Origin of the sequence: Dietzia sp. SL131 (assembly GCF_026672565.1) — a bacterium.
Taxonomy (GTDB): domain Bacteria; phylum Actinomycetota; class Actinomycetes; order Mycobacteriales; family Mycobacteriaceae; genus Dietzia; species Dietzia kunjamensis.
Genome location: NZ_JAPPRI010000003.1, coordinates 2,394,059 through 2,450,045 on the forward strand (window position 1 = coordinate 2,394,059; position 55,987 = coordinate 2,450,045).

Sequence of the window (55,987 nt, forward strand, 5' to 3'; positions counted from 1 at the left end):
GGGGGCGGCGCCGAGGGCGACGAGAGTCGCCAGGCCGAGAGCGGTGAGGGAACGACGGATCATGGTGTGAACCTCGAGGGGGAAGGCCATGGGAGTGGCGTTGAGTAGTGAGCTCAGATTAACCGAGGCACGTTCACGTCGCTGACCGTTTCGTGCGGACGCATCACACGAGCATGCGCCGGGAATGCGACCGCGAGAGCTCATAGGTCTTGACGATCCAGAACATCGCGAAGGCGTAGAGCGCGGCGGTCTCGACCAGGAACAGCCACAGGGTGGAGTCCATCAGCCAGGCGATGAGCAGCGCGAGGGCCGGGAAGAGCAGGACCAGCACCACGAGGATCCGATAACCCAGGCGATAGCTACGCTGCAGCTCCGCGTTCGGAATGGAGGCGATCGTCTCCTGCCCGTAGAAGAAGATCGACAGTGCCGCCAGGACGAAGAAGGACGTGGCCGCCACCGCGTGGGTGATGCTCACCGCGTTCAGTCCGGGTGAGGCCGGGTCCTCGGTCGGGAACAGGGCGACGACGATCGCGAGCGTACCGGCGGCGTTGAGCAGCCAGTTCTCACCGCGCGTATAGCCGCGGTACGCCACCAGAGCGACCCCGATCGCCACCAGCGTGCCGACGAACAGCCCGCGGGCCGGCGTGTAGTAGAAGGAGCTCAGCGAGTCCATCATCGGAAAATCGGGGGCGAGGGTCACCCACACCAGAAGAGCCACGGGCAGGCCGATGGCGGCGCCGGCGATCACCATCCGGAGCACGAAGTACGTCTCCACGATGTAGGCCGCCGGGGCCTCGCAGAAGGTCGCCCGATCACCCGGGGCCTGCCGACCACTCTCTGACTGCTGCACGCGCACACCTCGAATCCGACTCGGCCCCGCCGTGGTCTCAGCCTCGCAGTCGGGTACCCGTCTTGGTGTAGATCCGGTTGAGGTGCCCCTCCACCGTCCGCTTGGACAGGTGGAGTTCGGCGGCGATCTCCGCGTTGGTCAGTCCCTGCCCCACCAGGTCGGCGATCTGGGATTCGCGGCGGGTCAACGAGACCCCGGCCGGGACCGAGACCGCCGGGCCACCGACGCGGGTGAGGCCGGCAAGGGGCCCGCCCAGCTCGGTGGTCGCGAGCATCCGCTCCGCCTGGGAGTGGTACTGCGATCCCGGCGACGCCGCTTCGCGGGCACGGTCCGCGGCGACCGCCGCCACCATGTGCAGCCCGTACGTCCGGGCCCGGCGGGCCGCGTCCAGCAACAACCGGGGTTTGCGGGCCGACATCGCCACCGCCAGGTCGCGTACCAGCACCGGCACGTCGCCGGTGACGTCCACCTCGGCCAGTGCCCGGCAGATCTCCGGGTCCGCGGTGAGGACCCCGGCCAGGGCAGCGCGGGTGGCGGCACCGTTCAGCCCCTCGTCGATCAGCGACCGGACGACCTCGCCCGCCTCGTCGGGGCGGCCCAGGCAGACGAGCACCCCCGCCTCCACGCCGCGGATCTCGGGACCCACCGGCGAGTTGGCGTACCCCGGGATGGCGCGCATCCGCTGCAGGTACTCCTCCGCCGTGGCCGCCTGCCCGGACATCGCGGCGGCCAGCGCGTACAACGACAGCGCACGGGACAGGAAATCCTCGGGACCGTCCACCTCGACGATCGCCACCGCGTCGGACGCCGCACTGATCGCGGCCGGCAGGTCACCGGCGGCCAGTGAGATCTCGGCGTCGACCACCCGTCGCACGCCGTGATCGACGCGCACGGAATCGTCCTGCTCCACGGCGACGACCGGCGCCAACTCGGTGAGCAGCGCAGTGATCCCGAAGCCGTGCAGCATCACCGACACCAGCGCCGCCAGGAACTCCTCCGACGCCCACGTCTGGTTGCCCATCGAGCGGGACCGGCGGGCCACGCGCCGGATGACCGCCAGGGCCGCATCGGACTGCCCCATGGCGTCCAGCGCGAGGGCGTGGATCGGCTCCAGGCGGCGCGCCCACTCGGCCGGAAGATCAGCGGTGAGCTCGCCGTAGGCGCAGGCCGCCTCGCGGTAACGGCCCGAGTAGCTCAGGTGCACCACGGCCAGCGCGTCGAGCACCGCGTGCCCCGGGTGGCCGGCGGGGAGCCACTGATGCGCTGAGGCGATCAGCGGCAGCGACTGCTCGGGGCCGCGGTCGCGGTAGTGCGCGAGGTCCGCGCGGGCCGTGACGTTCTCGATGAGCACCCGGGTGTGGTCGGCCCCGCCGGGATCGTCCCGCAGGCAGGCCAGCGAGCGGTCGAACATCGCCGCGGCGTCGGGCAGCCGGTCGAGCAGGCGGAGACACGAGCCCGCGATCAGCGACAGCTCGGCCTGCTGGAACGACGCTGTGTTGAGCGCGGAGCGCTGGGCGGCGTCGTGGAGCTCCACCCCGGTGCGGTAGTCGTGGCCGTCGAGGGCGGCGCGGGCGGCGGCCACCACACACCCCGCGTCGATGGGGCGGGCGTTGACCAGCGCCCACAGGATGATTCGCGGGTCCGGTTGGAAGGGAGCCGCCATGCCGGTGATCTCGCCTGAAGCCCGCCCGCCGGCCCGGTCGTCGGCCCGCTCGCTGGCCCGGCCTGCGTCACGGCATGCAGCGCGATCGAGCACGGCCGCGTAGACCTCGCGGCGCCGCCGGTGATCGGCGCCGGCCCGCAGCGTCCTGGCCAGGACCGGCGGCTGCACCGACAGCACCTCGATGCCGCCCTCGTGCCGCTCGAGCAGCATCCCGCGGGAGAGGAGGTCGCTCACCACGTCGTCATCGTGTAGCCGAGCCAGGTCGTCGAGCAGGATGCGTCGGGCGAGGGCCGCAGTGGTGAGGGGGCCGAGGTCCGCGGCGGCCGTGCGGGGGTCGACCCACAGGTGCGGGTCGACGGCCACGCCCGCGATCGCGGTGGCGGGATCCTCCACCAACTCCAGCCGGTCGCGGGTGCGGCGGGTCAGCCGGCGGGCGGCCAGGTCGTCGTAGGTCGCGCGCAGCGCCGTGAGGTTGCCGTGCGAGGACGCCCACAGTGCCTCGACCAGCCGCGCCGACACGGGCATACCGACGGCCTTGGAGACCACCATCTCCGATTCGCCGCGTGTCAGCAGGCGTAGTGGAAGCCGGGTGGTGCGCGTGCTCACCTCGTCGTCGTATCCGGGAGGCAGTGCCGCACCCACCCTGGCCGATGCCACCAGGACCGCACCATCGGGGACCTTGCGGGGCGGCGCACTCAGGCGATCCAGGTCGTCCCACACCACCACGGGGACCCCGGCGGCGCGGAGACCTGCGGCGATGTCGGCCGCGCACCGGCTGGCGCCTGCGCCCGGAGGCCCCACCACGAGCACGCCGCGCCGCGTGTCGGCACATCGCGCGGTCGCGCGTGCCACGGTGTCGGACCGCACCGCCGCACGGGTCGTGTTCCACGCGGGCACGGGACCCTCCTCGCTGCGCCGGAAAAATCAGGTGTGACGCACTCTATCGACACCTGTCTGCGGCGGTACACGCTATAGGCAATCTGTTCCGTTCTCGTGGAGAGGTAACCGCATGACCCGCCCGTCGACCGTCACCGCCGCGTCGTGGATCTGGCTGTTCTGCGGCCTGTTCAGCACGCTCACCATCACAGGCGTGCTGGCGGCGACCGACCTGTTCGGGTTCGTCGTGCCGCTCGGCGGCCCCGAGGACGTGTCGACCGCCGCCCCGGGGGTCGCATGGATCGGCGCGATCATCGCGATGGGCATGGTGTCGGCGATAGTCCTGCAGGTGGTGGCCGCGGTGAAACTGCGCGACGGCGAGCGGTGGGCGCGGGCGCTGTTAACGATCGCGGCAGGCCTCACGCTGGTCACCGCGCTCTGGGACATCACCCTGTGGTCGGCGTGGGTGCTGCTCGGGGCCCACCTGGTGGCGTTCGTCCTGGCGTACACCGACTCCGCCACCGCGTACCTCGAGGTCCGGTCCCCCGACCCGGCGTGGGCGCCGGTCTACGCGTAACCCGGGCAGGAGGGTCGCTGGTCACACCGGCTGCCTACTGCTCACACTTCGCGAGATCCGTCTCCTCCGTCGGCATCCCCTCCGGAGTGAAGTGGGTGACCATAGCCACCAGGTCCTCCGACCCCTCATTGACCGTCTCGTGCACGTACCAAGGGTCTTCGACGACCGAATCGCCGGCGCGGTAGACGTGTACGCCGCCGTGGTAGGCGTCGGCGTAGTGGGTGAGTTCGCCCTGCTCCACAACCACGACCAGTTGTCCGTGGTGGCAGTGTCGACCGGTGCCGACCCCGGGCGCGAGGGTGATCCTGCGATGCGTCACCTTCACCCCGTCGGCGCCGCCGTCCACGGCCAACTCGATGGGTTCGTCCTGCCGGCCTTCGACGATGTCAAGGGCGCGGATGGTATCCCGCTCCACTACAGGAGGCGCGGTCGATTGCGGGCTGCACGCGGCCGTCGCAAGCACGGGTACTGCGACGGCGAGTGCGACGCCGCCTCGGATCGATGGGCGCGTCATGGTCACTCCCCCGCGTCCGCTCGGACGGTCTCGACTCACAGGCTCGGCTCCACGCTAACGCACACCGGGACGCGGGTGAAGGATCGATTACGGAAGGTTGATAAGGGAACTGCACCGACGACGACGGCTCTCCCGCGTCCGCCCCCAAGCATTGGGAAGGCGGAACTGACGGGGTGGGCGGTCACTGCACGGCCGGTTGGCACTCCGGCCGCGGCAGGGAACTTTTTTCGTCAATGCGCGTCCACCAACGAGCAGAGAAAGGAAGCGGCGGTTTCGGGCTACAACCAGGCCGCTCGAGGGAGCAATCACGACTGCGGCGAATACAAGGTCAACCAGCCAGCCTGCGCCGACCATTTGGCGATTTACAGCTCTCGCGAACCACGCAAGAGCGTTGCCGGAGTCCAGTCTGGCCAATCAGGCTCGTCCACAAGTATGCCATTGATATATTGCGCAACCACGCGCGTTTTTGAGCGCTCGTTGCTGTATATCGTTGCCTGCCCACAGCGTGGGATGGCAGCTTGAACGAGAGGCCACACACGGTGGTAACGCTCACGGATCTTGCTTTCGGGAACAGAATGGCCGCCACTATTCACGCGCAGACGGACCCTTTCGACTGCAAACTGTTCGGGCACCATCAATACATGGAGGACCACTCGGAAACCCGCGTCGCGGGCACGATCAATTAGTTCGAGCTTCGACGGGTGCGAAAAGACCGTTTCTGCAATGAATGACCTGCGGCGCACAATAAGCTGGTTCCGAGTTAACTCCGCGACCTTTGCTGCTTCGTAGGAGTGCGACTCTGGGTCTGTCGGCCATTTGCGTTTAGCGATCTCGTCCGCATTTACAAACGGCACACCCAGTAGCGGCTGCAATTGTCGATCGACTAGTGTCGACTTACCCGCGCCGTTGCAACCCACGACCAAGTCTAGGCGCGGATTCACCAGTCAAGTACGACCGTAGATCCGTCTGGCCGGTATTCGACCATACGTCCAGCGTCATCCAACGCGACCGAGGCAAATCCTTCCGACGCGCGACGCTCTACATGATCGTCGCTACTTAGCCTTTCCTCCAGCCGGGCATCGAAACCGGCGTCGTGAACCACCGCGTCCTCCTCGGGAAGTAGCTCGCTCGGTATTGATCCCGTTTTTTCTTCAACCAAACGTCGATATACGGACAACCGAGCAATTAAGTTGCCGGCGATCTTTTTCCATTCATCGACTTCCATGCCTCGACCGGCCACCACCGCAGAAGCTTTTCTATCCCCCTCGTGCACCTCTGGACCCAGTGAAGCATCTGTAAGCCGCTCATCGGACCCCGCCGAGCCTAGAGTGTTCACATAGTTTTCAATGAGCACTCGCGAAACAAACGTTTTGAGTTCGGAATCTAAGACGTTTTCGCTGGCGACTACAAGCCTTACCGACTTAGCGAATTCATCCGCGCGCGCTTCGCTACCACTTAGCGCCGATCGAATTGCCATGTATCCGGGACTTCCTGAGCCTGACAAGATCGCCTTATACGCGGAGTTGAATTTATCTTCCGAAGACGGTAGGTGCGAAATCCCCGCAGCCCTATCAGTTAGTGTCATTATCGGATCAAACTCCTTGTAGCGTCCGTAATAGAGGCTTCAAAAGCATAGTTCTTTACCGCCCTTAGCGAGGCCAACTCGTCCACCAATTGATCCCCCATCCTCTCCGCCGAAACATCAATCACAACGGGCCGCCGCGCGTCGATATCCAAAACAACCTGAACGCCGCCAGGCTCGTCGCCATCCGGCGGCAGGCTGGCTGTCGTGATAGCGACCGTGCCCTCTTCCGCTATGGGTAGGACTATTTTGCCGAAAAATCCTACCGCGGATTGCGTCAGGAAGGAAGGGATCTCGACAGTGGTTCTTACGTAGTCGCGAATATCTGTTACTCTGTCGGGGAGTTCGATCTTATTAATGTACCTAATTCCTACAGCTACTATCCGGCGTGGGGCGACGGCCGCAACATAGCTAGAAAGGGCGTTCGTGGCGTGCGCGAGGAATCTCTCCCAGGTCAAATATTTCTCAGTGGTGGAGTACACGAACTCAGTCGCCCCACAGAACGCTACGTGCTCACCTTCCTCCGAATAAGGCGTGGCGCTTGATTCAAACGTGTACCCCTTAATATGCGCGTCTCTGGTGGCGGTGGGGGGGTCGCTAAGTGTGTAACGGACTTCGCCGACAGCTTCAGCGGTCACCGTAGGGCCTGAGAAGGTATCTTGATCGCCGTATACGTGTTCCAAAGAGTCGAGTTCAAGCCCCAGTCTTGGTTCAACCTCGATGGACATTATTGCTTCCACGATCGGCGCGGCAGCATAACTCTCCACCGGCAACTCGATTTGCGGCGAAGACGTCAAAACGTTGACATCGTCGTCTCGGAGCTCATGGGTACTCACAGATCCCACACTAGCCGAGCGGTTACCGCCGCTTGGCGGACCGACATCGGCGATCCGGCGTTTCTAGGTCCTGACGGCTCCTGCATGCCTTCCCCTCAGGGCCCTGCCCTCTAGCAGTAGTGCCGATCCATCCCGCACTCATGCAGTACACATGAGTCGGCGCGCACCCCTACTCTGGATCACCGCCGCAACGTCGTTGTCATCGCCACCGGTCGCGCGGCTGCGCGCTGGCCTGATACCGCCAAACTGTGACTGGACGACCTCATCGTTGAGCCCTCGCGTGATCGGGAGCTCGGCAGCGCTGCCGCAAGGCTGGCGCGCCGGGGCCAACGGCAAGCAATGCCCATGACGTCGACGTCTCAGACAACGGGCAGCGGAAGTGGCGGGCCGGCTGGTACCGGCCCGCAGTCACCGGGTGGCACGGAACCGGCCGTCCTCCGCCGCGTCGCGACCGCCGCCTCGCGCACCCCGATCTCATAGCGAGGTCGATTTTGATCGCGTTTGCTCAGGCGAGACCAGCACCGATCGCTCAATTATGAGCACTCGACGAGGCCGCCAACCAGAGCGTTCCGAGCTTTCAGTGTCAGTTCCGAGGGTGGTTTATGGGTGGGGCAGGCGTCGTGGGCCATGTCGAGACTCCCACGCGAGTGCGTGGTACGTTCCTACATCCTCACCTGGGGCGGGTCGGTACGAGGACTGCAGCTCCACCCCAGCCCGGGTAGCTCGCGTGAGCTTGGAACCCCTCATCTCACCCCGTCCGCTGCCGCCCGGCGAGCTTGTGCCGGTCGAGTTCGGTCATCCCACCCCAGACGCCGTAGAGCTCGCCGGCCTCGATCGCGAACTTCCGGCAGGTCTCGAGCACGGCGCAGCCGGAGCAGATCGCCTTGGCGGCGTCCTCCTTACGACGACGCACTCCCTTGGGCTCGTCCTCCGCACTGTAGAAGAGGTCGGGGTCCCCGACGCACGCTCCGTCGTCCCTCCAAGCCCAGTACTCCGATGTGGGTTTCAGATTCCTGAACCGTGGCACTCGTACTCCTGTCGCGGAAGGCGGAAGATCAACGACGAAGTGTCTCCCGGGACCACCCGGGCGCGCCTCACCCTTAGGGGTGTAATCGCTGGCGCGGCCGGTTGTCGTCCGTTGCTAGGCTCTGCACATGCCGATCAGGGTCACAGTGGTCAATGACTACCTCGTCGTCGTCGCCGGGGTGAACGCCTTCCTGGCCCCCTACTCCGACCGGATCGAGATGGTGGAGAAGGAGATGGTCACCAGCGGCTCGGCCACGGTGGACGTGGCCCTGTACGACTCCTTCGCCTCATCCCTGGGCAAGGACGACCGCCTCGAGAACCTCCTGCAGGATCCGACCATCGGGGCGGTCGCCGTCTACTCGTTCACCTCGGACCCGGCCGCGGTCCGAGACAGCCTCGACGCGGGCGCCCACGGGTTCCTGTCCAAGTCCCTGACCGCGCCTGAGCTGGTGAGCGGCATCGAGCAGATCGCCGCCGGGAACCGCGTCACCCTCACGGGAACGGGCCTGCCGATCATGGGTCCCGACAAGTGGCCTGCCAAGGAGGCCGGCCTCTCGCACCGTGAGGCCGAGGTGGTCAGCCTGATCGTGCAGGGGCTGTCCAATGACCAGATCGCCGAGCAGTGCTACCTCTCGCTCAACACGGTCAAGACCTACGTGCGTTCGGCCTACCGCAAGATGGACGTGACCACCCGGGCGCAGGCTGTCGCGTGGGGCATCGAGAACGGCCTCAAGCCCGACCGGTAGGACTGAGTGCGACTTCACACGTGACGGGACGGATTCATTCGCTGGTGGAGGAGCCGGAAGAACGCGTCGAAGTCGAATTCCTCCGGCGCACCGCTCTCCTCGCCGGCAATGAGCGCGCGGCGCAGCGCGGCGAGCTGGGTTTCGTGGTCCTCGAGGAGCCGGAGCCCTGCTCGGACGACCTCGCTGGCTGAACGGTAGCGCCCGGAATCGACCTCGCGAGCGAGGAAGTCGATGAAGTGTTGGTCCAAACTGATGGAGGTGTTCTGACCCATGCGGCAACGATACCAAGAATTGGTAACACCGTGGCTCCGGATTCAGCTCCGGCCACGCCGATCGAGCGGGACCACGGTGGGCGTTCCCGTCACCGGGTCGGCCGCGATCAGGCACGGGAGCCCGAAAACCTGCTCCGCCAGCTCGGCGGTGAGGACCTCGGCCGGGGCGCCGGTGGCCACCACGCGGCCGTCCTTCATCACGACCAGGTGCGTGGCGTAGCGGGCGGCCTGGTTGAGATCGTGGAGCACGGCGATCACCGCGCGACCGCTCTCGTGCTGGTCTCGGAGCAGGTCCAGCACATCGTACTGGTGCGCGATGTCGAGGTAGGTGGTGGGCTCATCCAGCAGGAGGATGGGCGTCTCCTGGGCCAGCAGCATGGCGACCCACACGCGTTGGCGCTGGCCGCCGGAGAGTTCGTCGACGAACCGGGTCGCCAGATCGGACACGCCGGTGGCGGCCATCGCGGCGGTCACGGCGGTGTCGTCGGAGCGGCTCCACTGGCGTAGTGGGCTGTGGTGCGGGTGTCGGCCCCGGGCCACCAGGTCGTCGACCCGGATCCCCTCCGGAGTGACGGCGCCCTGCGGCAGGAGCCCGATCCGGCGGGCGACCTCCTTGGTCCGCAGCTTGTGCAGGTCGTGTCCGTCGAGCAGGATTCGCCCCTCGCCGGGAGCGATCACCCGGGCCAGCGCCTTGAGCAGCGTGGACTTGCCGCAGGCGTTGGGGCCGACGATCACCGTGAACGCGTCCTCGGGCAGTTCCAGGTCGAGGTCGGTGGCCACGACCCGGCGTTCGTAGGCGAGCCGCGCCCCCTCCACCGTGAGCCCGCGCCCGCGCTCGAGCTGGGCGCCGGCGCGGGCATCACGGCCGAGGGAGGTGGGGCGCATCAGCCCAGGATCTCCTGGACGTCGTCGAGGATCTCGCCGGCGCCGAGGACGCCGATGCCGACCATCCAGGTCTCGTCCTCGACCTCATAGGTCTGGCCGGACTTCACAGCGGGCAGGTCGCCCCACAGTCCGGTCACGGTCGCCATGGTCGTGGCCGACGGGTCGCCGCCGGGGTTGGTGAAGAACACGACCTCGCCGGTGATCTGCTCGTACAGCTCCGGGGAGAGCTCGGCCATGGAGTACTCGTTCCACTCGCGCTCGCCCAGGTCGAAGCCCATCTGGGACAGGATCGAGCCGGAGAACGTCTCGGGGCCGTAGAGGCGGAAGTTGTCCGGGCGGAACCGGACGATCGACAGCGTGGTGCCCTCGGCGCCCACCTGCTCACCGACCTCGGCGATGCGGGTGTCGAGGTCGTCGATGAGCTGCTCCATCTCGTCGTCCTCGCCGACGGCGGCGGCGGTGATCCGCGCCTGCTCCTGCCAGTCGGTGCCGGAGTTCTCGGAGTACACGGTGGGGGCGATGCCGGAGAGCTCGTCGTAGATGGCCTCGTGGCGGACCTTGGCGCCGATGATGAGGTCGGGGGCCAGCGCGGCGATCGCGTCGATGTCGGGCTCGGAGGTCAGACCCACGATCTCGGCGTCCACGCCGCCGAGGTACGGCGGGGCGCCGGTGCCGGCGCCGGATTCGGTGATCCCGACGGGCGTGTGGCCGAGTGCGACGAGCGCGTCGAGGTGCGGGGAGTCGAGGACGACGACCCTCTCGGGCGTCCCGTCGATCACGGTCTCGCCCATCGCGTGGGTGACGGTGTAGGCGTCGTCCGAGGAGGCCTCGGCAGTGTCGCTGCTGCCGGAGCACGCGGACAGGGCCACCGCGGAGGCGAGGGCCATGGCGATCAGGGCGGGCACCGAGCGGCGCCGGCGTGAGATTCTGGTCATGGATACAGATCAAACCACACAGGCAAGGCTCACCTAACAACTAGTCTGGTCTAGGGTTCCACCGTGGCCCCACGACCTCTCCCCGACGCCGACGCCGACGCACGGCCCGCGGTGCCGGCCCCCGACCGGGCAGCCGCCCCGGCAGCAAGCGCTGCCCAGCCACCCCGCCGCGGGGTCGGATTCCTCCCCGGACTAATCGTGGCCGTGCTGGCCCTGGCGGCCGCCGTCGTGGCCAGCCTCGCGATCGGCGCACGCCCGATCCCGCCCGCCGAGGTGGTGGGCGCCCTGCTCGGCCAGGGCACGCAGAGCGTGGTGGGGATCGTCGGCGAACTGCGGGCCAACCGGACCGTGCTCGGGCTGGTGTGCGGTGCGGCGCTCGGCGCGTCCGGGGCGCTCATGCAGGCCGTGACCCGCAATCCGATCGCCGACCCGGGGATCCTCGGCGTCAATGCCGGCGCCGCGCTGGGGGTGGTCGCCGGAGCGACGCTCACCGGCGGCCTCGGCCTGGCCTCCACGGTGTGGTTCGCGCTGGCCGGCGCGGGCGTGGCGTCCGCGATCATCCTGCTGCTCAGCACCTCGGCGCTCGCGGCGTCCTCACCCGTTCGGCTCACGCTGGCCGGGGTGGCGCTGGCGGCGGTGCTGTCCGGTCTCAGCCAGACGTTCGTGGTGCTGGACGAGACCGTCCTGCAGGCGTACAGCTTCTGGCAAGTCGGCTCGCTCACTGCGCGGTCGATCGACGAGGTCACCGGCGTGATCCCGCTCGTCGTCGCGGGCGCGGTGATCGCCCTGCTGCTCCTGCGCGGCCTGGACGCGCTCGCCCTGGGCGACGATTCGGCGGTGGCGCTGGGCGTGCGCCCCGGGTGGGTGCGGGTGTGGTCGCTCGTCGCCGTCGCACTGCTCGCCGGGACCGCCACGGCGCTGGCCGGCCCCATCAGCTTCGTGGGTCTGGTGGTGCCCCACCTCGTCCGCGGTCTGGTCGGTCCGAGCCTGATCCGGGTGGTCCCGCTGTCCATGGTGGTGGCGCCCGCGCTGTTGTTGGCGGCCGACGTGATCGGCCGGGTGATCGCGGGCGGGTCCGAGACCCCGGCGGGCGTGGTGATGGCGTTCATCGGCGCGCCGCTGCTGGTGGCGTACCTGGCCGCCGGCCGACGAGTGGGTGTCGCATGACGATAACCGCACCGCGCCCCGCAACAGGCCTGCCCAGCGACGAACGCCTCCTCGCCGCCGGCCGATTCTCGGTGCGGCTGCACCTGCGCACTGCGTGGGTCACTGCGATCCTCGCCGTCGTCGTCGTCATACTCGTGGCCGCCTCGCTGGTGATCGGCGAGTTCATCATCTCGGTCCCCGACGCGGTGGCGACCCTGCTCGGCGACGCACCCGACCGCACCACCAACTTCTTCATCCACGAACGCCGCCTGCCCCGGGCGCTGGTCGCGCTGGCGGTGGGCGCGGCTCTGGCGACGTCGGGCGCGCTGTTCTGCGCGCTCACCCGCAATCCGCTGGCCAGCCCGGACATCATCGGCATCACCCAGGGCGCGTCGGCGGGCGGGGCGACGGTGATCCTCGTGCTGGGCGGCGGGATCGCGCAGGTCGCCACGGGCGCACTCGCGGGCGCGGCGCTCACCACCGGGTTCATCCTGGCCCTGACGTGGTGGCGCGGGCTCAGCGGCGCCCGCCTGGTCCTGCTCGGCGTGGCCCTGGGCGCCCTGGCGATGGCGTACGTGGCGCACCTGCTCTCCCGCGGCTTCGTGGCGAGCGCGGTCACCGCCCAGATCTGGCTCACGGGCTCGCTGCAGGGTCGCGGCTGGTCCGAGCTCTGGCCGCTGGCGTGGGTGCTGCTCGTGGCGTCGGTGGTCATCGCGAGTCGGTCCCGGGCCATGCGCGCGCTCGCGCTGGGCGACGACGTCGCGGTGGCCCTGGGCGTGCGACTGCGGAGCACGCGGTTGGTCCTGTTGGCGGCGGCCACGGTCCTGGCCGGGGCGGCGGTGGCGACGGCCGGGCCGATCTCGTTCGTGGCGCTGGTGGCTCCGCACCTGTCGCGGCTGCTCACCCGCAGTGATCGCGTCCTGCCGGCGGCGCTGCTGGGCGGGGTGCTGCTCCTGGCCTCGGATCTGGTCGCCCAGCACGCATTTGCCCTGCCGCTTCCGGTGGGTGTGGTGACGGTGGTGCTCGGCGGGCTGTTCTTCCTGGGTCTGTTGTGGCGGGAGGGGCGTCGTGCCTGAGCAGGCGGTCCGGCGACCGCGCAACCCCCACCGGGCGGAGAGCTGGCAGCCGACCGCGCTGCGGCGGGTCCGAGTACGCGCCGTCGAACCCCTCGCTCCCGAGCTGGTGCGCGTGACGCTCGAGGGCGACGAGCTCGGGGAAATCGCCACCGACGCCGGCGATGCCGTGCCCGCCGTGCGCAGCCCGTCCTTCGACGACGTCGTGGTCTTCTGCCTGCCCGATCCCGTGACGGGCGAGGTCACCCTCCCCGTTCCCGCGCCGGGTGGCGGGCTGGGCCACCCACCGGGCAGCGCCGCGCTGGTGCGGGAGTACACCGTGCGGTCCTTGCGAGACGGCGCCCTCGCCGTGGACCTAGTCCGCCACGCCTCGGGCGCGGGCGTGCGCTGGCTCGAGTCGGTCCGGCCGGGTGACGCGCTGACGATCGTCGGCCCGCGGGTGAGCCGCGCACTCCCCGCGGTGGACCGGATGCTGGCCGTGGGGGACGCCACCGCCCTGCCCGCGCTGGCGCGGCTGATCGAGGAGCGGCCGCCCGCCTTGGCGCTCGACGTGTTGGCCGCGGTGCCCGACCCGTCCGCGCTCCCCCGCTCTGTCCTGCCCGCGGTCTCTCCTGCCGACGCCGACCGCGTCCGGGTTGAGGTGGCGGCGGCGGCGCCCGGCTCGGCGGGCGAGCTCATCGACGCGCTGACCGCAACCGAACTCCCTACCGGGTTCGCGTGGGTGGCCGGCGAGTCCGGGATGGTCACGGCCGTCCGCCGTCACCTCCTCGCCCGCGGCCAGGAGGCCGCCCGCGTCCAGTTCACCGGATACTGGCGCCTCTGCGGGCCGCTATAGCAGTCCGCCTGCCGAGTGTGCACATCGTGAGCATGCCGATCTGATCCGGCAGCCGTCTTGAGCCGCGTAGGCGATGACAACCGCCGTGCGCGCCCGCAGTGTTGGAAATAGCGAACGTGACCGCTTCTGTTAGCTATTTCGAACGTTTACGATGTGTTTGATCCGCCGAACACCGGGAGCATCATGGCAACGTTCGCCGCCCAGGCCCGGACCGTTACCGACATCGCTACGTCGGTGAGGGACGCCCGTCTCGCCGCGGGGATGAGTCAGGCCGACCTCGCGGCGGCAGCCCACCTCAATCGCTCGTGGGTGAGCCTCTTCGAGAGCGGACACACTTCCAACGCGTCACTGAGCAAAGTGCTCGCGATGATGGACGTTCTGGGCATCACGATCCGCCTGTCGTACACAGTTCCTGACTCAATGCCCCTCGTACTCGACTCAGCCCGTCGCCCACGGCGCTCGCCAGAAGAATCCGACACGGCCGATGCACCGGCGGGCGATGGCGAAGCCCTCACCGCCGCACATCCGGCTCCCCTCGATGAAGCTGCCCTTGCAGCTGCTCGCGCCATTCGGGAATCCCACCGTGCCCGCGCCATTGCAGATGACCTCGACCGGCGATCGTCCAATGCCTGACAAGGAAGGTTCAGTGTCGGCAGGTTCTCGCCTGTTTCGGGTGAGCTCTCCGGGTTGCGGCACCGACGACGCCCGTCACCACCAGTCGAGCGGGGTGCCGTAGAGCCGGTCGTGCGGCAGGCTGCGGGCGATGAGCTCGGTGAGGGCCTCGTGGTCGTTCTTCAACGCGGTACCGCGGCGGGTCGGGCGGAGCTCGCCCTTGTACTTGCGCACCAGCCCCAGCGCGCGGGCCCAGTCCCTCAGCTGCCAGATCGGGAACGTCAGGTCTTCGCGATTGTTCTTCCCGATCCACTTGCGGTCCCAGCCGGTGTCGATCATCAGTTGCTCGACCATCGTCGGCGGCAGGTACCCGGCCGCGGTGAGCTTGACGCCGTCCCCGATCCGCTCCAGCAGTATCTGCAGCTTGGACGCCTCATCCTGCTGGACTTCCCGGAGGGTGGCGGGCATGTCAGCGATCTCGACCACGCGCTGTTGCGCATCGTCGAGGTCGAACGCTTCCGCGTCCCACCCCGCCCAGAACTCGAGGGTGTGCGGGTCCCAGCCGTCCGGGTCGGCGTCCCCGGCTATCCACTCGTTGTAGGACCAGATCCCTCCGCAGTCCTCCGGTGGGCATGCCCGGCGGCCGGCCACCACGGTTGCATCCGGGGACTCGCCGTCGTCGTCGTCGGGCTCCAGGACCTTCTCCACGGTGACGCGGTGCCACCAACTGTCACCGAAGTCGTACAGGTACAGGAACTTGTCGCCGGCACTGTGCGCCAGCTCGTCGAGTCGTACGTCGGCCTCGTCGAGCTCGCCCATCTCCCCGGCGTCGGGGTAGTCCATGGAGGCGAAGTGCTCGGCGTCGCGGTCCCGGCGCGACGACGCGTGGACGAACTCGTGCAGGTGACTGTTCGTCCAGCCCATCACCTCCTGCAGGATCAAGTGCAGGCGCGGCAACTCCAGGTCGCTGCGCAGGTCCAGGCGCCGCCAGATGGGCGGGGACGAGTCCAGCAGCTCGACCTTGACGCGGTAGACCACCGGTGTTTCGCGCCTCGGGTGCCGCCGGTTGACGGCCGGGCGCTCCCACGGGGACTGGTAGGCAGCCCCGGCCGCCAATGAGGCCATCAACTCGGTCTGCGGGACTCCCGCGCTCGCCAGCGCATCGAGAACGGCCTGTTTCAGTTCATCTGCGGAGAGGTCGCCTGGTCCGTAGGGGCGATCTGTCGAAGGCGTCACCTCACCGACGATACGAGATGCGAGCGGCGCGCTAGGACACCCCCCGGTTGGAGAAGTAGTCTCACCTGCCATGGACACCGTCGAGCCCGACCTGTTCGACCTACCCGAGCCCGCGCCTGAGCCCACCCCGCAACCCTCGCCTGCGCGGCCCCGCCCCGGGAGGAACCGCGAGACGTGGGCCTGCACTGTGTCCGCGGAGGTGGCGATAGTCGACACGGCGGCGGTGACGGCGGCGCTGGCCCAGTACCTTGAGGACACGGTGGTGGTCGATGCGTTCTCCGGTGCGGTGATCGAGGACCCGGCGAGCGAGGAGGCGGGGCCCGATCCCACCCTGCCGCCGCTGCCTCAACTGGCCTGGCTGATCTGGCCCACGGGCGGCGTGGAGGAGCTCCTCGAAGAGGGCGCGTTCCGGGTTCTCGATGTCGAGAGCACTGTGACCACCGAAACCTACGACCGGGGCACGATCACGTGGACGGTCACGGTCAAGCTCACCGACGTCCAGCTCCTGCGTCGCGTCGCCACGCGAGCCCACCCCGCCGACGCCGACCTCATCGCGAACAGTCTGTCCGTCGCGTGGCAGCGCGCTGCCGACTCGTTCGCTCCCCTGCGTTCGATCCCCGGGATCTCGTGGCGGCCGGTGTCCGTCGAGGTCGAGCACGTGTCGGCGCGGAAGCGATGACGACGACGAGGAGGTCAACCAACGCCACGGGCGGCCCGTCTCGGAGAGCCTCCGGAGCGTATCGAGCTTCACCCGATCAAGTTCTCCACGTTCGATATCCGATACCCGGTTCTGCCCAACGTGCAGCTTGTGCGCGACGTCTTCTTGCGTGAGCTCACGTGCCCAGCGCAGGCCTCGCGAAATTGCCGGTCCACCCGCTATCGAAAGTTACGGGTCGTATGTCGGTCGCTCACCCAATTCGAGTAGCAGGTCCCGAGCGAGGAAGTATGCAGCAACTGCGACTTGTTCAGGTTCCCCAATCCCCTCCTCGGCGCGCCCCGCCATTGCCGATCCGAGAGCCTCCGGGCTACGAGCGAACAATTCATCGAGGAACCCGAGGGCGTCTTCTGTTGCGGCCGCGCTGAGTTCATGGGTTCGGAGCTGCGAGAACACTGTGGCCAACTCATGTGTACCGAACGCCTGGAGGAGCCGGTAGGCGTCGTGCGCGTCTTTGTCGTTCAGTCGGTGCGGGGCATCAGCACGCTCGGCGACCTTATGTAGTTTGGCAACCAGCAATGCTGCAGGTCCAGCTACCCGGAGGCGGGCCCGACGCTTGTCTCGCGGATCGAGCGCAGGTACATCCATTTGTTCGTTGTCGACTAAGCATGCCTCCAGTCCTCGTGCCCGGCGGGCTGCGTGCTTCGAATGCGGCGGTATCCGAGCACCTCGCGCACCGCGACCGCCTCCACCGGCAAGCTCTTCTGGGACCATGAGGTCAACCGGTATCCCTTCTCGATTGAGCCAGGATCCCGGTTGATCGGAGCGGTAGAAGCCCGCTCGCGTCATGGCGTCGTCGATGAGCGGCTCGTCTGCGACCGTGCGAGGGTCGAGCGCGACGTCACTGTCTTTCGTTGCCTCCGCGAGTGCCACCCGGAGACCGCCGGTTCGAAGGTAGACCGCTTGCGCCCCGATCAGGACGAGAGACTCCCGGTGCTCGGACAACGCCTCGGCCGCGTCCAGAAGCGCAGACCGGGCACTGACGAGCAGATCGCCACTACCCCCTCCAGGACTGTTCATGTGCCCTCATCCATTCGATCAACTCGTTCGCCTCTGCGGGTGCCCGGCCCGGCCCGGTCATGAGGTCCACAGCCACCTGGGCCGGGCGGGCGACCGTGAGCCCTTCCAACGCGGTCATGGCGCGTTCCATGACGACGGGGTAAGTGGGTTCGATCAGCAGCACGTTCGCTCCCGCTTCGGTCGCGCGCAAGCCCCAGTTCGCCGCTGCACGTTCGACGTTTCGGACGTACACCATCGCCGACCTGGCTGGTGCGTAGGCAGCCCACGCTGCTGCTGCGACGGACCCGGTCAGCGCGTAGTCGACGTCCTCTTCCTCGCGCACCGTATCGAGAAGGTCCGACAGGCCCCGGGGAGCGATCCAATGGGACACGGCATTGGACCGGAGCAACTGATAGTCGTCGCTCCATCTGCGCAGAAGAGCTGCCCAATCGGACACCAGGAATCGCCGGTCAGGCAGCCGCTGCGCAAGTTCCTGATCTTCGAGAAACTGCATCACACGGTATACCGACCCCACCGAGGCCTTGGCGACGTCGGCGAGTTCCCGCACACGCCATGGCCCGGGAAGATCGAGTAGCGCTCTGACTACCTTCGCTGCGGGTTCTCCCTTGAGGGTGCCCCTCGGGCGCCCTGGCCCCCGCCAGGGATCTCTTTCGGCACCACGATCCGAGACGAAGAGTGCGGGAACGGGGGATGAAACCCTCATATTGCCGGTCGCATCGATGTATGAAATGCCAGCCTCGTCGAGCCGCGCACGGTCGGCGGGCGCGAGATAGCGAGTCAAGACCAGGCACCCACTGTCCGGCACCTGGGCCATAGTGTCGCCGCACCTCTTCCGAAGCGCAGGTATGTCGCGAGCTACGACGGCGCTCTTGACGGTGACACAGAATGTTGCGGCACTCCCATCGGGAGCCTCGGCGACAATCAGAGAATCGGCTCCGCCAGATGTCGACGATGTAGCGCCCTGCCTGGTATCGATCTTCCACTCCGGCGGGAGTCTCTCGCGAAGTGTCTGGGACGCGGCATTGACGAGTTCCGCGTCCGAAGGGGGTCTCGAATCTATCGTCTTGCCGTTTATCATGTTCGGATAATAGCGCCGTTCCGCAGCCAACGGAAGCGGACAATTTGCCGAACACCGCCAGCGCGACGCGACTCAGCCCTCGCCGGGCCACACCACGTCCTGCACGACCTCGTTGCGCCGCAGGAACCACGGCGTGAACGGCGGGTCGAATCGGGCGTACCTGGGCAGCCCGGTGGCGACCAGCCCGGCCCAGCCGATCGCGGCCTCGAGCTCGGTCAGGTGACGTCGATAGGCCGACGCGCTCCACCGTCCGGAGTAGCGCACCGCTGCCGCGATCCGTTCGGGGACCTGCCTGACCCGCACCCGAGGATCGGTGGGCACCGGCGCAGTCGCGGCGGTGAGCGAGGCGGGCAGCACAAAGGCGACGATGTGCTCGTCGCCGTCGGCCTCGGCCTGGACCACGGGCGCGGTCATCGCGACCTTCTCGGAGCCCGGTGACTCCTGGACGACCGGTGCCGTCATGGCGATCGATCCGGCCGACTCGTTGTGACCGGTGATGTACCTGAAGAGCGCCCTGAACGCCTGGTTGCCGGCGCTGCCGAAGGACCCGTGAACGGACACCTCCGCCACCGCGTGGGAGGGGTACCGACGCAGCTCGAACTCCGGGTACCGCTCGAGGACCTCGTACGGCTGCTGCTCGGTCATGGATCGACGGTACGCGCGCGAGCGGCCAGTGGCGGCGCCGCGCGTCAAGTCACCGGAGACTGCCAGGCGAGCATGCCCCTGGGCGATGTGGTGCGGGTGGAAGTCGCGACGACGACTATGACGACGACAACGACAACGACAACGACGACGACGACGAGGTTCTCCGCCACCCCGCCCGACCCGCGGCTGCCGAGTGGCGCGGAACCTGCCAGGTCAGCCCGAGAGTCCGCGAAGCCAGTCGACGATCGCGCCGGCCAACTCGTCCGGGGCCTCCACCGGCAGCATGTGTCCGGTCTCCGGGATCTCGACGTAGGTGACGCGACCATCCCCGGCCCCATTCGCCTCAGCCCACCGCCGCTGCTCCTCGGTGGACACAACCTGGTCATCCGACGCCCCCACGATCAGCACCGGGACACCAGCCCGCGCGGGGAACTCGCTGCGATCCGGGCGGGCGCCGATCGCCACCGAATGGGCTGCGAACCGCTCCGGACCGTACACCCGTGCCGCGCGCAGCCGCTCGGCCCGGACCTCGGGATCGTGGCCGCGATCGCCGTAGTACACCGCCTCCATGCCGTCGAGCGCGATCTCCTCGTACGCCTCCGGACTCAGGCCTGCAGCGCGGTCGGCCCGCGCCTTCGCCGACTCCGGATCCTCGGCACCTACCGGGGCGGTGACCAGCAAGAGTCCGGCCAGCAGCGACGGGTGCCGCTCGGCGAGATGCATCGCCACCACGCCGCCGAGGGAATGCCCGACGACGACGCTTCCGGGCGCGACCCGGCCCGCCACCGCGTCGACGAGTGCATCGAGGTCGGCCACGGCCGGAAGGTCCAGCGGCGTGGCATGAACACCGTCCGGCAGCGCGCGCATGACCGGCGCCCACGTCTGCGCGTCACCGTGGAGGCCGGGGAGGAGGACGAGGTTCGTCATGGGAACCGACCCTACCCGCGGCTACCGCGAGCAGTTGGCGGCCAAGGAAACACAGGAGGAAACCCGAGAGGCACGATGACGACGACTACAACGTCCTCTCTCCCACCAAGTCTGCCGCCCCGAAATGCCCGCGGACGGGTCTCCTACTCCTGGCATGCCTCGGGAGAATCGTCGGCTTCGCACAGGTCGACTTCCGGCGCTTCACCGGACTCTGGCTCGACAGTCGGCTCGACAGGGGCTCGACGGGATCCACCGTCTCTTCAGGCTTGTCCACCGCGGGAGCATTCTGGTCCTGGGCCGCAGCTGGGACACACCGGGGCCGGACGGCAAGATCTTCTCGGGGATGCTCAATCCGGACAAGCGCTCCACCTGGCTCTCGGACACCACCAGTCAGCCGGTCAGCAACTTCATGGGCTTCGGGATCGACAAGACGGTGGAGCGCTACGTCGGGGTCCTCGACGCCGAGAAGTTCTCGGGGGTCAAGGTCTACCAGGGCCGCGGCGTGGGGGGCGGTTCGCTGGTCAACGGCGGCATGGCGGTCACGCCCAAGCGCAGCCACTTCGAGCACATCCTCCCGAACGTCGACTCGGCGCAGATGTACGGCACCTACTTCCCGCGCGCGAATGCCGCCCTGGGCGTCAACCACGTCGACCAGGAGTGGTTTGAGTCGAGCCCCTGGTACCAGTTCGCCCGCGTGGGCCGGAAGACCGCGCACCGCTCCGGGTTCGCCACGACCTTCGTGCCCAACGTCTACGACTTCGACTACATGAAGCGGGAGGCGGCGGGCACCGCGCAGGCCTCGGCGCTCGGCGGCGAGGTGATCTACGGCAACAACGCGGGCAAGAAGTCGCTGGACAAGACGTATCTCGCCCAGGTCGCCGCCACCGGCCGGCTCACCATCTCGCCGCTGCACCGGGTCACGGCAGTCACCCCGGCCACCGGGGGCGGCTACCGGGTGACGATCGAGCAGATCGACGAGCAGGGCGCGGTGATCGCCACCAAGAACGTCACGGCCGACAAGGTGTTCTTCGCCGCCGGCAGCATCGGGACCAGCAAGCTGCTAGTGTCGATGAAGGCGCAGGGCCTCCTACCCAACCCGTCGTCCCAGGTGGGCGAGGGCTGGGGCAACAACGGCAACGTCATGGTCGGGCGCGCGAACCACATGTGGGATGCCACCGAGTCTAAGCAGTCGACCATCCCCACTCTCGGGATTGACAACTGGGCCGACCCCACCGCGTCGATCTTCGCCGAGATCGCTCCCCTGCCGGCCGGGCTCGAGACCTACGTGAGCCTGTACCTGGCGATCGCGAACAACCCCGAGCGGGCCCGCTTCCAGTTCAACTCCGCCACCGGCAAGGTGGACCTGACCTGGAGCGTGTCCCAGAACCAGCCGGGCATCGCCATGGCCAAGAGGGTCTTCGACAAGATCAACAAGAAGGAAGGCACCATCTACCGCACCGACCTGTTCGGTGTGTACAAGACCTGGGGCGACGGCTTCACCTACCACCCCCTGGGCGGTTGCCTGCTCGGCAAGGCCACCGACAACCACGGGCGCCTCCACGAGTACCCCGGCCTCTACGTGGTCGACGGCTCCCTCGTCCCGGGCAATGTGGCCGTGAATCCGTTCGTCACGATCACCGCGCTCGCCGAGCGGAACATGGATGCCATCGTCGCCAACGACCTGAAGTAGCCGAACCGCATCTGCGCGGGTCCGGGTGGCACGGGCGACGACGACGGGCCGGACTCCCCGCCGGGGACCGGCCCGTTCGTCGTGGTGCTGGTCCGGCGTTTTCAGCGGCTCCCATACGGGGGTCCGCAAGACGTGGGTCGCGATGCCGCTGAACGCGCACGGTCTGGCGAGTGAGGAGCAGGTGGATCACCTCAGGCGTCTGTCGCCGGGGTGTCCGTGCGGCGAGCTTTCTGGGAGGGAACGGATGACGGTGTCGACGTGGACGGTGGAGAACCTGGGCCTGGGCGATTTCTCGGAGGTGTACTCCGAGGAGTTGCAGACGTGGGTCAGGGCGATCAAGCGTGTGCGCCGCCGGGATGGCCAGGTGTCGGCGACGGGCCCCACGGAGAGTGGTGAGCGGGTCACGGTGATGATGCCGATCGGGTCCACGTGGACGGTGCGGTACGCGGGGTGTACGGACGACAAGTGACGGGCGGCCACTGAGGGCCGGCCGGCCCCGCCTGTGACGGGTGGGGCGGGACGGGGTCGACGACGACGAGGTCCTCCTCCCCCACCCGACCCGCGGCCTCCGGGATGCGCGGAACCGGCGGGGTCAGCTCTCGAGGGAGCTGAGCCAGTCGCTGATCGCGCTGGCCAGCTGATCCGGGACCTCCACGGGCAGCATGTGGCCGGTCTCGGGAATCTCGACGTAGGTCACATGCGACGCCGAGTTCGCCTCGGCCCACCGGCGTTGTTCGTCGGTGGGCACCACCTGGTCGTGTGAGGCGCCCACGATCAACACCGGGCACGGAGCCGTCGCGGGGAAGTCCCAGCGGTCGGGCCGTGCGCCGATCGCGATGGAGTGGGCGGCGAACCGCTCGGGTCCGTACACCCGCGCGGCGCGCAGACGCTCGGCGCGGACCTGCGGGTCGTGGCCGCGGTCGCCGTAGTAGACGGCCTCCATGCCGTCGAGGGCGATCTCCTCGTATTGCTCCTGGCTCAGGCCGGCGGCCCGCTCGGCCCGGGCCTTGGCGGACCCGGGGTCTTCGGCGCCGACAGGGGCGGTGACCAGCACGAGCCCGGCCAGCAACTGGGGGTGCCGCTCGGCCAGGTGCATGGCCACCACTCCCCCAAGCGAATGCCCCACAACCACGCTGCCGGCCGCGATCTGCTCGGCCACCTGGTCAACGAGCGACTCGAGGTCGGCCGCGGCCGGCAGGTCGAGGGCCGTGGCGCTTAGTTCGTCGGGCAGCGCGCCGATCACCGGGTCCCACATCTGGGCGTCACCGTGGAGGCCAGGGAGTAAGACCAGCTTAGTCATAGCACCAGCCTAGGTGTGCATAGCGGTCGCCGCTGGCGGCACCCGCCGCACAGCAATCCCAGACTTAGCGAAGTATTCGAAGCTGTCCACGTGCACCAGTTCGCGCGAGAGCGGGGTCCTCATACCGGGCCGGACACAGTATTCCCGTGGGCGCTACAGCCGCGCAGGCGCGGGACACGAAGGTGTATCTCGGCCAGTACGGTCGGCCTCTCACAACTAAGAATACAGCCGCAGAAGAGAGGTCACCGCGCCAAAGCCCCCGTTAACTTCGGGCTACAAAGAATGGGCGGATGCGGCTTCCAACCCCTTCGCGAGTTTCTTAGCGAGCACGCCGAACGTGTACCGTGCCTCGATCTCGGCCCGACCATTCCTCGCAAACTCCCTCCGGTCCCTCAATGGGAGATTCTTCATCTTTACCATCGCCCGAGCAAGGGCCTCTACGTCTTCCCCGGCCACGGCTAAACCAGCCCGGCTATCGCGAATGGGATCTTTAGGCGCATTAGAAGCGGTGATTACAGGACGCGACGCCGACATGTACATGAAGTACTTATTAGGGCTCACTCCAAAACGATATATCGCCTTTTCCGGAACGGATGCAACAAGGCAATCAGCCTCGCGGGCCCGAGCCAAAACCTGAGACTTAGGAATTCGATCCTCGAAGCTAATCCGCGCGGCACACTTTAAGGAAGCAGCCTGTTCTGCAAGAGCCCTTTTTCGACTTCCGTCACCCACAAGCCTTAGCAAAGGGGGACTCTCGGGATCAATTTCGCAGGCTCTCTCGAAACCCGCGAGGATGTGCTCTAAATCGTTCGCCCTGCCGTGAGCCCCCAGATACATATAGGTAAATGGGCGACCGGGGCAATCAGCCAATTCATCAGTCCCCGGTGGAACCTCGGTTCCATTGGACACCCAAAGAAATGGCTTGTCAGGAAAGCCCATCTCGCGAAGGTGCAAGTTGGCATTAGGCAAGGGTGAGACCACTAACGAAGCACGCCTGATCAAGAAGGAATCCATTAATGTCATCAGAATCGAAATTGGATGCCTCTTACTAATGCCTGCAATATCGTGCAGAGACTCGGGCCAGACGTCTCGTATTTCATAGACGAACGGAACCTCATTGCGCCTAGCAAGGCAGAAGGCAGCCCAAGCCGCGAATGGGTGAACCGTACTTCCCAGGACGACATCCGGCCGCTGAAGATCGCGGGTAATCCCCGGCCTCAGCAGGTTAGCCGAAAATACCACCATCCCAAGAAACCGGAGAGCAAGACTTTGTCCATATGCATTGGTTCGAACCCAAAGCGTCTCCACCCCTTCTTCGTTGTCTCGCTTCTTCAATTTAAGGCCTTCGAGAGCCTGCCGTCCGTCGGAATGCCGAGTACTAGCAACAATGAGGGAACTAGTCCATCCGCATTCAGGGAGACACTTCGCGAGATTGAAGTGGCGGGCTCGCCCACCATCCTTTGAAGGAAGAACCGCGTGGTGGTTCACAATCCAAACATGTTTAGTTGTTGGGGCCGAAGACCTGCCGCCACTGTTGACGCTGCTCACTTTAGGCGCCAGTTTCGTACGGCGTGGGCGGAGTATAAAGATTGACAACCCTCTTCCTCTTACCCGACGAAAACACGAGTTCCTCATCGGTTACCTCTACCTTCACAGACGCGCCCCTCCCCACCACCTTCTTGAAATCAGCGACAATCGAGCCAGTCTCCATGCTCCTCGTGCCAATGTTCAACCGAATTAGATAGTCGCCCTTACCTTGCTGCACCAGCTGATATTGTCGTATTTCCGGATACCGCCACCAGATGCCTGCCATGACTTGCGGAGCCAACGGCCTATCAGCCGTGTCGAAAATACGGTCTTGGCGACGGCCTTGAATTCTGGCCAAATATCGGGGATCAACCCTCCCTTCCCTGTCTAGCTTGGCGACGCCCAGATCCCCGGTATCGTACCGAATTAGTGGTTGTGCGCGGTTAACCAGATCTGTTACTACAATCCTGCCCAGTTCGCCTGGAACAGCTGGCTTATCCTCGTCGAGTTTGAGAACCTCGACGAAATGCGAGGCGGAGTTAATTCGATACTCCTCGCCGCCCCCGATTTGTTGCTGTGCCACAATTCCAAGCTCTTCTAACCCATACCGCGAAACCGGGACTATTCCGAAATGTGTTGCGAGTGATTCTCTAACCTCAATCTCGAGGGACTCAGACTGAGAAATAATTGAGGTGACACGAGGGAGTTCTTCCGCAGAGAACCCACGCGCAGCACGGCCATCGAGAGTCTTTGCGAGCGCCTCCAGGCTTGACGCGTAGGCGACGATGCTAAGTGGGCCACGCCGCCCAGCCCGTTCGATTTGCCGAAGCAGTTCGCCGCCTTCAAGGCTAGTGGCATCTATGGGAAAAACATTGCGCATGATTCTAGTAACCGGCCCGACCCTATTGTGCCCGCTCCAGACTTTGATATAGGCAAGAGGCTCCCCCAGTTCATAACCAGCGACTTGCCCCCAGTAAATCGCATCCGCCTGCGCTCTACGCCGTTTAGCGCCGTCATGAAGTACTTTGAACGGAGTGCCCGTCGACCCACTTGTGGAAGCGATATGAACAGAAGTTCGGTCGACGCCGTCCGCAATTGTTAAGTCGTAAGAACCGCTGACCTCGCCTTTATTCATCACTGGAAATTCGGCCAGATCAGTGGCGCCCTGGAACTTCTTGTAGAGCGGAACCGTCCTAGCGGCCGCTTCGAGCTGCTCCCTAAGTCGACCGGCAGCGTACGTTTCTGGGCGGCTTTGCAGACCCCGCCGAACCTCCTCGATTTCTGCCGAAACTGCCCCGCCCCGTATCGAATCCAAGATCCAATAGCCTCTTGAACGAATTGTCATCGGTCTCCCCTTCGGACGATCGCACTCGCGGGGTTACCAACAACCGTCGCACCCGCTAACACCTCGCGATTTACAACGGAGCCCGCCCCGACAATAGCGGACTTCCCAACCGCGATGCGGGGAAGGACTGTGGAACTACCACCGAAAAACGCCCCCTCAGCGACAGCAACTTCGCCCATCAAGTTAACTGACGGACTGAGAGTCGAGTAAGCGTCAATACGAGTATCGTGCCCAATCGAGCAATTGAAGTTGATATGCACATGGTCCCCAATTCTTGCATCGGTAGACACAACGGTTCCGGGGCAGATTATGGAACCGTCCCCCACATGAACACCTGGCGCCAGCGTGGACCTGTCGTCGACGAAAGTGTGGAACTTCGCCGACCTAGACGACAGCAGGCTGACGATCTGCCGCCTTACCAAAGGCAGTGCGATCGCACAAACTACCCGGTCATCCTCTTGGGGTCGATAATCGACGATACGACCCACAATCTCGGTCTCGGCTCGAGCATTCGGATCATCGTCCACATGCACGATACTGCGGATACCGAACTGCTCAAGATGCCTAGGAGAACTCGAGATCCAAGAGAACACACCGCGGCCAAATCCTCCTGCGCCCACTATCACTATCCGAGTCACGTAACGTCCTTCGGTCCAGTAAACGGGGCACCGACTACGTGACCTGCCGTGACAACTCCTTCTCTACGCAAAACCTTTCGCACTGTCAAAGCCATGATTCTGATGTCAAGCGCCCAAGAGCGATTGTCAACGTATTCGACGTCTAGCTTGAACCTCTTATCCCAGTCCAAGTCATTTCGTCCGTTCACCTGAGCCAGACCTGTCAGACCAGGCCTTACTTCGTGTCGCCGTGCCTGCTCGGCTGTATACAGCGGCAAGTATGATGGGAGGAGGGGGCGGGGTCCGACCAACGACATCTCTCCGACAAGCACGTTCCAGATGCTCGGAAGTTCATCCAAACTCCAACTTCTTAAAATTAGACCGAATTTGGTCATTCGTTGCTCGTTTGATTCGATGCCCTTTTCTGGGTTCGGTATCAACATGGTTCGAAATTTTATAAGATTGAATGCTCTTCCGTTGAGCCCTGGCCGCTCCTGCCGAAAGAATACGGGCCGGCCAAGTTTCAACCTCACCGCCACACATAGAGCCGCAATTACTGGCGCGAGCACCACTAACATAGCCGCGGAGAGTACGACATCAAACGCTCGTTTACTCGAATCGAAAGTTCCAAATTGACTACTCATCAAGCGGTCTCCAGTTCTATCGAATGGCTTAAACCTGCGAACCGTTAATGATCACAGCGCGCAGCGCAGCGATAACCCGCTCCAGCTGGTCGTCAGTGATTGCGGAACCACTCGGTAGCGTGAGACCCCGCAAGAAGAGGGACTCAGAGGCTCCATTTTCGAATGATCGCGCCCCTGCGAATACCGGTTGCATGTGCATTGGTTTCCACAGGTGCCGCACTTCGATGTCGGCGTGGTGCAAAATGGACACTGCATCACCCGGCGAAAGGGCAACGCTATCGCCGAGAACTATCCCTGTTAGCCAACAATTCTCAACCACGCCACTGTCCACATCGGCATTTCCAAGAAACCGCACATCCAAGTCGGAAAACGCCTCCATGTATCGTCGACGAATCAAACGACGTCGACTAATCATTCCATCGAGTCGATCCAGCTGAGCCCTACCCACTGCAGCGAGGATATTCGAAAGACGATAGTTGTATCCAATTTCGCGATGTTCGTACCACGGGACCGGCTCTCGGGCTTGGGTGGATAGATGACGTGCTCGGTCGAGGAGGTCTTCATCATCCGACAACAGCATCCCACCGCCCGATGTCGTCATCACCTTATTACCGTTGAAAGACAGTGCAGCCGCCCGGCCAAAAGATCCAGCAGCCCTGCCATCAACAGATGCCCCTAAAGACTCGGCAGCATCTTCTAAAAGGGCTATACCTCTACGTTCTAAGCCCTCCTCGATCGTTCGGTAGTCACAGGGGCGGCCAATGAGGTCGACTGTCATCACCGCAACTACATCGGTTCCTTCGCTTCGCAGAGTGTCGACGGCTTCGAACAGCAGCGCCGGGTCCACGTTGCCGTCTGAGGCCTGGGAGTCTACGAACACCGGCTCTGCGCCTGTATAAACGATCGCGTTCGCAGAGGCTGCGAAAGTCATCGATGAAACGACGACTGACGTTCCAGGGCGAGCTCCCAAGTGTAGAAGAGCCAAGTGAAGGGCGGCAGTCCCAGAGGAGAGAGCCAAGGCGCCTTTTACTCCAACGCGATGAGCAACTTCCTGCTCAAAGGCGTCCACCTCTGGGCCCAGCGGGGCAACCCACCCGGACCGTATGGCTCGCCGGACTGCGGCTTCTTCCTGGCCCGATACGTCCGCTTTAGACATGTAGATTCGCTCGCTCATCTGGCCTTCCAATCAGCTTGTTGGCAGTATCAGTGTATGGGTCCTGGGTCGACGCGGTCTGTCGATGCGATCCGCAGGGGGGGACTTCGGCGAACACCATCTCGGTGTGAAAGAAGCACCCCCACATTCGCCAAGCCCACCCCAGCAGAACACCCTGACACGGAGCGGGCAGTGAGCGACACTCACGCAACACTCCGAGTAGGTTTAAACAACGTCTTCACACCGTCCGACGAGTGCCTGACGCGACAGCGTTGCTACTTTTCCCCTGCGAGCATGGACGTACCTTGAGGGGGCGCCGACGGCCCGACGCCCCTGTAAATTAATTCCAGGCCAGGTAAACAAAGCAGTTCGATACTCTATTCGGAGGAATCTTCTGCGGATCTTTGAACTGCCGAACGTCCCCGCGCACCAGCCGCCAGGCAAACACCTAGGTACAACCAGAAACCCCGGTTACTGATCAGGTCACCCGACACGAAGGCGTTTACGGAAAAGAAAATCAGCAAAGCCAAAGCTGACGTTTCCAGCCAGTCTCCGCTGGCGCGTACCGACATGCGCACCGCTAGAAGTAACACACCCACTAAGGCAAGAAACGCGACTAGACCGCCCTCGGCGGCTGCTTCGATGTAGATATTGTGCGGATAACGAAAGTTGTTGGCAGACAGCCCGGGGAACCCCGTGTACTCAAGGGCTAACCCACCCCAACCGATTCCTCCGACGTTCGAAGCAGCGATATCGATCGTAGCGTCCAAGAGAGACGATCGCGCTTGGGCGCTACCATCATCGAAGCTGAGGAGCCTTTCGGGTATTACTTCGTTCGCCAGCGCGAAGCGGTAGCCAACTAGGCCTAAGGCCACCAGGCCAAACGTTGCTATTGCGGGGAACTTCAACCTTGAGACGACGAGCGCTACTGCCAAGGCAATGCCCGCAGCCAAGATTGGGCCGCGAGATCCCGAAACAACCGCAGCCACCGCGAGAAAAACCGCAGCGGGTCCCGCGTAAAGCCACCTCTTCGCAGTCAGCCCCATCAGCACCGCTACTACGAAGCCGCCGGCCGCTGCTCTTCCCGCAGCAATTGTATTCGATCCTTCGGCAGCATATCGACCGGATCCAACTAGAGCGGCGTCTGCGTAAACGAATGACACCACGCCGACTAACACCCCGACTGCAACCGTGCCCAGCTGAACTACCCTCAGGGCCCTCCTGTCTTGAATACATAGCGCCGCCCCGATAATGGTTAGCGGGACAATCGACAAGAGCTGGGCAACCTTGTCATCCGCATAGCCGATTCCAATCGGGGCAAGAATAACGCCGGGCAAGAACGCCAAGCCCAGTACGGCAAGTGGCAAAATCGCGCGCGTGTCTGGCCGTTGAAACAACCGCACTACAACAGCTACAGCAGTGATTACCGCCCCAACAGCGATTGGCCCTATAGGGACAGCAGCTGAAACTACGGGAATACCGGCAATGTACCCGCCGAAGGCTAATAATAGTAGTCCGAGCCCTGCTAACTTCGTATACACTCGTAACTCCAGTCTTCGGCGCGCTACGCCTGGGGCTCAGCGTAGTGTGTAAATTAAACGGCGGGTTCAAGCTTGGCCGGCCGTAAGCTGCCAACTGACCATCGTACTTGGGCGAACACACCCACAGATTGCAGCGGGCTATTCATTCCGAACCCGCTCCCCATCCCCCGCGAAGTCGAGCGGTAGAGTACCAATCTGAGAAACCACTACGCCGAGGTTCGACTTATGATGGGCTGCCGTTTGCGCGGATGTTCAGGTCCGAGTAAAACGAACACAGCCTTAACGCCTCCGAGTCAAATGAGAATCTTTCGAGAAAGGCTTTGCGCGCTTCCTGCCCAAGTTGAACGGACCGAGTCGGATTTCCCATAATTAATGAAATCGCTTCGAATATGGCGTCTAAGTCATCTGTATCTACAACCATCCCGCCCGCACCCACTGCGAATAACTCCACGCACCCGGGCAAGTCAGTGACGATGAACGGCCGGCCAGCGGCCATATACTCGAACACTTTAGTCGGAACGCCGTACTGGTAATTGGCAAGTTTAGAATAGATCGCGAGCCCACAAACGTGCCCGCTAATAAATTCAGGAATGTCATGGCCGGGTATCTGACCAACGTAGTTTGGCCCTTCATAGCGTTCTTTCAAGGACGCCGACACGGGACCGGCTATGCTAACCCGCCACTCCTTTGACAATTCATGCATCGAAACTAAACCACGAGCCTCCGATACCGAGCCTACGAAACAGAGGTCGCCTACCGACCCACAGTTATCCATTCGAGGCTCGGGAAAATCGGAAATCCAAGGGTAGTTATATATCGTTATCGACTTCCTGGCTCCACGAAGACTCTCCTCAATGTACCCAGTTGCACAAACTACCCCGTCACATAACCGCACGGCCACCGCGAGTAACGATCCAATAACCTCGGCTATGACTGGGCGCACTACGGAGGGGATGTATGTTTTGCCTTTAATCTGCTCGGGAAGCGACTCATGGGCGTCATAAAGGGCACGGCGACCCACACCCGAATACTTCCACACTAGGAGCAGCGGCAGCAGCTCTGGGTCATGGATGTGCACAGCGCGGACACGACTGCGCCAAACTGCAGCAAAGGCCAGAACAGGCCCGAGCAAAATTCGTAGCCACCGGTTCTTCGGCCGCACGATCCGGACGTGGGTTACCCCCGCCGCAGGTTCGAATATCCCCCCTGGGCCCGGGGCGATCAATAATACCTTGTACCCCGCCGCAGCAAGTGCGCGGCACTGCTTACGGTAGACGCGCACATCGTCGGCCCGATGAGCGGATGTGACAACTGCCACATCAAACCGCTGTGCGCCCCTCATGCCTTCGGCAGCATCGGGTTCTCGCCCTTCACCTTGGCGGGTAGCCCAACCGCCAGGCTTCTGTCAGGAATGTCGCTTACTACGACGGCGCCAAGGCCGACTAGTACGTCGTCGCCCAGAGTCACGCCGTTCGTTACTACAGCGCCCGGCGAAAGCCAAGAACGACGACCGATCGCCACGCTACCACTCGTGATCGACCCCGCAATAAGAAAAGTCCCTTCCCCTATGACTGCATTATGGGCAACAAAAACTTGATCGTCGAGTTTAACGTGATCTTCCAAGACAGTGTCCGTGATCGTCCCCCGCGCTATCGAACAGTTACTTCCGATCTCTACATTGTTACCGATCCTAACTCCTCCCACATGTGGGATACGAATGGGTACGCCGTCTGCATCACGTTCGAGCCCGAAGCCGACCCCACCTATTGTGGTATTACAGCCGATTACGGAGTTGTTCCCGATTTCAACATTTCCATAGATAACACTATTGTGCCCTATCACGACCCCGGTCCCCACCACCGCCCCCGCCTCGACAATCACGCCATGCCCAATATACGAACCGGTACCAATCTCTGCGCCGTCAACCACCGACGTCGGCGAGCGGTACGGCTCGACCGTTGGTACGAACAGCTTCTCCACAACGCGCCCGAAGGCAAGACGCGGGTTAGCTACCGGCAAGCAGGAAAGCTTTGACCCTACCTGTAGCTCCTGGGATTCCGGTACGAGAAAAAGCGTCTCGAGGAATTCGGCCGCTTTAGCTTGCGACGACCTAGTCCATTCGCGAACGAAACAGACGGTGTGAGGTTTAGGCGATTTGAATGTGCTGGCGCCCCGCAGTTCAGCTGAATCGGGCAGCGCTAGCGGTGTCCACACGTCAAGTAATTCACGTACGTCACCAACAGTCGGCATTGTCGCTCCTCTTAATCGAAATGCATTCGAATGCTTCGGCTAACTCTTCTCCTGATTGAAATCCCGCGTACCGCGCCGCGACGCCCACGTAGTCAGACTGGACGTAATCACGACCGAGCTTCCGCTGAGATTCGTAGCAACTGACCATTGCTCGTTTCAACTCAAGATCTTCGTTCAGCAACTTAATAAAGACTGCCGAATCAGTGCGCCGCTCATTCCAAGGTGAATGGTACCCGAGAACCGATCGCGACCGGAACGCTCTTACGGCCTCGTGATACGTCGTGGAATGATCTTGGTGCGTATCATTTGACGAATGAACGAGCACTAGCTCCGGTTCGAACTGTTTTCGCAGTCGGATAAAGTCCTCGAGCAACTCTTGGCGGTACGCGTGCAGTCGCCGAACAGGGTACCCAAGCACTTCCACGTGGGACGCACCAAGCAACTTCATCGACTTCCTGAACTCTTGCTCTAACGTGTCGCGTTCGAACTCAGGGGGCAGACTGCCTTCCGCCCGCGAGCCAGCTACCGCGACAACCGTCCATCCCTCCCTCTTCAGCCGTGACAATGTACCGCCGGCACCCAATTCTACGTCATCGGTATGCGCTCCGAGCGCGAGAACAACTCTGGATTGGTTCGGAACCATAGGCCTTCCTCTCCCTTCGAACCGGCCAATTCTAGGCATGACCAGTTGTTCGGACTGCTTGATAGACGAATATAAGCAATATCAGGTAAATAAACACCTGCGAACCCGAATAGGCGAACAACCCCACCTTCCATCCATGGCCCGCAAGAAAGGGGACGATAACACCCAACCCCAATACTATTACTCGGACGAGATCCCAGATCAGGAGCCAGCCACTCTTCCCCAATAAGTTAAGCACCTGGGCGAAGGGTGCACCAACAAATTGGGCGTACGCTCCGAGCGCTAAAATCGCACACGCGACTCCGGCTTCAGCCCACTGATCCCCAAGAAGTAGTGGGACCACGATAGGGCCCAACACTGCGATCACAAGACAAGGAGCCAGCGCCAGGGCCGCCTGGACAAGCGCGGTTCTTCTTAACGTCTTCGCCAGGTCCCGGTCCCGCTTAGTACGCACCAAAGTACCGACATTGCCGACGATGACTTGCCCCACCGACTGACTTACGAGTGAGAGCGGCCCAACCACCAGTCGGATCGCCATGCCGACGATTCCTACAACCGCTGCACCATAGGCAAAACTCATGCTGAGAAAAAGAACCTGGCTGCCCGCACTGTTAACGAGGGCGCTGAGGCCGGCACTTCTTGCTGACGGCCAACGCTTCTGGTGCACCTCTTTAATAGGCGCGTTAGGACGCCTTAACGAATTAAAAATCGCTGGAATCCAAAAGCCGCGGCCCACTATAAAAGCGGCTGCTAACGACGCGACAGACGGGTAAACGGCGCCTATCCCAGCCTGAAGGATCGGCACTAGGGCCTGCTGCGTAAAGTTCCCGACGGCTATTCGATTAAACCTGCGGAAACGACTGAAGGTCGATACACCGAGCGTTGTCACGCTGCCCGCTAGAACCATGGGCCCTACTAACAGCCATATCCGGTCGGCGCCCGTTAGGTAAACGAAAAGGACAGATACGATCAAAGCGCCCGATGAAGTTGCAGCGACGCAAATTATTGCTAGGCGGATCGCGGCCGAGAATCCTTCTTCTTCCTCCTCAACCTGCCCGATAATCTCGTATCGCATGGTTGAGAAGCCGACTAGCGTTGACGCTAGGGCCACCATCTGAACGAAAGAACCGAAAGTCTCTGGGTCGTAGACCCTCGTGATCACTGGAGTAAGCCCGAGAGCTACTAGCGACCCCAGCCCACCGCCGATTGCAAGCACCAGACTCGACCGGTGTACTGATTCCGCCCTTTTCCCGTGCGGGTCACTTTTCAACTGCCACTCGCCCTAACCGACATGAGGTGGGCTTTGGATGCTTACCGTCACACCTTGATTGGCAGACTCAAGCACGGCCTCTGCGACCTGCACGGTCTTGAGCCCACGTCTGAAACTCACGATATCGTTCTGCTTACCGAGTATGGCGTCTCGAAAGTTCTCGTGCTCAACCCTGAGCGGCTCGGGCTTGGGGAACGCATACCTAACGACATCCCCCTCGCTCACCCCCCTAAACCGGGAGATTTCATCCCACATAGTTTGGACTTTTCCGTTAGCGAAGTATGTCAAGTCTGCGGTCAGCGTGTCGGCAACGAACGTGCCTCGCTCGCCTGTGATCGCAATCGTCCGTTCTTTCAAGGGGGATAGCCAGTTCACCAGATGACTGGTCACGGCCCCGCGGGACATGCTGCCAAGAATCGCAACCAAGTCCTCATGATCTCGCCCGGACTTATGGACTGTCTGGGACGACACAGCCTTGTATTCTTGACCGCTTATCCAGGACGTTATGTCGATGTCATGAGTTCCCAAATCTTTAACAACCCCAACATCGGCGATACGCCCAGGGAACGGCCCCTGGCGCCTTGTTGAGATCTGGAAAATCTCTCCGAGGTCGCCGTTCTCCACGCGCATTCGGGCCTGCTGAAGCGATGCATTGTATCGCTCGATGTGACCAACTCCGCCGACAAGATTCTCAGTCTCGAACGCCTCCGCAATTCGCGTCGCCGAGTCCACATCGTGAGATAGCGGCTTTTCAACCAATGCATGAACCCCAGCTGAGGCGAGAGCGAGAGCAACTTCTTCATGAGACCCAGTAGGGACAGCCACCATGCAGTAGTCAAGGCCGCAGCTAATGAGCTCTTCAACCGAGCGCAGCACTGGGTAGGAAGGAGCCGCGCCGAATCTATCACCGCCCGGGTCCGCAACCGCGACGAGGTCGACCCCTTCCAACGAATCGAGAACCCGTGCATGGTGGCGGCCCATCATGCCGAGACCGATGAGTCCTGCTCGCAAGTTCGCCATATCAGCTTCCCGCCTTCGCCAGAGAGTTAACGGCTGTCACTATTCTATCCAGGTCGGATTCGCTCACGGATGGATGGACTGGGATCGATAGACATTCTTTGGCGGCCGATTCAGTCGCAGGGAGATCGACGTCCGATCTGAATGGTGCGAGACGATGGTTCGGCACCGGGTAGAACATTCCCGATCCTACGGAGTACTCATCCCTCAATGCGGCGGCAAAACCGTCACGGTCTTCTGGAATACGGATCGTGTACTGATGGTAAACGTGCCGGGCGCCGTCCGCGACGGAAGGTATCTTGACTCCCTCAAGATGCCGATCGAAGTGCGCTGCGTTGGCTCGACGTATATTCGTCCACTCGTCAACCTTCTTTAGTTGAACTCTACCAATTGCTGCGTGAATGTCCGTCATGCGGTTGTTCAGGCCGATGACTTCGTTGTGGTACTGCTTTTCCATCCCTTGATTGCGGTAAAGGCGCATTAGCCGCGCTGTTTCCGAATCAGCGGCCGATACCATCCCCCCCTCCCCAGCCGTCATGTTCTTTGTGGGATAAAGTGAGAACATAGCGAACTTACCAAAAGTACCGACCGCAACTTTTCCGAGCCGAGCACCATGCGCCTGAGCGGCATCCTCAAATACCTCCAGCCCCCGTGAGTCGGCAAGTCGGAGCAGAGCATGCATATCGGCGGGATGGCCATACAAGTGCACCGGCATTATTGCCCGAGTACGGTCGGTGATTGCGGCCTCCACCGCACTAGGCGATAGGCAAAACGAATCTGGGTCGATGTCGGCAAATACCGGCGTAGCACCCGTAAGGGCCACGGCGTTAGCGGTCGCAGCGAAGGTGAAAGAAGGAACGATAACTTCATCGCCGGGCCCAATCCCGCAAGATAGAAGCCCTAGGTGCAATCCCGAAGTGCCAGAATTTACAGCCACGCATTCGCGGCCGAGTTCGAAATGATCCGAGAACTCCTCTTCGAACGATCGAACCTCCGGTCCTTGAGCAAGCATCCCGCTTCTCATCACACGATCGACTGCATCCCGTTCGTCCTGCCCGATGATGGGATTTGCGGGCGGAATGAAGGTGTTCACTTAGACTCCTCAATGAGAGTATCATTAGATTCTCTGTATCGTGTGTCGGTCTCGGGGCATCTCCAAAGACCATCGCCAGCATCGATCAGAGGCACTCCGGCGCGCCCGACCCAGCGAATCCGCCGAGCGGGCACGCCAGCTACGAGGGCGAAATCTGGGACGTCTGCGATAACCACGGAGCCCGCCGCGACCATTGACCATCGCCCAATTACAACTGGAGCGACGCACACCGCACGGGCTCCGATGGAGGCTCCCATACGACATGTCACGCCAACGGCCTCCCAGTCTTCACCCCGCTTGATGGAGCCGTCCGGAGAAATCGATCGCGGGTAATGGTCATTCGTGAAGACGGCGGCTGGGCCAACAAAAACTCCATCCTCCAAAACTGCCGGCTCGTAGACCAATGCATAGTTCTGGACCTTGCAGTTATCGCCGACCCGGACTCCGCTACCAATATACGCGCCTCTTCCGACAATGCAGTTCTCGCCCAAGAGTGCGTTCTCGCGAATCTGGGCAAGGTGCCATACCGTAGAACCATCCCCGATGGTCGCCGTCGAATCTAGATCAGCAGACGCTGCTACACGTGTTCCCATCAGCTGCGCCGGCTTTCAAAACTGCGGCCGACCACAAGGAAACTGACCCCGCTGAATCGCTCAGCACGTAACACTCCGCGACCATCCACAACCACACTTACGCCGGGCAGATCGTCGACCGACAAGTCGCGGTATAGATCGTGATCAGCCTGCAGGATTGCTATATCGGCCGAATCGCCCAAAGCGAAGGGCTCCCACCCGAACTCCCGCAGCTCGTCCTCCGAATACATCGGGTCGTGGACGAACACCTGGGCGCCACCCTCACGAAGCGCTTCTACTGTAGCGAAAACCCCTGAGAATGCTGTTTCTTTCACACCCCCCCGATAGGCAGCGCCTAGCACGACGACTCGCATCCCCCGGAGAGAGCCCCCTGCTGCGGCCTCGGCTAGCTTGACCGTATAGCCAGGCATGGCCAAGTTAGCCTCGCGAGCTGCCCGAACCACCGTGGCGGCTGGGTCGTTCCAGAGATATAAGCGCGGATAAACCGGTATGCAATGTCCGCCCACCGCAATACCTGGCCGGTGAATATGGCTGTACGGCTGAGAGTTACTTGCTTCGATTACCTTGTAAACGTCTATCCCATTCTCCGCTGCAAAGATACCGAACTGGTTAGCAAGACCGATATTGACGTCCCGGTAGGTCGTCTCAGCGAGCTTTGCCATTTCCGCGGCCTCCGGGGAGCCCAAATCCCATACGCCGTTTCCGCGCTCCAGGTCAGGCCGTTCGTCGAAATCCAAAACCTGTTCGTAGAAGTTCGTCGCCCTAGCTGACCCAAATTCGGTCATCGCGCCTATCAGCTTAGGATACTTCCTTAAGTCTTCAAACACCCGACCAGTCAGCACCCGTTCAGGAGAGAATACTAGGTGGAAATCTTTGCCCTCCTGAAGGCCAGAACTTTCCTCCAGCCTCGGCTTCCAGCGGGTCCGCGTAGTCCCTACCGGCAACGTGGTTTCGTATACGACAAGCGTCGAGTTTTCGGCTCGAAGTCCTCGCGCGATGTCGTCAGTAGCGGAGTCCAGTAAGCCGAAGTCAGGACGGGCTTCATCGTCCACAAAGAGGGGCACCACAATCACTACGGCATCGCTCTTCGAGACTGCATCAGCAGTATCAGTTAGGGCGGTTAGTCCTCCGTTTGAAACGACCCCAGCTAGATATTCGCCCAGGTGGGCCTCCCCAGGGAACGGTTCATTCCCCGAATTTACTAGGTCGACCACTTTCTGGCTGGCGTCTGCCCCGAATACTGTGTGACCGGACCTCGCGAACTGAACTGCGAGCGGAAGCCCAATCTTGCCCAGCCCGACTACGGTTATTCTCATTCGCCTAATTCCTTACTCCGACTCGTCTTTGCTGACTGACTTGGGTAGACGTGCTGCGTCAGCCAACGTCGCGCGTTTGAATGGTCACATATGTTTTCGACTTCGGATCTGATTAGATTAATAGGTGGGACCCTTACTTCGGAAAGCGACTCGTGTTTGGAGCTAATTCTCGGATTCTCGCTGTCGTCGAACAACTCCTCCGAAATCTTCTCATTTTCACGTAGACCGGTGTACACGATCTCCAAGCGTTTACCCGACTGCTCAATGAGGGTCTTTGCGACGTCAGCAATTTTGATGGGTTCCCCCATGTCTAACACCAGGGTTTCGCCATTGGTCCCCACAGCGGCCGCTTGAAGCACTAGCTGACAAGCTTCCGGAATAGTCATGAAAAACCGGTCCACCTGGGGATCAGTCACCGTTAGTGGGCCGCCCTCTTGGATTTGTTTCTCGAATACTGTCAGGACTGACCCTCTCGATCCCAGGACATTGCCGAACCGAACCGATACGTACTTCGCCGCTTTGTCTTGAACCGATTGCGCGGCCGTGAGCCTCTCCGCAATCCGTTTGCTAGCACCAAGTACCGAAGATGGATTTGCCGCTTTGTCGGTAGAGATATTAACGAACGTCTCTACTCCACTCATTTCAGCAGCTTCGAGCAAGTAAAAGGTCCCAAGCACATTCGTCTTGAGTGCTTCTAGGGGATAGTGCTCAAGGAGCGGCATGTGCTTGAGAGCGGCCGCGTGGAACACTATTTGTGGCTTCCGCTTTTCGAAGATTTTCAGAAGCGAGTCACGGTCTCGTATGGACGCCAGAATGGTATCGTCCCCGTCGAGCATTGCTTGGTCATTCATTGAAAGCTGCACCGCGTGCAGCCCGGACTCGTCTCTATCAAGCATCATCAATTCTGCTGGGCGAAATTGGGAGATCTGACGGCATAATTCAGACCCAATCGAGCCACCGGCGCCAGTCACTAAGATACGCTTTCCGCGCAGGTACTGAGCGATCTGCGTCTGATTAAGCCGAGCAGGTTTCCGACCTAGGAGATCGTTTACATTGATCTCTCTGAGTTCGTCAGCTGTGGCCCTGCCTCGCATCATAGAGTCGAGCGTAGGCAGCACAAGCACGTGGAGCCCTGCAGCCTCTGCGCGATCCCTGATATCCATGAGGGCATCGCCGGGTAAGCTTGGAACGGCAAGTAACAGGGTGGAGGCGCCGGTTTTTTCCACGAGTTCTTCTAGTTTTTCGCGCCCTCCATGGACTCGGATTCCCTCGATGACCATGTGCCGCTTGCCGGCGTCGTCATCTAGGATCCCCACTGGATTGAATTGGGATACCTCCGAACGGCGCAACTGACGTATTAGCTGTACTCCGCCATCCCCTGCACCGAAGACAAGTGCGCGTTCCGCGTCCTTCGACCCTCCAGCGCCGAACAATCTTTTCCGCCGCACTATCGAACGGAGCACAAGAGCGGCGAGGATCGTGAATGCTCCAGCCACAATAGGAGTAGACCGCGGAACCCCTTGAGACTGACCGATTGCGATATTGGTGAGAAAGATAGCGAAACTTGCTGCTGCAAGCGTTAGCGTAACTACGCTCGATTCGAGAAACGCTGCCGGGCACGAAGCGTCCTCGATACAGACCGATTAACCAGCCGATGATCCATGTAACTACCATCAACGCGGTTAGAACCAAGTAGAAATTCAACGTACGGAGAGACTGGGCCAGCTGGTCAAGCGAGAAATCGAATCGCATCCAGATGGCCGCGACAAGCATTACTGTCCAGATTCCCGAGTCTACGACCAACCACTGAGACGTTCGCAGCCGCGCAGATCGATGAACTGGCCAAGCTCTGGGCTCGACCCGCGGTTTACCGCTCATTCGGCGCCCTTTCCGAAGCAAGGGATTATCTGTATTGGGCACACTTATGCCTCCCCATCGACAGACGGCTTCTGGGAGGAATAGTAGTACGAGTCGTAGTAACCTGCGGAACCTCTCGTTGCGGGCCTATTCGCCACGGTCACCACGCCCAGGAGATTCGCGTCGGCCTTCGCCAAGTTGTCGACCGCCTGAGCGACCTGGTCGCTGGTAGTTCGATTTTCTCGCACCACGAGTAGTGCGCCATCCGTGATCCTGGAAAGTAGAGCCCCGTCGGTGACGGGCAGGAGAGGCGGCGAATCAATTATCACGTAGTCGTAGATTTCGCGGAGTTGGTCGACCAGTTGCCTCGCCACCTCTGAAGCGAGGAGTTCAGATGGGTTCGGCGGCAATGGACCACACGCCAGCAGATCCACACCCTGGTGTCGCGTCTCCTGGACAACGTCCCTAAACTCTGCCTGGCCAGACAAGACGTTAGTTAAACCTACCTTGTCCGGCATGGACATGTAATTGACCACTAGAGGCCGCCGCAGGTCGGCTTCGACGAGAAGAACACGGTTGCCCGACTCAGCCAAGGCGAGCGAAAGATTAATAGCGGTCTCGGACTTACCCTCAGCGGCAACAGATGAGGTCAGTACAAAAACTCGTGGGGGTTTATCTACACTTAGAAATTGGAGGTTCGTACGCAAGCGTCGGAAAGATTCGGCTGCTGGCGAATGTCCTACACGGAAGGGCACAAGGTGCTCGGCCCCTTCTTCTTTGTCCTCTTCTTTGCGGAACGGGATTGAGCCCACAACGGGTTTGCCAGCTATTTCTTCCAATTGATCCTTGGATCTGACCCGTCGATCTAGAGCATTGACTAGCAGAACCGCCCCGGCACCGGCAAGTAGCCCAAGCACTAATCCGATCACGACGTTCTGCTCGGTCTTCGGGGCGACCGGATTGTTTGGTAGAGCGGGCGGATTTACAACGGTGAGTTTGGCGAGGGCTGGTCCGCCGCCCTCTGGCGTTTCGAGCCGGCTAATAGTCTCTGGCAGCACTCGTCCGAAACTATCGGCAACTCGAAGTGCGCGTTGGGGATCAGAGTCCGTTACGGCGACGGACAGGAGAACGGTTCTTGCATCTGCAGAAGCCGTTGTGCGGCCAGCCACCTCGCTTGCACTTAGGTCGACCCCTGAGTCGTCGATGACCGCTTCGGTAACTTCCGCGCTATCGACCAGCGCCGCATATGACTGCACTCTCTGTTGCGCCCCAAGGGACCCTTGATAGGCGGCGGCGGCCGAGTCTCCTGCGGCGGCTGTGACATAAAACTCCACCCGCGCCTGATAGGTGGGAGTTGCCAGGAGGCTGGCCCCCAAGGCGATGAGCCCCCCCAGCAGAACGGCGGCCACGATGACGATCCAGCGGGCACGGATTACTGACAGAAGATCCCGCAGATCCACTCCAGAGTCCTTTCATTAAGGTGACTACGCAAAGCCTGTCTGGCTTACGCAGATCGGGCCAGCCGTTGACACTACTTTGTTGAGGGCCGCCTCAACACTGCCCGAAGTTGGGATGAGGATGGATTCACGCAACCTCATGGCCGGAACGCGCTCTCAGCCTCTCAGCCACCTGGACGCGCGGCTGCGATGTCCGACCGCCGTAAGAGGGCTGTGGCTTCGGCAAGCGGCTTCGTCGACAGGAGCCCGTGAGGAGAGTCTCTCAACGGCGCCCGCTTCCTCGTCCTACCGAGCAGTTCCAAACTGAGCGCGCGACGGGTCTCAAGGTGGTAGCAAGCCCTGACGTCGACAAACCTTCCGGGCTCGGTAACGGCCTTGGATGTACACGGATTGACCGGCCCGCCGATGATTGATAATTCCCCCGTCTGCGAACAGGGCCTCACCACCAAGCCTCATTGGGCGCCGCCTGAGGGACCGACGACTTGGAGCCATGACTCCTTAAGAGGCTTCCAGAACCAGAAACCAACCACCCAGAGTCAGCCGGATTGCCCGCAGCTGGGGTGGAGCCCGCTGTCTCGGTCACACACTGGGTGCCCCACGACGGGGCTACTTTCTCCCCCCGCCGTCAGTAGGCAAGCGCTCCACACGAGTCACAACTCGTGCCGGGGAGCGAGATTCTGGGGCGAACAGGGTCCCGTGGCCGTCGCAAACGGAGCGGGCCACAACCGCCGCGGAATCCAGTCGGGACCGTACTCCGGACGCAGCGGGATCTACTCATCAGCAGGGGCCAGCGATGCGGCGAGACTCCGTCCGCAGCCAACCAGTTCTAGAAACTGGCGGCTGCTAGCGGCCCCGCCGAGCCTCAATCGGGCCGCGCCGGCTTCGCCGCGGCCGGCCTGAGCGGGTTGACGCGCCAAATCACCCGGCTGCACCCCGATTGCGAGCAGTGGCCGAACTCGCGCACCGAGTTCTCTTACCGTGGCTTAGCTACGAGCTAATTGACGCCGACGGCATAGACGCCTCCCCGCAGCGCGATCCTCGAGCCCGACAGCACCGCCTGGCGGTCAATTAACCTGTCAACGCCGCACCGAGTGCCGGCCACGAACAGTCCGTCGGCCCCGCGGCCAGCCCGGCCACACAGTGGGAGGGAGCCGTACAGCCGAGGCCGAAGGGGTGGCTGCGAGTATGAGCTCCCGGATGCGCGGCTCCTTAAACCTCGCCACAAACCTCGAGGCCGGAGCCCCGCTCGCAAAGGGGTGACTTCAGCGCAACCAAAGGTCGCCCCCGTAGATTGCACGGGTGAGACCCCGATCCCTTCGCCGCCGATTGGCCGCCTCCTTGGTTCTCCTCGTGGCGTTGATCGTGGCCGCGGTTGGGCTCACCGCCGCGCGGTCCGTCCTATTCCCGCGCATTGACTCGCCCAACCGCGTCGACGCGATCGTCGTGGTGGCCGGCGTTGCGGACGACCGCTACGTCTACGCCCGCCACCTCGCCGAGGAAGGCGTCGCCGACCAGGTACTCGTCTCACAACCGTCGCCGGGGGGCGACGGAGAGTACGCGACCGCGATCAGCGAGTACTGCGCCGACAGCGCGGTGCTCGCCCGCGACGGGCGGCGCATCCAGATCGAGTGCTTTGAGCCCGACGTCGACACCACCGAGGGCGAGACCACCGCAGCGACCCGCATCGCACGCGAGCGAGGATATGACTCGCTCTTGGTGGTGACCTATTGGGGGCATGTCTCGCGGGTCCGCATCTACTTTGAGCAGTGCTTCGACGGGCCGGTCCACGTCACCGACACGCCTCGGCCGCTGTCGAAATCCCGCAAGGATGCGCTCCTCCACGAGACCGGCGGCTACGTTAAGGCGTTCCTCAAGCCGGCCTGCTGAACCGAGATGCTTACCGTCCCCGGCAACGCCGGCTACGGTTCGCATCCGGAGGCGAATCGCCAGCGGCCGCGATGGGGGGTCAGCGACCGCCGGCGATTCAATCGCACGCCGCGCGGGTCGCGACCGGGGATGGTCCGCGTGTTCCGCGCGACGCGGCGGAGTCGGCGACATGAGGGGGGGATCATGTTTCGCCACCGACGAGGCCCACTATAGGAACGGCCGCGCCAGTTCACAAGCGTCAGTTATACGAAGTAGAGCTAACTGTTTCATCGTCCGTTCGTATGACAATCCGAGACGCGGACGGCGACCAGCGGTGTCGTCCGCGCGCCGCGTCCGCGACCTCGCTCAATGACCATCGCCGGGGGCGTGAAATCCTCGAGGGCATGTCGGGTCCTCACCACTCCCCCTGGGCACGTCCGCACGCAGACGGCCAGAACGCCGAGCCAGCGTCGCGCCACCACCCCGCTCCCCAGCCGGGATGGTCGCACGATGCGGCCGGGCCGGGGCCGGTGACGCAGCGCAACACGCTGGGAATGGTCGCGTTGGGGCTCGCCGGGCTCGGCATCCTCTTGGCGTGCGTGCCCGGGATCATGCCGCTCGGCTGGATCGTGCTGCTGATCGCGTTCGTCCTGAGCCTGGTCGCCGTCACCTCCACCCACAGACGCCCCGGCGTCGCGATCGCGGGAATCGGCGCTTCCCTGGTCGGGGTGCTCGTCGCCTCGATCGCCTTTGTCGTGGCGACGGGCATCTCCCCCACGTCGGCGGTCTCCGGCGACGACGAGGTGATCGCCTCAGGCGAGGCCGACGGCAGCAGCGCGACGGGCAGCCGTGAGAACCCGGCCGCGCCCGGCGACACCGTCACCGTGGGCGACTGAGAGATCGTCGTGAACTCCTTCAACCGCGACGCCACCGGGGAGGTGATGGGCACCAACCAGTTCAACGACCCGCCGCCCGCCGGCAGCCAGTGGGCCCTGGTCGACCTCACCGCCACCTACGTCGGCGACGAGTTGGGCACCACGACCTTCATCGGCGTGTCCTACGTGACAAAGGACGGCACGGTCATCCATCGGTACGACCACGTCGCCGTGGTCCCGCACGCCCTGAACGGCGAGCTGTACCCCGGCGGCACCGCCACCGGCAACGTGGGGATCGCCGTACCCCAGGGCGACGAGGGGCTCGTCCGCCTGGGCACCCACGGCCAGACCGAGCTGGTGTTTGTGGACGCGGGCTGACCACCCCGCTCTGCCCGGCGCCATTCGGGATGTACCGGCCGCAGTTCGCCAGCGACGAGCTCGCCTCCCGGATGAACCTGCTCGCGATCGAGCCGTACGGACACGGCGCCACCCGCTCGCGCTACCGGCACTTCACCTACTGGGACAGCGCGATCGCCGCCCTACAGGTGATGGAGGCCCTCGGCATCGACATGGCGTTCGCGCTGGGCACGTCCCAGGGCGGATGGATCGCCACCCGCATGGCGCTGCTCGATCCCGACACCATCCGCGGCATCGTCGTGGTGGGCACCTCCATGGACTACGAGAGCCAGGCCAGCATGGAGCGCGGCGCTGGGACGGCTCCGGCTTCTGCACCCCCGCGATCGACGCCCTCGTCGTCCGCACGGCGTCGGTGAACCTGCGCGACCGCGACGGCCTGGAGGCCCGCCTCGGCGACGTGGTCTGCCCCGTCCTCTGGCTGCAGGGCACCGCCGACGCGGTCTACTCCGTGGCCAACGCCGAGGACGGCATCGCCCGGTTCACCGGCTCACCCTCCGCCAAACTCCAGATCGTCGAGGGCGGACAGCACTTCCTCACCGCGTCCGACCCGCAGACCGCCAACGCCGCTACCCTGGCCTTCGTCGAGAAGTGGTCCTAGCTCCCGGCGGCTGCGGCGCGTGCCGGTTCCGCCCCCTCGGCGACCGCGGGCCGTGAGAGCGGGGTGACCTCGTCGTCGTCGTAGTCTCACACCTATGTCTGAGACCGCCGACCTTCGTCAGGAGCTCGAGTCCGCCCGGGACCGGTTCGAGCACTACCGCATCTCCGTGAGCACGGCGTTCGAGGATCGGCCCGCCGGCGAGCTGGCCCGCGCCCTCGAGGCCGTGCTCCCGGACCTGGCGTTCCACGAGGGACAGGCGTACGCCGCGACCGTAGCCCTCGAGCGGCTGGACGCCGGCGCCGATCCCGCCGCGGTGGCGCAGGCGCTGGACCTCGAGCTGATCGAGCAGCAGGCCGCGCGGCGCGGCACCGACTTCCTGGCCGGTGTCGCCAGGATCCTCGCCCGCGCGAGGCGGGACGGGGCGGTCTAGGGGAACGGGGCTGCCCGGCCGGGCGGCCGGGCGCGCGCCCGCGGGGCGGCCGGGGACAATGGGGGCATGGCATCCCCGGAACAGCGCGCACAGTTCGAGCTCCTCGCCCCGCTCCTGGCCCGCGAGGGCGCCGACGTGTGGACCGCGACCGTCACCGACCTCGACGCCGGGATGGGCCGCGCCAGGCAGCGCCACGCCGCCGCCGTCGCGCAGGTCCGCGCCATCCTGGACGCCCACGCCCGCCACGACATCTCCGCCGCCGGCGCCCTCCTCGAGGCGCTGGAGCAATCCGCCGACGCCACTCCCCCGCCGATCCCCGACGCGCTGACCGTGGCGACCCGCTTCGCCCAGCTCGCCCAGACGGCGGCGCCGCAGCTGCCGGCCGAGGTGATCGACGCCGTGCGGGACAACGCGCGGCTGCCCGACGTCCCCGACGGCATGGCCGCCCTGTGCGAGGCGACCCTGCTCGACTGCGACGCCGCCACCGGCCTGCGCACCGTGATCCGCGAGCACGGGTCGGCAGACGCCCTCTACGCCGCCGCGGCCATGACCGCCGCCGTGTTCCGCCACTGGGCCCGGCACACCGGGCAGGAGATGGGCGAGCTCGTCAGCGCGCACGCGTGAGGGGCGGACACGAGCGGCACTGGCGAGCCCGACCCTGCGGGGGCGGCCGCGAACTAGTGTCGTGCGTGTGAAGTAGTTTTACAGTTGGGTTTGTGAAATCATGGGGCATGGCGAATCGACCTGCCCCGGCATTGATGTTGCGTCCCGGCGATCGCGAGAAGCTTGAGAGAATGACGCGCTCGCAGTCGATGTCGGCAGGCATGGTGCAGCGAGCTCGCATCGTGCTGCTGGCTTCGGAGGGCCGGCGTAATGCGGAGATCGCCGAGTTGGCCGGGGCGTCGCGGCCGAAGGTGAACCTCTGGCGGTCCAGGTACGAGGACAAGGGCATCGGGGGCCTGGCTGATGAGAAGCGTTCTGGTCGGCCGCGCACGATCGATCACGCGGAGATCGTGACGGCGACCTTGATGCCGCCGCCGAAGTCTCTGGGCGTGACCCACTGGTCGTCGCGGCTGCTGGCGTCCCGGTTGAAGGTCTCGGCCTCGACGGTGGTCACGGCGTGGCGTGCCTACGGGATCAAGCCGTGGCGCTCGGAGTCGTTCCGGTTCTCCACCGATCCTGAGCTGGTCGGCAAAGTCACCGACATCTGCGGCCTGTACCTGGCGCCGCCGGAGAACGCGATCGTGTTGTGCGTGGATGAGAAGTCCCAGATCCAGGCACTGGATCGTACTCAGCCGATCTTGCCGATGCAGCCCGGCCTGATCGAGCGGCGCAGCCACGACTACGTCCGGCACGGCACCAGCACCCTGTTCGCGGCGCTGGACATCGCCACCGGTCAGGTCACCGCCGCACTCAAACCGCGTCACCGGAACCAGGAGTTCCTGGCGTTTTTGAAGCAGATCGAGCGGGCGTACCGTCATGTCGTCGATGCCGACGGTCAGCCAGTTGAGCTGCACCTGGTGATGGACAACTACGCCGCCCACAAGCACGCAAACGTCAAGGCCTGGCTGGCCGAAAATCCCCGGTTCAAGGTCCACTTCACACCCACCCACGCGTCGTGGATGAACCTGGTCGAGGTGTGGTTCGGCATCGTCGAACGCCAGGCCATCCGCCGTGGGATCTTTACATCCGTCAAGGACCTCAACGCGAAGATCCGCGCCTTCATCGACGGCTGGAACCACCGATCCCACCCCTTCGTCTGGACGAAAACCGCCGACGAAGTCCTCAAGAAAGCCAACCGTAAGAAGACTTCAAATGCGGACCACTAGGTTCACAAAGAAAGTCACGCGCGTTGCGGACCTTGAGCGTTGACGACTCCCTTCAGCCACCAATTCGCCGTCTCACCGTAGCGCGACTCCTGAGATAGTCCGTCGACAGCGGAAGAGTCCACTAAGTTTAGTTCTCGCCCATGGGCTGGAACAGAAATTACTAAGCAGGTTGAATGTAATGAGCTGGGATGGAGATGACGACACCGTCGAACTGTCGACCGGTGCCTTAGTACGAGTCCGCTGGGTCGACCTCGACGAGAAACGCATATACATCGATCGGTTCCCTGATGGAACCGGATGGATGTGGCACTCGAAGTTGACCAACGCCCAAAAAGGCGAGGTTTACTACGTTCCCGACGACTCCTCGGCGGAAGACGTTGTCCAACTCCCGGAGGACCGTTGGCCCAAAAAAGGCCAAGTTGTCGCTTCGGTGTTGGCCATTAGTGACGACGGAGCTACGGCGGTCCTCGACGTTAACGGACGAATGGTTCCTGTCCCGCAGCGCTCTATTAATCCGCTAAGATCTGGCCAGACTGTCCACTTCGAGGAGGACGGTGAGCCTGGCAGCGTAATAACCTCCAGGCCTATTGATCGATTGCGGTTGTCCGCCGAGTCTTTCGAGCTGGATCCCTCGGTCATGCTAGTTGCGCCCGAGACTATTGATGTGCAACTGTCAGACTTCGGCGGCTCCGAAACCCTTGTAAGACGGGCGCTAGACCTCGTCCGAGTCGCTCTAGACCCGGCCCGATTGCTGGAACGCCTTGGCGTCAAGCCCGTGAAGGGGATCCTCTTCAGCGGCCCCTCCGGCACAGGAAAAACGCACCTCGCCCGAGCGATTAGCCGAGAGGTCAATGCGAACTTCTATCTCATCGACGGTCCCGAAATCATTAACAAGTGGGTGGGAGAAAGCGAGCAGCGCCTCCGCCAACTTTTCGAACACGCCTCGACGAACGCCCCGGCAGTCCTCTTCTTCGATGAACTAGATAGCATAGTTTCCAAGCGGGGCGACGACTCGCCGGAGTACGTGACCCGGTTCGTCGGGCAGTTTCTAACCGCCCTAGACGGGTTCGATTCCGGAAAAGGAGTCTTAGTTATAGCCGCGACCAATCTCCCCGGAGCGCTCGACGGAGCGCTTCTCCGCCCCGGAAGGCTTAGCTACAAGATTGAGTTCGATGGGCATCCGGACCGCAAAAGCCGGCTCGGAATCCTATCCGCCTCGGCGCGGGGAGTTCGCGGAGCCCGCCACGCCGACTTGGAAGCGCTCGCCGATGCTACTGAGGGCTGGACCGCCGCCGAACTATCGATGATTTGGACGGAAGCTGGAGTTCTTGCAGCTCTCGATAGACGAGAAGAGTTAAACGCCGAAGATATCCGGGAGGGGGCCCTTCGAGCGGGGCAGAACCGCGAAACGACGCGTCGCCAGGAGGGAAGAGCGTGATGTTGAGGATTTTCCAGCGGCGTCGCCGCGCTTGGGAGAAGCGGCGCCGAGAGTTCGTCTACCTCGACGAGACTAGCGTTACCAGCCTCGTTGCGGCTCGGCATGGTTCCATAGCTGAGACATTCAAAGATACACATAGCGAAAATCTGAGTTCGCAGATCGCGAGCCAAGTTAGCAGGCCCTCGTCAGCCATCAGCCCCGGACTCGGTCTAAATTCCCAAGTAGCGGCCGCTAGAACCACCACTCAGGAGGTAGTACGGCGCGCGGTCGTCCAGGGGACCTTTCGGCACCTTCGGGTAACCGATGATGACTTGCTGCTGTCCGTCGACGATCAAAAGCCACGGCGTTGGCCTAAGCGCGCACGTAGCAGGGGCGATCTGACCAAGACGCTAGCGCGACTAACCAAACAGCGACGTGCCCTACGAGTTAGCGACATGAGGCGTGGCGATGTAGTCGAACTGCAAGTCGAATTGAGCGCTGACCCCAGTTACCAGTTCACTGCCGCGGCCACTTCGATGCTTGAGATGATCGACGGCCAGTACAGCATGTTCGGCATCAGCGAAGCGCAATTCGCAAAGTATGCACCGATGTTGGAGCTATTGCCGAAGATGCTAGTCGACCTAGTTCCCGTACACGCCGAGGTCGTGAGCCATCTACAGGTGGTAGTGGATGAGGAATTGTGGCTCGTCGATTCCACGGCTATTCACCCTGAGAGCGAACTCATGGCACAGGCGGAGCGATTTTCAGTCGCCGGCGTTACCGAACTCCCACTTTTCTGGAAAGACGCGCGCAGAGTCCTGTTCGACCGATCGATCTACACCGTCTATGCCCGCGTAGCCAAACCCGGCCTTCACACGTCGTGGTCCCCGATAAAGCTCGCCGACGTATTCGACTCGCTATCCGCCGACTTTGGAGCCGAGATCCGAAAGCTCCCGGAAGCGTTCGAGAAGTTTAAGGTCCACAGCGAGGCGGTTCCGAGCACTTCCGCCTCTGAATTATTGGTCTTTGAGGGCCTTTTGCCCTTCGGGGTCAAACTAGCCCGACTCACGGGCCGGGCGATCGACCATGAGACCTTGCGCGACTGGGCCGATACAGCGGCTCGAAAATTCTCGGCTCTCTCAGAATTGGAAGACGTCAGCAAGACTCGCGATTCTTACGACGCGATTGTTTCCGCACTGGAAGCTCGACCACCCCTTATTATATCGCCCATCGATAGAAATCTCGTAGCGGAAATAAGGGAACCCCTCCAAGAAATTGTGCGATTGAAAGCCGCTCGCGCAGCAGAGAGCGCCCCGGCAGTAGAACCTGTTGCGCCAGAGAGCAAACAGCAACTACTGGAGGTGGAGTTCGTGGCGATTTATTGGTGAGAGTTGGGGCCACCGGGGTCAGCTATCAAACGATGCGGGGCCTCCGCGGTTCCCACCTCAAGATTTCCAGAAACTCCGCTACCCGGCGGGCGCGCTACGACCATCGCCGCCTCCTAAGGCACCAGACTCAGCGCTTGCCGACCCAGATTCTCTCCTCACTGGACGAACGGGGGACGCCTTTTCGAGAGCCTGCGGGGTTACCGAGACCCAGGCATGTACCTGCGCGGGACGCTGAACGCGTGGCGCCGAGTAGGTCCGTTCGGAAGTATCGAGCGCACTATTGCTGGGAAAACGTGAACCGGTCTGACCGCTCGGCGTGCTTATTCAACACAGCGGTCTCATTAATGCGGTGGGCGCAGTAGCGAAGCGTGTCCGTCACGTCGAGTTCTTCGCCGCGGCCCCTTTGGCGGGCGCCTCTTTCGCTGCAGCCTTCTTTGCCGAGGTCTTCTCTGACGAGCTGCTCGCGCTCATCGTGCTGGCGGACTCACTAACGGAGCTGGAGTTCTCGTCGTCGTCGTTCTCCATTCGGCCCCGCGCTCGGCGCCCAGGTAGGCCAGCGCCGCCACCACCTGCGCGCGCGTCGCCGTGAGCAGTGTCGGCTCCTCCTCCGGCGCGAAGTGCGGCGAGTGGTTGGCCGGGATCTCCCGGCTCACCGCGCCGCGGGCGACCGCATCCCGGTAGCGGTCGGGGTCGACCGAGCCGACGGTCCAGTACGTGTACGGCACCCCGAACGCGTCCGGGATGAGCGAGAAGTCCTCCGACGCCGTGACCCGGCTGGCCTCGTACACCGCGCCCGGGCCGAAGTGCTCGACGAACGCCGCGGTGACCGTGTCCGTCACGCCCGGATCGTTGCGGGTGAGCGGGTACTGGTCGTAATAGTGGAACTCCGGCTCGGCCGGGGCGCCGGCGGCCGCGCACTCGCCGCGGACAATGCGCTCGATCGCCGCGATCACCTGCTCACGCACCGCCAGATCGTAGGTGCGGATGTTGAGCAGCAGCTCCGCCGAGTCCGGGATGATGTTGGCCTTGGCGCCCGCCGTGAGCGAGCCGACCGTCAGCACCGCGAACTCCCCCGGCTCCACCTCGCGCGAGACGACCGTCTGCAGGCGCAGGACGATCGACGACGCCAACACCACCGGGTCCACAGCCGTGTGCGGCATCGATCCGTGCGCGCCGCGGCCGTGGATGGTGATCTTCAGCGAGTCGCCGGCCGAGAGGACCGGGCCCGCCACCGTGCCGATCGTGCCCGCCGCCGTGGGCATCACGTGCTGGCTCAGCGCCACGTCCGGCCGCGGGACCCGCTCCAGCAGGCCGTCGTCGACCATCGCCCGAGCACCGGCGGCCGTCTCCTCCCCCGGCTGGAACACCGCGATGTAGGTGCCCGACCACGCGTCTCGGTTCTCGGCCAGGACGGTGGGGCCTTCGTCGTTGGACCCGGCGCCGGCGGGGGCAGGGTTGCTGATGACCGCCACGACGCCCGTCCCGCCGATGCGCTGCGGATCGAGGCCCAGCGCGGTGAGCTCCTGCTCGATCCGGTCCGCCGTCGCGTGCTCGGCCATGCTCAGCTCCGGGTGGCGGTGGAAGTGGCGATAGAGGTCGCGGAGCCACGGGAGATGGTCGGAGACGGCAGTTTCGAGGGCGGCGGGGCTGATGCTGGAGGGCATGGCCCCAGCTTGCCCCTCACGAGCGGATAGGTGCACCGGTCCGAAACTCGCCGAGTGGCCACAAACGCCGTGTCTGCGCGAGCGTGTCCTGGGAAAACGTGAACGAAAGTGACCACTCGGCGGGCACGGTCAGGGATTCAGGCGGACTTCTTGGCCGGCGCCTTGCGGGCCGTTGACTTCTTCGCCGGAGCCTTCTTGGCTGTGGACTTTGAGGCTGTCGACTTCTTGGCAGTGCCCGAGCCGGAGCTGCCGGAGTCCGACTTGGAGGACGTCGACTTCTTGGCAGTCGACTTCTTTGCCGCGGCCTTTTTGGCGGGGGCCTTCTTCGCCGCAGTCTTCTTGGCCGGGGTCTTCTTTGCCGAGCTACTCCCGCTCTTCTTGCTGGCGGTCTTCTTGGCGGAGCCGGAGTCCTCGTCGTCGTCGCCCTCGTCGTCTTCCTGGTCGTCGGCGTCGTCCGCCTTACCGCCCCGGTCCTTCACACTGGCCCGCAGCGCCGCCAGCAGGTCGGCCACCTCGTCGTCGCCGTCATCGTCACTCGAGGTGTCCTTCTCCTCCACCGTGAACGCCTCACCGCCGGCCGCCTTGGCCTCAATCAACTCCTTGAGCTGATTCTGGTAGTCGTCCTCGTACTTCTCCGGCTCGAAATCCGCCGCCATCGTCTCGATGAGCGACGCCGCCATCTTGACCTCCTGCGGCCGGACCTTCGCCTCCTTGTCCAGGCCCTCCAGGATCGCCGGGCGGATCTCGTCGGGCCACAGCAGCGTCTGCAGCATGAGCACGTCCTTGTACACCCTGAGGGCGCAGAGGCGAGTGCGGTTGCGCAGCGTGAACGTGCAGATCGCCAGGCGGTCCGTCTGCTGCAGGGCCTCCCGCATCAGCACGTACGCCCGGTTGGAGCGCGACGCCGGCTCCAGGAAGTACGCGTTGTCGAACGCCACCGGATCCACCTGATCCGCCGGGACGAACTCCGTCACCTCGATCTCGTGGTTCTGCTCCACCGGCAGGCTGGCCAGGTCGTCCTTGGTGAGGATGACCATCTCGCCCTCTTCGGACTCGTACGCCTTGGCGATGTCGGAGAACTCGACCTCCTCGCCGTTGTCGTCGCGCACCTTCTTGTAGCGGATGCGCACGCCGTCCTTCTTATCGACCTGCCGCGCGTGCAGATCATGGTCCTCCGTCGCCGAATACACCTTGACCGGCACGTTCACCAGACCAAAGGAGACCTCGCCCTTCCAGATGGATCGCATGGGATGAGTATGCGATATCGGGGCGCGTGGCGCCGCCGGTCGCAGGCAGGCGCACCTGGAATGCTGTGGTCCATGCCCGCCGACGTCGGTCCCCTCCTCCTGCTGGTCGCGGCGGCGTCCGTCATCCTGGGCACGGTCCTGCAGCGGGTCAGCGGGATGGGCGTCGGGCTCGTGGTTTCCCCGACCCTGGCGCTGCTGCTGGGGCCCGTCGCCGGAGTGCTACTGACCAACATCACGACCACCGTCTCCGCGGCCCTCATTGCGATCACGCTGTGGCGTGACATCGACTGGCGGCGGTACGTGAGCCTCGCGCCGCTGATCGTCGTGGGGTCCGTGCCCGGTGCGCTCCTCGTGGGCGCTGCCGACCGCAGCTGGCTCGAGGTGGTGATCGGCGCTGTTCTGCTGGGCACCCTCGTCTTCACCGCTCTCGTGCGCATCCCGCCGGTGGGCGGTCGGTGGCCGGCTGCAGTTGCCGGAACGGCCGGAGGATTCCTCAACACCGCGGTGGGCGTGGCCGCGCCCGCGATGCTCGTCTACGCGCAGGCGACCGGATGGAACCAGCGGTCCTTCGCCGCCACCCTGCAGCCAATCTTCTTCACCATGGGCGCGACCTCCGTCATCACCAAGGTCGGCCTCGGCGCCGCGCCGATCTCCGGATTGCCGCCGATCGGCGTGATCGGGCTCGTCGTGGCGATGGTTCCGATCGGCATTCTCCTGGGCGGCATGGTGGCCACGCGGGTGTCCGCGGCGGTGGGGCGACGGGTCGCCGTCGTCGTCGTCACCCTCGGCGCTCTCACCCTCCTCGGGCGAGGGATCGGGGGGTTGGCCGGGGTCCTCTGAACGGGGGCCGACCTCGCCGTGACGGCCGATGCGCCGCGGGCCTGTTCGCGCCGAGGGGACACAATGGGCCATGGCATCCCCGGAACAGCGCGCACAGTACGAACGATTCGCCCCGCTCCTGGTCCGAGAAGGCGTCGACGTACAGACCGCGACCGTCGCCGACCTCCAGGCCGGCATGGAACGCGCGCAGCAGCGCCACAAAGCCGCCGTCGCACAGGTCCGGGCCATTCTCTACGCCCACGAACGGGGCGACACCTCTGCCGCCGGCGAGCTCCTCGAAGCCCTGGAGCTAACCGCCGACGCCTCTCCCCCGCCGATCCCCGACGCCCTGACCGTGGCCTCCCGCTTCGCCCAGCTCGCCCAGTCGGTGGCGCCGGAGCTGCCCGCCGCCGTCATCGCCACAGTCCGCGACAGCGCACGGCTTCCCGACGCCCCCGACGGCATGGCCGGCCTGTGCGACGCGGTCCTGCTCGACTGCGACGCAACCTCCGGCATGCGCACCGCGATCGGCGAGCACGGGCTGGCCTCCGCCCTCTACGCGGCCGCCGCCATGACCAGCGCGGCGTTCACCCTGTGGTCGAAGCAGTCCGGGCGGTCGATGGACGACCTCATCAGTAGCCACGCCTGACCCGTCAGGCGGTTACGCTGCGAGGCAGCAGGCACTCGTGTCGCTTCAGTCCGCGCTAAAAGATCCGTAGCCCGAAGCTCCCAGCGACTTTCTGGAGAGCGGAATTGCTCAACTCCAGCCCCTCGCGTTTGCGTACCTGCAGCTCGGTGCCGTCGAAGACTGCCCAGCATTCGTGATTTCCCAGGCGCGAGATGTAGCGCACCCCTGAGTACTTCGGCGCGCCGTTGGAGTCGGTGGCTGCGTAGATCCACGTGGAGACCGCTCGCGTCACGGCCCGGTTGGGTCCGCGTAGCGTAGCGACATCGAGGACACTCACACCCAATGCATCTAGCTGTGGGGCCATCGCCGAGGTGAGGAACTCGTGGGTGTCAGAGTCCTCGACATCGACGAAAGGGAGCGGATCGATCGTTGCCGCTTCGATCATCAATCGCCGTGCCCGCCAGTCCTGGGGCACGCCACCACACACCACGAAACCGGGATCTTCCTCCGCGACGATCGCCCGCATCGCAGCTGTCGGCCGGAAGCGCGCGAGCGTCTCAGCGAAGCAACCGGCCTCGTTGGACCCGAAATACAACACGCCTCCGCCCGCCACGTCGAAACGGTTGCCCGAGCGGGTGAGCGCGGCGTCCGCGGCGTTAATTCGAGAATGGTCAAGTTCACGTCCACGCCGCGCGACTCGGTACAAGCTGGCCGGCGGATGAACCACAGCTGGCCCAGGAAGATGTGAAGTCGCCACTACCTCAACCGCCAGCCACGAACGCTCGGGCCGCGGCCATGACCTCGCGGTGCTGACCTTCTGCGAGCGCCTCCGCCGGTGAGACGTCGTCGAGCTGCGGGTTCATACCCATGAACCACGCGCGCACCGTTTGCGGTGCATCGACAGTTTGAATCAGCTGGAAAACCTGGAACGCGACTCGCAGATTCGCTTCTCCTGATGCGCGAGCTGCAGCCCCCTCAGCCCAGCGGTTGACGGTGCGCCGGTCGACCCCGGCGATGTGCGCTGTCAGCGCAGAGCCGAGGTGATCGATCAGGAAGCGGGCGATGTCCTGAGTCGACCCTGTCACAGCGCTGCGGTGCGCCGCGCTCGACCGAGCGCCTGCATTGGTGTCCGTGGCCATTTCCGTAGCTCCCCACTAAGATGACGCGCTTCTCCTGTCCCACCAATGTCCCATAAATGCCCGCCCTGTGTCAGGGCGCCGAGAGCGCTCGCTGACACTCGGCCAAGAGTCGTTCGCGGTCCTTGCGCCACACCTGCCCCGAGAAGTCAGCCTGCAGAGGGCGCGGCTCGTCGTCGTTGTCACATAGCCACACCACCCCACGCCGGCGTGCCAGGCGGCGCTACCGCCCCGATCAGTTGGCGCTACTGCTGAGACCTCGGGGGTTGGCCGGAATGTTCTCGATGGGCGCGTGGTTACTCGGCGGGGAA

The 55,987-nt window shown here is 63.8% G+C and carries 58 protein-coding genes and 1 pseudogene (1 of these 59 only partly in view); 21 read left to right on the forward strand and 38 right to left on the reverse strand.

Going from position 1 to position 55,987, the window contains the following annotated elements; all coding sequences use genetic code 11:
- The 3 genes from OVA21_RS12200 to OVA21_RS12210 form a co-directional block, all read right to left on the reverse strand.
- Positions 1-63: the 5' end (the start) of an excalibur calcium-binding domain-containing protein gene (locus OVA21_RS12200; protein WP_069388407.1), read on the reverse strand. Its footprint begins 315 nt before the window's first position; 63 of the gene's 378 nt are visible here — the first part of the coding sequence; its start codon is at positions 61-63; the stop codon falls past the left edge of the window.
- Positions 64-163: 100 nt separating this feature from the next.
- Entirely contained in the window at positions 164-850 is a 687-nt protein-coding gene (locus OVA21_RS12205) for a hypothetical protein (protein WP_227022441.1), read from the reverse strand.
- A gap of 37 nt (positions 851-887) precedes the next feature.
- A complete protein-coding gene (locus tag OVA21_RS12210; protein WP_268092474.1) occupies positions 888-3,410 on the reverse strand; it encodes a helix-turn-helix transcriptional regulator in 2,523 nt (840 codons plus the stop codon).
- A gap of 112 nt (positions 3,411-3,522) precedes the next feature.
- On the opposite strand from OVA21_RS12210, the gene OVA21_RS12215 reads away from it, so the two are divergent.
- Positions 3,523-3,966: a hypothetical protein gene (locus OVA21_RS12215; protein ID WP_067716069.1), complete on the forward strand. Its 444-nt coding sequence runs from the start codon at positions 3,523-3,525 to the stop codon at positions 3,964-3,966.
- A 34-nt stretch (positions 3,967-4,000) separates the two neighbouring features.
- Here OVA21_RS12215 and OVA21_RS12220 read toward each other — a convergent pair whose 3' ends face one another.
- The 5 genes from OVA21_RS12220 to OVA21_RS12240 form a co-directional block, all read right to left on the reverse strand.
- Positions 4,001-4,480: a cupin domain-containing protein gene (locus OVA21_RS12220; protein ID WP_268092475.1), complete on the reverse strand. Its 480-nt coding sequence runs from the start codon at positions 4,478-4,480 to the stop codon at positions 4,001-4,003.
- Between the two features lie 362 nt (positions 4,481-4,842).
- A complete protein-coding gene (locus OVA21_RS12225; protein WP_081615253.1) occupies positions 4,843-5,421 on the reverse strand; it encodes an AAA family ATPase in 579 nt (192 codons plus the stop codon).
- Entirely contained in the window at positions 5,418-5,957 is a 540-nt protein-coding gene (locus tag OVA21_RS12230; RefSeq protein ID WP_268092476.1) for a hypothetical protein, read from the reverse strand. Before OVA21_RS12230 ends, OVA21_RS12225 begins: the two co-directional genes overlap by 4 nt.
- A gap of 107 nt (positions 5,958-6,064) precedes the next feature.
- Positions 6,065-6,898 carry a TIGR04255 family protein gene (locus OVA21_RS12235; RefSeq protein ID WP_132064194.1) on the reverse strand — a complete coding sequence of 278 codons (834 nt, stop codon included), beginning with the start codon at positions 6,896-6,898 and terminating at the stop codon, positions 6,065-6,067.
- Positions 6,899-7,646: 748 nt separating this feature from the next.
- On the reverse strand, positions 7,647-7,925 hold the full coding sequence (locus OVA21_RS12240) for a WhiB family transcriptional regulator (RefSeq protein WP_069388436.1): 279 nt from the start codon (positions 7,923-7,925) through the stop codon (positions 7,647-7,649).
- A 127-nt stretch (positions 7,926-8,052) separates the two neighbouring features.
- On the opposite strand from OVA21_RS12240, the gene OVA21_RS12245 reads away from it, so the two are divergent.
- Positions 8,053-8,670, forward strand: coding sequence for a response regulator transcription factor (locus OVA21_RS12245; RefSeq protein WP_067716063.1), 618 nt, complete (start codon positions 8,053-8,055; stop codon positions 8,668-8,670).
- Between the two features lie 14 nt (positions 8,671-8,684).
- Here the strand turns inward: OVA21_RS12245 and OVA21_RS12250 are convergent, their stop codons facing one another.
- From OVA21_RS12250 to OVA21_RS12260, 3 genes are read right to left on the reverse strand one after another with little or no spacing between them, the layout of a single operon-like run.
- Positions 8,685-8,942 carry a type II toxin-antitoxin system ParD family antitoxin gene (locus OVA21_RS12250; RefSeq protein WP_268092477.1) on the reverse strand — a complete coding sequence of 86 codons (258 nt, stop codon included), beginning with the start codon at positions 8,940-8,942 and terminating at the stop codon, positions 8,685-8,687.
- 42 nt (positions 8,943-8,984) lie between these two features.
- On the reverse strand, positions 8,985-9,827 hold the full coding sequence (locus OVA21_RS12255; RefSeq protein WP_268092478.1) for an ABC transporter ATP-binding protein: 843 nt from the start codon (positions 9,825-9,827) through the stop codon (positions 8,985-8,987).
- A complete protein-coding gene (locus tag OVA21_RS12260; RefSeq protein WP_043569174.1) occupies positions 9,827-10,762 on the reverse strand; it encodes an ABC transporter substrate-binding protein in 936 nt (311 codons plus the stop codon). Before OVA21_RS12260 ends, OVA21_RS12255 begins: the two co-directional genes overlap by 1 nt.
- Positions 10,763-10,825: 63 nt before the next feature.
- Between OVA21_RS12260 and OVA21_RS12265 the strand changes: the two genes are divergently transcribed.
- The 4 genes from OVA21_RS12265 to OVA21_RS12280 all read left to right on the forward strand — a co-directional run bounded on the left by OVA21_RS12265 (position 10,826) and on the right by OVA21_RS12280 (position 14,449).
- On the forward strand, positions 10,826-11,929 hold the full coding sequence (locus OVA21_RS12265) for a FecCD family ABC transporter permease (RefSeq protein WP_223210273.1): 1,104 nt from the start codon (positions 10,826-10,828) through the stop codon (positions 11,927-11,929).
- Positions 11,926-12,984 carry a FecCD family ABC transporter permease gene (locus OVA21_RS12270; protein WP_007634060.1) on the forward strand — a complete coding sequence of 353 codons (1,059 nt, stop codon included), beginning with the start codon at positions 11,926-11,928 and terminating at the stop codon, positions 12,982-12,984. Before OVA21_RS12265 ends, OVA21_RS12270 begins: the two co-directional genes overlap by 4 nt.
- Positions 12,977-13,816 (forward strand): siderophore-interacting protein, encoded by an 840-nt coding sequence (locus OVA21_RS12275; protein ID WP_268092479.1) that lies wholly within the window; start codon positions 12,977-12,979, stop codon positions 13,814-13,816. Before OVA21_RS12270 ends, OVA21_RS12275 begins: the two co-directional genes overlap by 8 nt.
- Positions 13,817-13,999: 183 nt before the next feature.
- Positions 14,000-14,449 carry a helix-turn-helix domain-containing protein gene (locus tag OVA21_RS12280; RefSeq protein WP_139019124.1) on the forward strand — a complete coding sequence of 150 codons (450 nt, stop codon included), beginning with the start codon at positions 14,000-14,002 and terminating at the stop codon, positions 14,447-14,449.
- 75 nt (positions 14,450-14,524) lie between these two features.
- Here the strand turns inward: OVA21_RS12280 and OVA21_RS12285 are convergent, their stop codons facing one another.
- Positions 14,525-15,664, reverse strand: coding sequence for a plasmid pRiA4b ORF-3 family protein (locus tag OVA21_RS12285; protein ID WP_268092480.1), 1,140 nt, complete (start codon positions 15,662-15,664; stop codon positions 14,525-14,527).
- 70 nt (positions 15,665-15,734) lie between these two features.
- Here OVA21_RS12285 and OVA21_RS12290 point away from each other — a divergent pair, with 70 nt between their 5' ends.
- A complete protein-coding gene (locus tag OVA21_RS12290) occupies positions 15,735-16,343 on the forward strand; it encodes a hypothetical protein (protein WP_194307360.1) in 609 nt (202 codons plus the stop codon).
- A gap of 51 nt (positions 16,344-16,394) precedes the next feature.
- Here OVA21_RS12290 and OVA21_RS12295 read toward each other — a convergent pair.
- From OVA21_RS12295 to OVA21_RS12315, 5 genes and pseudogenes are all read right to left on the reverse strand, one after another.
- Positions 16,395-16,544 (reverse strand): annotated as a pseudogene (locus OVA21_RS12295) (helix-turn-helix domain-containing protein); the annotation flags it as partial.
- A 6-nt stretch (positions 16,545-16,550) separates the two neighbouring features.
- The gene (locus tag OVA21_RS12300; protein WP_268092481.1) at positions 16,551-17,399 is read right to left on the reverse strand and encodes a hypothetical protein; all 849 of its coding nucleotides are present in this window, start codon (positions 17,397-17,399) and stop codon (positions 16,551-16,553) included.
- Positions 17,377-18,477 carry a type IV toxin-antitoxin system AbiEi family antitoxin gene (locus OVA21_RS12305; RefSeq protein WP_268092482.1) on the reverse strand — a complete coding sequence of 367 codons (1,101 nt, stop codon included), beginning with the start codon at positions 18,475-18,477 and terminating at the stop codon, positions 17,377-17,379. Before OVA21_RS12305 ends, OVA21_RS12300 begins: the two co-directional genes overlap by 23 nt.
- Positions 18,478-18,549: 72 nt before the next feature.
- Positions 18,550-19,122 (reverse strand): SOUL family heme-binding protein, encoded by a 573-nt coding sequence (locus OVA21_RS12310; RefSeq protein WP_007634051.1) that lies wholly within the window; start codon positions 19,120-19,122, stop codon positions 18,550-18,552.
- 213 nt (positions 19,123-19,335) lie between these two features.
- Entirely contained in the window at positions 19,336-20,049 is a 714-nt protein-coding gene (locus OVA21_RS12315) for an alpha/beta fold hydrolase (protein WP_007634049.1), read from the reverse strand.
- Between the two features lie 343 nt (positions 20,050-20,392).
- Between OVA21_RS12315 and OVA21_RS12320 the strand changes: the two genes are divergently transcribed.
- Positions 20,393-21,739, forward strand: coding sequence for a GMC oxidoreductase (locus OVA21_RS12320; protein ID WP_268092483.1), 1,347 nt, complete (start codon positions 20,393-20,395; stop codon positions 21,737-21,739).
- Positions 21,740-21,983: 244 nt separating this feature from the next.
- Positions 21,984-22,208, forward strand: a complete 225-nt coding sequence (locus OVA21_RS12325; RefSeq protein WP_063972591.1) for a hypothetical protein — start codon at positions 21,984-21,986, stop codon at positions 22,206-22,208.
- Between the two features lie 123 nt (positions 22,209-22,331).
- Here OVA21_RS12325 and OVA21_RS12330 read toward each other — a convergent pair whose 3' ends face one another.
- From OVA21_RS12330 to OVA21_RS12395, 17 genes are all read right to left on the reverse strand, one after another.
- Entirely contained in the window at positions 22,332-23,039 is a 708-nt protein-coding gene (locus OVA21_RS12330) for an alpha/beta fold hydrolase (RefSeq protein ID WP_268092484.1), read from the reverse strand.
- Positions 23,040-23,312: 273 nt separating this feature from the next.
- Positions 23,313-24,674 (reverse strand): glycosyltransferase family 4 protein, encoded by a 1,362-nt coding sequence (locus OVA21_RS12335; protein WP_268092485.1) that lies wholly within the window; start codon positions 24,672-24,674, stop codon positions 23,313-23,315.
- Entirely contained in the window at positions 24,589-25,911 is a 1,323-nt protein-coding gene (locus tag OVA21_RS12340; protein ID WP_268092486.1) for a hypothetical protein, read from the reverse strand. Before OVA21_RS12340 ends, OVA21_RS12335 begins: the two co-directional genes overlap by 86 nt.
- Positions 25,908-26,549, reverse strand: coding sequence for a NeuD/PglB/VioB family sugar acetyltransferase (locus tag OVA21_RS19355; RefSeq protein ID WP_442778926.1), 642 nt, complete (start codon positions 26,547-26,549; stop codon positions 25,908-25,910). The genes OVA21_RS12340 and OVA21_RS19355 overlap by 4 nt, the downstream gene beginning before the upstream one ends.
- Positions 26,546-27,172, reverse strand: a complete 627-nt coding sequence (locus tag OVA21_RS12345; RefSeq protein ID WP_268092487.1) for a sugar transferase — start codon at positions 27,170-27,172, stop codon at positions 26,546-26,548. Before OVA21_RS12345 ends, OVA21_RS19355 begins: the two co-directional genes overlap by 4 nt.
- A gap of 28 nt (positions 27,173-27,200) precedes the next feature.
- Positions 27,201-28,346, reverse strand: coding sequence for a DegT/DnrJ/EryC1/StrS family aminotransferase (locus OVA21_RS12350; RefSeq protein ID WP_326493471.1), 1,146 nt, complete (start codon positions 28,344-28,346; stop codon positions 27,201-27,203).
- A 356-nt stretch (positions 28,347-28,702) separates the two neighbouring features.
- Positions 28,703-29,866 carry an O-antigen ligase family protein gene (locus tag OVA21_RS12355; protein WP_268092488.1) on the reverse strand — a complete coding sequence of 388 codons (1,164 nt, stop codon included), beginning with the start codon at positions 29,864-29,866 and terminating at the stop codon, positions 28,703-28,705.
- A 223-nt stretch (positions 29,867-30,089) separates the two neighbouring features.
- Positions 30,090-31,208, reverse strand: coding sequence for a glycosyltransferase family protein (locus OVA21_RS19265; protein ID WP_326493472.1), 1,119 nt, complete (start codon positions 31,206-31,208; stop codon positions 30,090-30,092).
- The gene (locus OVA21_RS12365) at positions 31,205-32,116 is read right to left on the reverse strand and encodes a hypothetical protein (protein WP_268092490.1); all 912 of its coding nucleotides are present in this window, start codon (positions 32,114-32,116) and stop codon (positions 31,205-31,207) included. The genes OVA21_RS19265 and OVA21_RS12365 overlap by 4 nt, the downstream gene beginning before the upstream one ends.
- Positions 32,100-32,798 (reverse strand): PIG-L deacetylase family protein, encoded by a 699-nt coding sequence (locus OVA21_RS19360; protein WP_442778927.1) that lies wholly within the window; start codon positions 32,796-32,798, stop codon positions 32,100-32,102. Before OVA21_RS19360 ends, OVA21_RS12365 begins: the two co-directional genes overlap by 17 nt.
- Entirely contained in the window at positions 32,791-33,834 is a 1,044-nt protein-coding gene (locus OVA21_RS12370; RefSeq protein ID WP_268092491.1) for an oligosaccharide flippase family protein, read from the reverse strand. Before OVA21_RS12370 ends, OVA21_RS19360 begins: the two co-directional genes overlap by 8 nt.
- A gap of 207 nt (positions 33,835-34,041) precedes the next feature.
- Positions 34,042-35,049, reverse strand: a complete 1,008-nt coding sequence (locus OVA21_RS12375; protein ID WP_268092492.1) for a Gfo/Idh/MocA family protein — start codon at positions 35,047-35,049, stop codon at positions 34,042-34,044.
- A gap of 1 nt (position 35,050) precedes the next feature.
- The gene (locus tag OVA21_RS12380; protein ID WP_268092493.1) at positions 35,051-36,139 is read right to left on the reverse strand and encodes a DegT/DnrJ/EryC1/StrS family aminotransferase; all 1,089 of its coding nucleotides are present in this window, start codon (positions 36,137-36,139) and stop codon (positions 35,051-35,053) included.
- Entirely contained in the window at positions 36,136-36,732 is a 597-nt protein-coding gene (locus OVA21_RS19365) for an acyltransferase (protein WP_442778928.1), read from the reverse strand. The genes OVA21_RS12380 and OVA21_RS19365 overlap by 4 nt, the downstream gene beginning before the upstream one ends.
- Complete coding sequence (locus OVA21_RS12385; RefSeq protein WP_268092494.1) at positions 36,732-38,048, reverse strand: nucleotide sugar dehydrogenase; 1,317 nt, start codon at positions 38,046-38,048, stop codon at positions 36,732-36,734. The genes OVA21_RS19365 and OVA21_RS12385 overlap by 1 nt, the downstream gene beginning before the upstream one ends.
- Complete coding sequence (locus OVA21_RS12390; protein ID WP_442778929.1) at positions 38,045-39,544, reverse strand: polysaccharide biosynthesis protein; 1,500 nt, start codon at positions 39,542-39,544, stop codon at positions 38,045-38,047. Before OVA21_RS12390 ends, OVA21_RS12385 begins: the two co-directional genes overlap by 4 nt.
- Before the next feature lie 426 nt (positions 39,545-39,970).
- Positions 39,971-41,365, reverse strand: a complete 1,395-nt coding sequence (locus OVA21_RS12395) for a polysaccharide biosynthesis tyrosine autokinase (RefSeq protein WP_268092495.1) — start codon at positions 41,363-41,365, stop codon at positions 39,971-39,973.
- A 1,296-nt stretch (positions 41,366-42,661) separates the two neighbouring features.
- Between OVA21_RS12395 and OVA21_RS12400 the strand changes: the two genes are divergently transcribed.
- The 10 genes from OVA21_RS12400 to OVA21_RS19370 all read left to right on the forward strand — a co-directional run bounded on the left by OVA21_RS12400 (position 42,662) and on the right by OVA21_RS19370 (position 50,182).
- Positions 42,662-43,249 (forward strand): YdcF family protein, encoded by a 588-nt coding sequence (locus tag OVA21_RS12400; protein WP_268092496.1) that lies wholly within the window; start codon positions 42,662-42,664, stop codon positions 43,247-43,249.
- Between the two features lie 281 nt (positions 43,250-43,530).
- Complete coding sequence (locus OVA21_RS12405; protein ID WP_268092497.1) at positions 43,531-44,124, forward strand: hypothetical protein; 594 nt, start codon at positions 43,531-43,533, stop codon at positions 44,122-44,124.
- Positions 44,125-44,133: 9 nt separating this feature from the next.
- Positions 44,134-44,481, forward strand: a complete 348-nt coding sequence (locus tag OVA21_RS12410) for a hypothetical protein (RefSeq protein WP_268092498.1) — start codon at positions 44,134-44,136, stop codon at positions 44,479-44,481.
- 29 nt (positions 44,482-44,510) lie between these two features.
- Positions 44,511-44,876 (forward strand): alpha/beta fold hydrolase, encoded by a 366-nt coding sequence (locus OVA21_RS12415; protein WP_268092499.1) that lies wholly within the window; start codon positions 44,511-44,513, stop codon positions 44,874-44,876.
- Entirely contained in the window at positions 44,873-45,118 is a 246-nt protein-coding gene (locus OVA21_RS12420; protein WP_268092500.1) for an alpha/beta fold hydrolase, read from the forward strand. Before OVA21_RS12415 ends, OVA21_RS12420 begins: the two co-directional genes overlap by 4 nt.
- 94 nt (positions 45,119-45,212) lie before the next feature.
- On the forward strand, positions 45,213-45,548 hold the full coding sequence (locus OVA21_RS12425) for a hypothetical protein (RefSeq protein ID WP_268092501.1): 336 nt from the start codon (positions 45,213-45,215) through the stop codon (positions 45,546-45,548).
- A gap of 66 nt (positions 45,549-45,614) precedes the next feature.
- Positions 45,615-46,172: a hypothetical protein gene (locus tag OVA21_RS12430; RefSeq protein ID WP_268092502.1), complete on the forward strand. Its 558-nt coding sequence runs from the start codon at positions 45,615-45,617 to the stop codon at positions 46,170-46,172.
- A gap of 107 nt (positions 46,173-46,279) precedes the next feature.
- A complete protein-coding gene (locus tag OVA21_RS12435) occupies positions 46,280-47,377 on the forward strand; it encodes an IS630 family transposase (RefSeq protein WP_081470573.1) in 1,098 nt (365 codons plus the stop codon).
- A gap of 178 nt (positions 47,378-47,555) precedes the next feature.
- The gene (locus OVA21_RS12440; protein WP_268092503.1) at positions 47,556-48,815 is read left to right on the forward strand and encodes an ATP-binding protein; all 1,260 of its coding nucleotides are present in this window, start codon (positions 47,556-47,558) and stop codon (positions 48,813-48,815) included.
- On the forward strand, positions 48,815-50,182 hold the full coding sequence (locus tag OVA21_RS19370; protein ID WP_442778953.1) for a DUF6414 family protein: 1,368 nt from the start codon (positions 48,815-48,817) through the stop codon (positions 50,180-50,182). Before OVA21_RS12440 ends, OVA21_RS19370 begins: the two co-directional genes overlap by 1 nt.
- Before the next feature lie 467 nt (positions 50,183-50,649).
- On the opposite strand, the gene OVA21_RS12450 is transcribed toward OVA21_RS19370, so the two are convergent.
- A complete protein-coding gene (locus tag OVA21_RS12450; RefSeq protein WP_268092505.1) occupies positions 50,650-51,846 on the reverse strand; it encodes an amidohydrolase in 1,197 nt (398 codons plus the stop codon).
- Positions 51,847-51,983: 137 nt separating this feature from the next.
- Positions 51,984-53,093, reverse strand: a complete 1,110-nt coding sequence (gene ku, locus OVA21_RS12455; RefSeq protein ID WP_268092506.1) for a non-homologous end joining protein Ku — start codon at positions 53,091-53,093, stop codon at positions 51,984-51,986.
- A 72-nt stretch (positions 53,094-53,165) separates the two neighbouring features.
- Between ku and OVA21_RS12460 the strand changes: the two genes are divergently transcribed.
- Together OVA21_RS12460 and OVA21_RS12465 are read left to right on the forward strand one after the other, a co-directional pair.
- The gene (locus OVA21_RS12460; RefSeq protein ID WP_268092507.1) at positions 53,166-53,933 is read left to right on the forward strand and encodes a sulfite exporter TauE/SafE family protein; all 768 of its coding nucleotides are present in this window, start codon (positions 53,166-53,168) and stop codon (positions 53,931-53,933) included.
- A 70-nt stretch (positions 53,934-54,003) separates the two neighbouring features.
- On the forward strand, positions 54,004-54,561 hold the full coding sequence (locus OVA21_RS12465; protein WP_268092508.1) for a hypothetical protein: 558 nt from the start codon (positions 54,004-54,006) through the stop codon (positions 54,559-54,561).
- Between the two features lie 55 nt (positions 54,562-54,616).
- Here OVA21_RS12465 and OVA21_RS12470 read toward each other — a convergent pair whose 3' ends face one another.
- Positions 54,617-55,246 (reverse strand): RES family NAD+ phosphorylase, encoded by a 630-nt coding sequence (locus tag OVA21_RS12470; RefSeq protein WP_268092509.1) that lies wholly within the window; start codon positions 55,244-55,246, stop codon positions 54,617-54,619.
- Positions 55,247-55,301: 55 nt separating this feature from the next.
- Positions 55,302-55,679 carry a hypothetical protein gene (locus OVA21_RS12475; protein ID WP_096906840.1) on the reverse strand — a complete coding sequence of 126 codons (378 nt, stop codon included), beginning with the start codon at positions 55,677-55,679 and terminating at the stop codon, positions 55,302-55,304.
- Positions 55,680-55,987 lie beyond the last annotated feature (308 nt).

Bases quoted from the DNA above. Each gene is read 5' to 3' on its own strand.
- OVA21_RS12245 (WP_067716063.1), top strand. From the start codon at position 8,053: ATGCCGATCAGGGTCACAGTGGTCAATGACTACCTCGTCGTCGTCGCC.
- OVA21_RS12325 (WP_063972591.1), top strand. From the start codon at position 21,984: ATGACGGTGTCGACGTGGACGGTGGAGAACCTGGGCCTGGGCGATTTC.
- OVA21_RS12465 (WP_268092508.1), top strand. From the start codon at position 54,004: ATGGCATCCCCGGAACAGCGCGCACAGTACGAACGATTCGCCCCGCTC.
- OVA21_RS12320 (WP_268092483.1), top strand. From the start codon at position 20,393: ATGCTCAATCCGGACAAGCGCTCCACCTGGCTCTCGGACACCACCAGT.
- OVA21_RS12315 (WP_007634049.1), bottom strand. From the start codon at position 20,049: ATGACGAACCTCGTCCTCCTCCCCGGCCTCCACGGTGACGCGCAGACG.
- OVA21_RS12425 (WP_268092501.1), top strand. From the start codon at position 45,213: ATGTCTGAGACCGCCGACCTTCGTCAGGAGCTCGAGTCCGCCCGGGAC.
- OVA21_RS19360 (WP_442778927.1), bottom strand. From the start codon at position 32,798: ATGCCTAGAATTGGCCGGTTCGAAGGGAGAGGAAGGCCTATGGTTCCG.
- OVA21_RS12220 (WP_268092475.1), bottom strand. From the start codon at position 4,480: ATGACGCGCCCATCGATCCGAGGCGGCGTCGCACTCGCCGTCGCAGTA.
- OVA21_RS12335 (WP_268092485.1), bottom strand. From the start codon at position 24,674: ATGAGGAACTCGTGTTTTCGTCGGGTAAGAGGAAGAGGGTTGTCAATC.
- OVA21_RS19265 (WP_326493472.1), bottom strand. From the start codon at position 31,208: ATGAGGGGCGCACAGCGGTTTGATGTGGCAGTTGTCACATCCGCTCAT.
- OVA21_RS12405 (WP_268092497.1), top strand. From the start codon at position 43,531: ATGACAATCCGAGACGCGGACGGCGACCAGCGGTGTCGTCCGCGCGCC.
- OVA21_RS12300 (WP_268092481.1), bottom strand. From the start codon at position 17,399: ATGAACAGTCCTGGAGGGGGTAGTGGCGATCTGCTCGTCAGTGCCCGG.
- OVA21_RS12230 (WP_268092476.1), bottom strand. From the start codon at position 5,957: ATGGCAATTCGATCGGCGCTAAGTGGTAGCGAAGCGCGCGCGGATGAA.
- ku (WP_268092506.1), bottom strand. From the start codon at position 53,093: ATGCGATCCATCTGGAAGGGCGAGGTCTCCTTTGGTCTGGTGAACGTG.
- OVA21_RS12280 (WP_139019124.1), top strand. From the start codon at position 14,000: ATGGCAACGTTCGCCGCCCAGGCCCGGACCGTTACCGACATCGCTACG.
- OVA21_RS12340 (WP_268092486.1), bottom strand. From the start codon at position 25,911: ATGACAATTCGTTCAAGAGGCTATTGGATCTTGGATTCGATACGGGGC.
- OVA21_RS12430 (WP_268092502.1), top strand. From the start codon at position 45,615: ATGGCATCCCCGGAACAGCGCGCACAGTTCGAGCTCCTCGCCCCGCTC.
- OVA21_RS12475 (WP_096906840.1), bottom strand. From the start codon at position 55,679: ATGGCCACGGACACCAATGCAGGCGCTCGGTCGAGCGCGGCGCACCGC.
- OVA21_RS12250 (WP_268092477.1), bottom strand. From the start codon at position 8,942: ATGGGTCAGAACACCTCCATCAGTTTGGACCAACACTTCATCGACTTC.
- OVA21_RS12260 (WP_043569174.1), bottom strand. From the start codon at position 10,762: ATGACCAGAATCTCACGCCGGCGCCGCTCGGTGCCCGCCCTGATCGCC.
- OVA21_RS12450 (WP_268092505.1), bottom strand. From the start codon at position 51,846: ATGCCCTCCAGCATCAGCCCCGCCGCCCTCGAAACTGCCGTCTCCGAC.
- OVA21_RS12350 (WP_326493471.1), bottom strand. From the start codon at position 28,346: ATGAGCGAGCGAATCTACATGTCTAAAGCGGACGTATCGGGCCAGGAA.
- OVA21_RS12435 (WP_081470573.1), top strand. From the start codon at position 46,280: ATGGCGAATCGACCTGCCCCGGCATTGATGTTGCGTCCCGGCGATCGC.
- OVA21_RS12345 (WP_268092487.1), bottom strand. From the start codon at position 27,172: ATGAGTAGTCAATTTGGAACTTTCGATTCGAGTAAACGAGCGTTTGAT.
- OVA21_RS12305 (WP_268092482.1), bottom strand. From the start codon at position 18,477: ATGATAAACGGCAAGACGATAGATTCGAGACCCCCTTCGGACGCGGAA.
- OVA21_RS12415 (WP_268092499.1), top strand. From the start codon at position 44,511: ATGTACCGGCCGCAGTTCGCCAGCGACGAGCTCGCCTCCCGGATGAAC.
- OVA21_RS12330 (WP_268092484.1), bottom strand. From the start codon at position 23,039: ATGACTAAGCTGGTCTTACTCCCTGGCCTCCACGGTGACGCCCAGATG.
- OVA21_RS12385 (WP_268092494.1), bottom strand. From the start codon at position 38,048: ATGAGAATAACCGTAGTCGGGCTGGGCAAGATTGGGCTTCCGCTCGCA.
- OVA21_RS19370 (WP_442778953.1), top strand. From the start codon at position 48,815: ATGTTGAGGATTTTCCAGCGGCGTCGCCGCGCTTGGGAGAAGCGGCGC.
- OVA21_RS12365 (WP_268092490.1), bottom strand. From the start codon at position 32,116: ATGCCGACTGTTGGTGACGTACGTGAATTACTTGACGTGTGGACACCG.
- OVA21_RS12375 (WP_268092492.1), bottom strand. From the start codon at position 35,049: ATGGCGAACTTGCGAGCAGGACTCATCGGTCTCGGCATGATGGGCCGC.
- OVA21_RS12370 (WP_268092491.1), bottom strand. From the start codon at position 33,834: ATGCGATACGAGATTATCGGGCAGGTTGAGGAGGAAGAAGAAGGATTC.
- OVA21_RS19365 (WP_442778928.1), bottom strand. From the start codon at position 36,732: ATGGGAACACGTGTAGCAGCGTCTGCTGATCTAGATTCGACGGCGACC.
- OVA21_RS12460 (WP_268092507.1), top strand. From the start codon at position 53,166: ATGCCCGCCGACGTCGGTCCCCTCCTCCTGCTGGTCGCGGCGGCGTCC.
- OVA21_RS12310 (WP_007634051.1), bottom strand. From the start codon at position 19,122: ATGACCGAGCAGCAGCCGTACGAGGTCCTCGAGCGGTACCCGGAGTTC.
- OVA21_RS12255 (WP_268092478.1), bottom strand. From the start codon at position 9,827: ATGCGCCCCACCTCCCTCGGCCGTGATGCCCGCGCCGGCGCCCAGCTC.
- OVA21_RS12440 (WP_268092503.1), top strand. From the start codon at position 47,556: ATGAGCTGGGATGGAGATGACGACACCGTCGAACTGTCGACCGGTGCC.
- OVA21_RS12215 (WP_067716069.1), top strand. From the start codon at position 3,523: ATGACCCGCCCGTCGACCGTCACCGCCGCGTCGTGGATCTGGCTGTTC.
- OVA21_RS12270 (WP_007634060.1), top strand. From the start codon at position 11,926: ATGACGATAACCGCACCGCGCCCCGCAACAGGCCTGCCCAGCGACGAA.
- OVA21_RS12290 (WP_194307360.1), top strand. From the start codon at position 15,735: ATGGACACCGTCGAGCCCGACCTGTTCGACCTACCCGAGCCCGCGCCT.